Source organism: Rhizobium sp. 42MFCr.1 (assembly GCF_000377185.1).
GTDB classification, from domain to species: domain Bacteria; phylum Pseudomonadota; class Alphaproteobacteria; order Rhizobiales; family Rhizobiaceae; genus Rhizobium; species Rhizobium altiplani.
Genome location: NZ_KB897855.1, coordinates 1 through 49,894 on the forward strand (window position 1 = coordinate 1; position 49,894 = coordinate 49,894).

Consider the following 49,894-nt stretch of genomic DNA (forward strand, 5'->3'; position numbering starts at 1 on the left):
TAAAGCGGCTAGTATAGGTCATGAGGCGATGTCTCCCTTATACGCGAGCGCGAAGCTCTCTCAACGGTTCGACGAAGCCTCGAAATGCGCAAAGGGTTCTGCTTTTTTACGAACGAAAGTTCAGGCCCGCTAGGACCAACCGCTCTGCGCATCGTCACTGCGGTGTTGCAATCACCTCAATGGCAAACGAGGCCGGTGCATCATAACCGATGCACCGGCCTCGCAATGTATAAGCCCCGCGCATCGACGCGGGGCTTTTGCGTGAGAACTAGTTGGCGATAAACTTGCCGCGGAAGGCGACCTCTGAAAGAGGCTTGCGCTGGCTCGGAACTTCCCGCTCCTGGTTCCGCTCCGAAAGGACGCTCTTATCGGCAAGACGTCCCAACGCGACCCCCGCCTCCACCCGGTAACCCTCGGGAATAGCAAAAGTTTGCTGGATCTCTTCGTGCTTGATGCCGCCCATCCCGTGAGCGTAGAAACCCGAAAGCCGGGCCTGAAGCGCGAGATAACCCCAAGCAGTGCCAGCGTCGAACGAGTGTGTGTAGCTTTTCCTGCCTTCGGAGAAGTCGCCGCTGAAGCCTCTTGAGACGACGTAGATCAGCGCCGAGGCGGTCTTTGCCCACTCTTGATTTGACTCGACGAGGAGACCAACGAACTTGTCCCAGTCCTCAGAACCTTTGAGCGCATAGATGAAGCGCCACGGCTGCTGGTTCGCGGACGACGGTGCCCAATGCGCGGCGTCCAGTATCGTCAGGAGCTCCGATTCATCGATCACTTCGCCGGTGAAAGCACGCGGTGACCAGCGCTCGAGAAACAAGGGGTCGATCGAATATTGGGATTCACGGCTATTGCTCTTTGTCATGGCTCTTCCAAGTGCTGTTCAGGCATTCCAGGTGATGTGGAGTTCTTCGCGGAAAGCAAATCGCTTCAGGTGGTCGGCAACGACATTCTCGTATCGCTCTATCTGGGCCGGGTCAGCGGCCGACAATCTCATATAAAGCGCCGCGTGATCGGCTGAAAACGTGACTTCGGCGGTATCACTGAAGGGTACACGCCCGCTTTTCGCCGTGAATTCCACGGTAAACTTGTGGCTCCAGTGTTTGCAGAGCTGTTGGAGATACTTGCTGGCGTGTTCGGTGGCGACAGTCGAGGTCGAAACAGGCATATCAAGCTCCTTCCTGCCTTCCTTAGGCCCCATCCGATGCGTTTGGCAAGCAACTCCGCCATCTCCGGTGGTGCACAGTCTGTTTCAACAATAGTGGCCTCCCACGCGCGTAAAGGCACGCTAAGTTCCGCCAATATCAGCATGAGAGGAAAAACGCCTTGCTCGTAAATGGAAAGTGGACGGAAGATTGGCAGCCGGTACAGGCCAAGGACGAGAAGGGCGCCTTTGTCCGTCAGATCTCCAGCTTCCGCAATTGGGTTACCCCTGACGGCGCGGCGGGCCCGACGGGAGAGGGCGGCTTCAAGGCCGAGGCGGGACGCTATCATCTCTACGTGGCCTATATCTGCCCCTGGGCATCGCGGACGCTGATCGGCCGAAAGCTGAAGGGGCTGGAATCGGCCATCTCGGTTTCAGTCGTCGAGCCGGTATTGACGAAGCAGGGCTGGCGGTTCGGCGTCTATCCGGGCGCCACGCGGGATCACATTCACGGCGCAACGTATATGCACGAGATCTATACGAGTGCGGCACGCGACTTTACCGGCCGCGCAACCGTGCCCGTGCTCTGGGACATGCAGTTGCAGACGATCGTCAACAACGAGTCGGCTGATATCCTGCGGATGATGAACGAAGGTTTCGGCGATCTTGCTAGCAATCCGATCGACCTATATCCGGCAGCGCGTCGCACCGAGATCGACGCTTTCAACGAACGGATCTATCCGAGCCTCAACAATGGCGTCTACCGCGCGGGCTTTGCCACGACGCAGCTTGCCTACGAGGAAGCGTTTGCCGGTGTATTCAAGTGCCTCGACTGGGTGGAAACAGAGCTTGGCGATCGGCCCTTCCTGTTTGCAGACCATCCGACTGAAAGTGACATTCGTCTTTTTGTCACGCTCGTGCGCTTCGATATCGCCTATCACGGCCTGTTCAAATGCAATTTGCGCCGTCTCTCGGATTACAAGAATCTTCGCCGCTTCTGCCGGCGAATGCTCGATTGGCCCGGTGTCGTCGAGACCGTCAACTTCGACCATATAAAGCGCGGCTACTACTCGATCGAAAGCCTCAACCCCACAAGCATCGTGCCTGCGGGTCCCGATCTAGGCGAAATTTTCTGAAGCAGCGTACCGCTTCGGCAAAAAGCCATAATGACACCGGTGAATATCTCGTTCATAGGTGATCAAAACGTGGATGCTGCTTAGGAGGAAATATTATGAAGCTCATGCGTGTTGGAGAGGTTGGTCGCGAGAAACCGGCCATGCTCGATTCCGATGGCAAGATTCGCGATCTGTCAGCGCACGTCTCGGACATCGGCGGCGAAGCGATTTCGCCCGAGGGCCTGTCGAAACTCAAGGCTCTTGACCCGAAGAGCCTGCCGGAACTCGCCTCGGGTCGCATTGGCGCCTGCGTTGCCGGCACCGGAAAGTTCATCTGCATCGGCCTCAATTTCTCTGATCACGCTGCTGAAACCGGCGCGACTGTTCCGCCGGAGCCCGTGATCTTCATGAAGGCAACATCGGCCATCGTCGGGCCGAACGACAATGTCCTGATCCCGCGTGGCTCCGAAAAGACCGATTGGGAAGTCGAACTCGGCGTCGTCATCGGCAAGACGGCAAAGTACGTCAGCGAAGCCGAAGCGCTTGATTATGTTGCCGGCTACTGTGTTTCCCACGACGTTTCGGAGCGCGCCTTCCAGACGGAACGTGCAGGCCAGTGGACCAAGGGAAAGTCCTGCGACACATTCGGTCCGATCGGACCCTGGCTCGTCACCAAGGACGAGATTGCCGACCCGCAAAATCTTGGCATGTGGCTGAAGGTCAACGGCGAAACCATGCAGAACGGCTCGTCGAAAACGATGGTCTATGGTGTCGCTCATGTGGTGTCTTACCTCAGCCAGTTCATGTCGCTGCATCCGGGCGACGTGATCTCGACCGGCACGCCTCCGGGCGTCGGCATGGGCATGAAGCCGCCGCGCTTCCTCAAGGCTGGCGACGTCGTGGAGCTCGGCATTGAAGGCTTGGGTACGCAGAAGCAGACCTTCCTGGCTGATCGATAAGGTCCGTTCTGCGATCATTAAGCATTCGAGCGCACCATCATGCCGGGGGTAAATTCCCCGGCATTTCTTTTTGCGGTGCGGATGGCAATGTTGCTGCGCAACAAAAACCTGTTAATCTGCGTTGAGGTGCCAGCACGTCGTTGGAAAGAATCCGATGCCTTTCAATCGGCGTCGTCTTCCAGGTTAGAGAAAGGTGGCGCATCTCATGTTTTATCAGCTTTATGAATTGAACCATGCCGCATTGGCGCCTTATCGGGCTTTCGCCGATATCATGCGCATGGTCTATGCCAATCCCCTCAATCCGATTTCGCAGACGCCCTGGGGGCGTACGATGGCGGCTAGTCTCGAGATGTTCGAGCGGACGACCCGACGCTACGGCAAACCGGCCGTCGGTCTGCATGACACTGTTGTCGAGGAAGGAAAGGTGGCCGTACGGGAAGAGATCGTCTGGTCGCATCCCTTCTGCAATCTGCTCCATTTCGCGCGCAATGTTCCAAGCAGCCATGCGCCAGACCCGCGCATTCTCATCGTCGCGCCGATGTCGGGCCACTACGCGACACTGCTGCGCGGCACGGTCGAAGCGTTGCTGCCAAGCGCCGACGTTTACATTACCGACTGGATCGATGCGCGCATGGTGCCGATGACGGAAGGCACCTTCGATTTTGACGACTACATCGACTACGTCATCGAGATGCTTCGCTTCCTGGGCCCGGATACGCATGTGATTGCCGTCTGTCAGCCTTCCGTGCCGGTTTTGGCTGCCGTCGCCCTCATGGAAGCGGAGAACGATCCGTTTTCGCCCTCATCGATGACCCTGATGGGCGGACCGATCGACACGCGCATCAACCCGACAGCCGTCAACCAGCTCGCCAAGGAACGCTCGCTGGAATGGTTCGCGGATAATGTGATCATGAATGTGCCCTGGCCGCAGCCGGGCTTCATGCGTCCGGTCTATCCCGGCTTCCTGCAGTTGTCCGGCTTCATGTCGATGAACCTCGATCGGCACGTGATCGCTCACAAGGAGTTCTTCATGCATCTGGTGAAGAACGATGGCGAGCCGGCCGAAAAGCACCGCGACTTTTATGACGAGTACCTCGCGGTCATGGACTTGACGGCGGAGTTCTACCTTCAGACGGTCGAACAGGTCTTCATCAAGCACGCGCTGCCGAAGGGCGAGCTGCTCCACCGTGGTAAGCTTGTCGATCCCGCCGCCATCCGCAACGTGGCACTTCTCACCGTCGAGGGGGAAAACGACGACATCTCCGGCGTCGGCCAGACAAAGGCTGCCCAGACCATTTGCGTCAACATCCCCGACAACATGCGCATGCACTACCTGCAGCCCGACGTCGGCCACTATGGCGTCTTCAACGGCTCACGCTTCCGCCGGGAGATTGCGCCGCGGATCATCAGCTTCGTGAAGGAACATGCCCGTTCCGGAAAGCCCGTGGTGAAGCGGGTGATCAAGGGCGGAAAATCCGCCTGATTTAGTATATTCTGAATTAGCGATTGTATTTCAAGGCGTTGTCCGATTTGGGCGGGCGCTGCCTTGAAGCGGGCCAGGCGTGTAACCACATCGATTCCAGCGTTCGGTATCTCGCCGGACGCGGAAAATGCGAGGACACCGCACGATGAACCAGTCAGCATTGCTTCGCCCGGATTGGACTCCGGCTACCATTGCCCTGATGATCCTCGGCTTCGTGGTTTTCTGGCCTCTGGGTCTCGCCATGCTCGCCTACATCATCTTTGGGGAGCGTTTGCGCGGTTTCAAGCGCGACGCCAACAGCGCCGCCGATGGATTCTTCGCCGGCTGCCGACGTTCACATGGCCGCTATCGCCCTCATTTCTCGACGGGCAATGTTGCCTTCGATGATTGGCGCAAGGCCGAGCTCGACCGGCTGGAAGAAGAGCGTCGCAAGCTTGATGAAATGCGCGAGGATTTCGACTCCTACATGCGCGAACTACGCCGCGCCAAGGACCAGGAAGAGTTTGACCGCTTCATGCGCGACCGCAAGAACGGCAAGCGCGACGACAATGGTCCGGTAGCAGAATACCAGACTCCGTAATTCCCAGGACCGTTCAGCACCGAAACTTGAACCGGCATCATCGATGCCGGCTTTTCTTTGCCAAGAATTCCAGCGAATCATATAGAAAATGCCCATGTTCCCGCTCCTTGCAAAGCCACGCCGCAGCGTTCGAAAACCGGCTCCGCCGGAAACGCGAACGCTTGACGTCGCCGGACGCCTGATGCCGCTGACGATCAAGCAGCACGAGCGGGCAACCCGCATTACCTTGCGGATCGAGCCTGGTGGTCGGGGCCTGAAGATGACGATCCCGAGCGGATTGGCACAGCGCGAGGTAAACGCCTTCCTCGACCGCCATCAGGGCTGGCTCTTGACCAAGCTTGCCAAATTCACGCCCGACAGTGGTCTTCGTGATGGCGGCACCATTCTCTTTCGGGGCGTATCCCATCGCGTTCACCACACCGGCAGCCTGCGCGGCCTGACAGAAGCCGTCGTCGTTGATGGCAAACCCGTGCTCAAGGTCAGCGGCATGCCCGAGCATCTCGGACGCCGGATTGCCACGTTCCTGAAGAAGGAAGCGCGAGCCGATCTCGAGAGGTTGGCAACGTTCCATGCCCGCTCGATCAATGCGCCGATCAGGTCGATCGCCATGAAGGACACCCGCAGTCGGTGGGGTTCCTGCTCCTCGGAGGGAAACCTGAGCTTTTCGTGGCGCATCGTCATGGCGCCGCCGTCAGTGGTCGACTACCTTGCGGCCCATGAAGTCGCTCATCTCAAGGAAATGAACCACGGGCCACGCTTCTGGGCGCTCTGCAAGAAGCTGTGCCCCCACATGGAAGAGGCGAAGCTCTGGTTGAAGCGGCACGGCAGTCAACTGCATGCCATCGATTTCGACTGAGCGACGCCTCGCAAAAATCAGCTTTTGTCGTGATTTGGCTCGACTCCAAGTGCTTTTCGTGTCACTTCGCTGCCATGAAACCGGATATCAAAATCTGCGGACTGAAGACGCCTGAGGCGATCGATCGCGCCCTCGCGCGCGGTGCAACACATATCGGCTTCATCTTCTTCGAAAAGAGTCCCCGCTACATCGAGCCTGATATCGCCGGCAAGCTAGCGGAGCCGGCCCGCGGCAAGGCCAAGATCGTTGCGGTCGTGGTCAATCCGAGCAACGACGATCTTGATGAAATCGTGGCGCTGCTTCGGCCCGATATCCTGCAGCTACATGGCGACGAGAGCCCGGAGCGCGTTTTGACGATAAAGGCGGTCTACGGTCTGCCGGTCATGAAGGCCTTTTCGGTGCGTACCACTGATGATTTGAAGCGGGTGGAGGCCTATGTCGGCATTGCCGATCGCTTCCTCTTCGACGCAAAGCCGCCAAAAGGGTCGGATTTGCCGGGTGGCAACGGGGTGTCCTTCGATTGGAGCCTGCTTACCTGGCTTGACGGCAGCGTGGATTACATGCTTTCCGGTGGCCTGAACAAGGGCAATATTGCCGAGGCGCTCGGCATCACCAAGGCGCCGGGGATCGACGTATCTTCGGGGGTCGAAAGCGCGCCCGGCGTCAAGAACGTCGCAATGATCGATGAGTTTTTCGATGCGGTCCAAACGGCTTGTCAGCCCGAAACGACCTCAGGGAGTTGAGAGTGAACCAGACGCCAAAACCGAATTCCTTCCGTTCCGGCCCTGATGAAGACGGCCGTTTCGGCATCTACGGCGGCCGTTTCGTCGCCGAAACGCTGATGCCTTTGATCCTCGACCTGCAGGACGAGTGGAACAAGGCAAAGGACGATCCGGAATTTCAGGCGGAGCTGAAGCAGCTTGGCACCCACTATATCGGTCGCCCAAGCCCGCTCTATTTCGCCGAGCGTCTGACGGCGGAACTCGGTGGCGCGAAGATCTATTTCAAGCGCGAAGAGCTGAACCACACTGGCTCGCACAAGATCAACAACTGCATCGGCCAGATCCTGCTCGCCAAGCGCATGGGCAAGACCCGTATCATCGCGGAAACTGGTGCCGGCCAGCATGGCGTTGCCTCGGCAACGGTTGCCGCCCGCTTCGGTCTCCCCTGTGTCGTTTACATGGGCGCAACCGACGTCGAGCGTCAGGCCCCGAACGTGTTTCGCATGAAGCTGCTTGGTGCCGAGGTAAAGCCGGTGACCGCCGGTCACGGCACGCTCAAGGACGCCATGAACGAGGCATTGCGCGACTGGGTCACGAACGTCGACGACACCTATTACCTGATCGGCACGGCCGCCGGTCCGCATCCCTATCCGGAAATGGTTCGCGACTTCCAGGCCGTCATTGGCACCGAGGCCCGTGAGCAGATTTTGGAAGCCGAAGGTCGGCTGCCGGATCTCGTCATCGCAGCCGTCGGCGGCGGTTCGAACGCGATCGGCATCTTCCATCCGTTCCTTGATGACGAGAGCGTCAAGATGGTTGGCGTCGAAGCCGGCGGCAAGGGCCTCAATGGTGACGAGCACTGCGCCTCGATCACGGCGGGTTCGCCCGGCGTTCTCCACGGCAACCGGACCTACCTTCTGCAGGATGGCGACGGCCAGATCAAGGAAGGCCATTCGATTTCCGCTGGTCTTGACTATCCCGGCATCGGCCCCGAGCATTCCTACCTGAACGACATCGGTCGCGTCGAATATGTGCCGATCATGGACCATGAGGCGCTCGAAGCCTTTCAGACGCTGACCCGCCTCGAAGGCATCATTCCGGCGCTGGAGCCGTCGCACGCGCTGGCCGAAGTCATCAAGCGCGCGCCGAAGATGGGCAAGGACGAGATCATTCTGATGAATCTCTCCGGCCGCGGCGACAAGGACATCTTCACTGTCGGCAAGATTCTGGGAATGGGTGAGTAAGCATGACCGCACGTATGGACAAACGCTTCGCCGATCTTAAGGCGGAAGGCCGGCCGGCACTCGTCACCTATTTCATGGGAGGCGACCCCGACTACGAAACCTCGCTCGGCATCATGAAGGCTCTGCCGGAAGCGGGTTCCGATGTTATTGAACTCGGCATGCCGTTCTCCGATCCGATGGCCGATGGTCCGGCGATCCAGATGGCTGGCCAGCGCGCTCTGAAGGGCGGCCAGACGCTGAAGAAGACGCTGCAGCTTGCCAGCGATTTCCGCAAGACGGACGATGCGACGCCGATCGTAATGATGGGCTATTACAACCCGATCTATGTCTACGGCGTGGAGAAGTTCCTCGACGACGCGCTGGCAGCCGGCATCGATGGCCTCATCGTCGTCGACCTTCCACCCGAGATGGATGACGAACTCTGCATCCCTGCGATCAAGAAGGGGATCAACTTCATTCGCCTGGCGACGCCGACGACCGACGAAAAGCGCCTGCCGACCGTTCTTCGGAACACGTCCGGCTTCGTCTATTATGTTTCGATGACTGGTATCACTGGCTCTGCTCTGCCGGATCCGTCTCTGGTCTCGGGCGCCGTCAAGCGCATCAAGCAGCACACCAACCTGCCTGTTTGCGTCGGCTTCGGCGTCAAGACCGCCGACCATGCAAAGGTCATTGGCAGCTCGGCCGATGGCGTGGTTGTCGGCACAGCAATTGTCAATCAGGTGGCAACGAGCCTCACCAAGGATGGGAAGGCGACAGCCGATACCGTCCAGGCCGTCGCCACCCTCGTTCGTGGACTGTCAACGGGTACACGTTCGGCGCGCCTTGTTGCTGCCGAATAATTTCCCCACATTGGCAAGAGTCAATCAGGAGTTTTCGACTTGAACTGGATCACCAACTACGTCCGCCCCCGCATCAATTCCATGCTGGGCCGCCGCGAAGTGCCGGAGAACCTCTGGATCAAGTGCCCGGAAACGGGTGAGATGGTCTTCCATAAGGATCTGGAAGACAACAAGTGGGTCATTCCGGCCTCCGGTTATCACATGAAGATGCCGGCAAAGGCTCGCCTTGCCGACCTTTTCGACGATGGCGTCTATGAGGCTCTGCCGCAGCCAAAGGTCGCCCAGGATCCGCTGAAATTTCGTGATTCCAAGAAATACACGGACCGTCTGAAGGACAGCCGCATCAAGACCGAGCAGGAAGACACCATTCTCGCTGGCGTCGGCAAGATGCGCGGCCTGAAGATCGTCGCGGTCGTTCATGAGTTCAACTTCATGGGCGGTTCGCTCGGCATTGCCGCGGGCGAGGCGATCGTCAAGGCGTTCGAACGCGCCATTGCGGAGAAGTGCCCGCTGGTCATGTTCCCGGCATCTGGTGGTGCCCGCATGCAGGAAGGTATCCTGTCGCTGATGCAGCTGCCACGGACGACCGTGGCGGTAGACATGCTGAAGGAAGCAGGACTGCCTTACATCGTCGTGCTGACCAATCCGACCACTGGCGGTGTTACCGCGTCCTACGCGATGCTCGGTGACCTGCATCTGGCCGAACCCGGGGCTGAAATCTGCTTCGCCGGGAAGCGCGTTATCGAGCAGACGATCCGCGAGAAGCTTCCGGAAGGCTTCCAGACCTCCGAGTATCTGCTGGAACACGGCATGGTGGACATGGTGGTCAAGCGCCACGATATTCCGGATACGCTCGCGCGCGTCTTGAAGATCCTGACGAAGAAGCCGGTTGCGAACCTATCCAAGGAAAACAGCGGGACGCTTGCTATCGCTGCAAGCGCCTGACAGAACCCATCACAGGCGGGGTGAGCGATGATACCCAGGGGCCAAGCCGTAGTGAGTGAAGCAGCACAGGAAATCGACAAGCTCTTGGGCCTGCATCCCAAGGGCTTCGATCTATCACTGGATCGCATTACCCGACTGCTTTCCGTCCTCGGGGATCCGCAGAAGAAATTGCCGCCTGTCATTCATGTGGCGGGCACGAACGGCAAGGGGTCCGTGACGGCGTTTTGCCGGGCTTTGCTGGAAGCCGGTGGCTACAGCGCGCATGTCCATACCTCTCCGCATCTCGTCAACTGGCACGAACGCTATCGGATCGGCGCCAAGGGCGGTCGCGGGCAATTGGTGGACGATGCGGTCTTCGCCGAGGCGGTGCGGCGCGTGGCGGCCGCCAATGACGGGCAGAAGATCACCGTTTTCGAGATCCTCACCGCAGTCACTTTCATTCTGTTCTCAGAGCATCGGGCCGATGCCGCGATCATCGAGGTTGGTCTCGGCGGTCGTTTCGACGCGACGAACGTCATCTCCGACCCGGCCGTTTCGGTCATCATGCCGATTTCCTTGGATCATCAGCCTTACCTCGGCGATCGCGTCGAACTGATCGCGGCAGAAAAAGCCGGTATCATGAAGCGCGGGCACCCTGTTGTGATCGGCAAGCAGGAATATGATGCCGCGCTCGACGTGCTGATGTCTACCGCCGAACGGCTGAACTGCCCGACCGCAGTCTTCGGCCAGGACTACATGGCGCATGAGGAATATGGGCGTCTCGTCTATCAGGACGAGTTCGGTCTCGCCGACCTGCCATTGCCCCGCCTTCCCGGCCGCCACCAATATGCCAATGCCGCCGCTGCGATCCGCGCCGTCAAGGCCGCCGGCTTTGCGGTCACCGAAACGATGATGGAAAAGGCGCTGCTGTCGGTCGAGTGGCCGGGCCGTCTCCAGCGTCTGAACGACGGCAATCTGATGGGCAGTGCTCCGGCTAAAGCGGAGATCTGGGTCGATGGCGGCCACAACCCCGGCGCCGGTGAAGTTATCGCCGAGGCCATGGCGAATTTCGAGGAAAAGCAGCCGCGCCCGCTCTTCCTGATCATCGGCATGATCAACACCAAGGATCCGGTTGGCTACTTCAAGGCTTTCAAGGGATTGGCCGAGAAGGTCTATTGCGTGCCGATCCGCGGCAGCGACGCGATGATCGATCCGGTGATCCTTGCAAACGCCGCCTATGATGCCGGCCTCGTCGCGGAACCGATGTCGACGGTCAGCGATGCGTTGGAGGCGATCAAGGAGGGCGCCTTTGAACAGGACCACCCACCGCGCATCCTGATCGGCGGCTCTCTCTATCTCGTCGGCGATGTGCTTGCCGACAACGGGACGCCCCCGAAATGAAAAAAGCCCGGTCGAATGCCGGGCTTTTTCCTATCTGCTTATGGATAAATTAAGCGGCGCTCGAGATCCAGCTCGAAAGAGCGGTCTTCGGGGCAGCGCCAACTTTGATGTCAGCAACTTCGCCGGCCTTGAACATGGCGAGCGTCGGAATGGAACGGACGCCAAACTGGGCGGCGAGTTCCGGGTTTTCATCGATATTGAGCTTGGCGACCTTCACCTTGCCCTGAAACTCGACAGCGAGTTCTTCGAGGCTGGGGGCGATCATCTTGCACGGGCCGCACCATTCAGCCCAGAAATCGACGACGACGGGTTCTGCGGATTCCAGAACTTCCGACTGGAAGTTGTTGATATCGACTTTTACGGTAGCCATAGGCTGCTCCTTTACGGATTCCTGTTGAAATACATGTGAGCGTGCGGTGCGGGAATTTCAATGCCCGTATTTCACTTTGTCTCGAGTTGCGCAAGCGCCGACGCCAATGCATCCGGCGTCAGAATGTGAACCGAAGCATTTTCAGTGTAGACAAGGACGCAATCGACGCGCTTGCCGGGATAGAGCGGCGCCAGGATCTCGCGATAAATCGTAAGCTGCGCCTTGTGTGCAAATGGGATGGCCTCTGCCGTCTGCGGCGGGACGCGATTGGTCTTGTAGTCCAGCACGACGACGCGATCGTCGAAGACCGCCATTCTGTCCACACGGCCGGAAACGGCATAGTCCTGGCCGGCGATCGTCAGCGTCCCCATGACGGAGACCTCAGCCTGTGCATGAGTCGAGAAGACGGCTTCGAGGTCGGCTGCGCCCAATAGCTTCAGGACCGAGTCGACCAATTGCCGCCGCTCTGCTTCGGGCCAGAATGGCGCCGCACGCTTGGCGTATCGTGATGCTGCATCTGGCTGATCGCCGCGCGGCACATCCGGCAGCACCTGCAACATGCGGTGGAGGAGCCGCCCTTTTTGCAGCGAGCGATCCGGCTTTCCCGTTTCCGTGAAAAGCGGGGAGGCGACGAGGAGGTCATCGGCGCCATCGTCGATGATCGTTCCGACGCCGGATGGGCTGAGCGGGCGCGGCAATTGCCTGCGCGGTGGCAGTGGCCTGTCGAGGCCAGGCGGGACCGTCTGTTGTCTGGCGGTCTCCGCGCTGCGTTCAAGGCGCTCGAACCTTCTCTCTATCCGTGGTACGCGCCATTCGATGCCAGCCCATGTCCCGTCAGGCCCAGAAAATGTCGCAGCAGATACATGCGGATGGCTGTCGGTCATCGCAGCGGAAATCATGGCATGCCAGGTATCGGTGTTGGGACGAATGCCCCTGTAGCCGCAAACGGTAAGGCGATCGGCGGCCCGGGTCATCGCAACATAGAGCAGCCGGCGATATTCCTGTTCCGCCAGCGATTGGATGCGCGTCGCGTCGGCCTGGGTCAGCGAGTTGCTGAGATCGCCGATCGGAACCCATGCCGGCATGGGCGGCTCGCCGCTCCCCTGTTCAAGCAGCCGCAGCTTCGGCATGTGCGAATGGGTGAAGGCCTTCGAGCCGCCGTCGACGAGGAACACGATCGGTGCCTCTAAGCCCTTTGAGGCGTGGACTGTCATGATCCGGACTTCATTCCGGCCTTTGTCCTGCTCACGCTTCACCTCCGGTGCTTCGATTTCAAGCGTCGAAATGAAGGATTGCATGCCGGGCAGGCCCGAGCTTTCGTGATCAAGCGCGAATGTCAGGAATTCATCGAGAATATCGCTGACCTCGGTTCCGAGCCGGGCAAGGAATTGTCGTCGGCCGCCGTGGCATCCGAGAACACGAGCATAGAAATCGTGAACCGACAGCGTCTCGGATTCGTCCAGGAAGAGCCTGAGGCGAGAGACGGCTGTTTCAAAGCGCGCATTTCCATCAGCGGCGAACTTCTGCACGTGAGCCCAGGCACTCTCGCCCTCCGTACGCAGGGCGGCAATTGCGAAGACGTCGTCTTCGCTCAGATCGAGAAGCGGGCTCTTCATCAGCGCTGCCAAGGAGAGGTCGTCCTCGGGCAACAGTAGAAAGCGGCCGAGCGCCACGAGGTCCTGCACGGCAATGTGGCTCGTCAGGCGCAGGCGGTCGGCGCCTGCAACCGGTATGTCGCCGCGTCGCTTCAAGGCGCGTGTCAGCGCGTTGACGAAGGCGTCGCGCTTGCGCACGAGGACGAGGATATCGCCGGCCTCGATCAGTCGCTCCTTGCCCTTCTCGACGATCGTTTCCTTGCCCACCAGATTGCCGATCGCATGAGCAATGCGACGGGCGAGAACGGATGCTGGGGCGCTCTCCGGCGTGGCGTCAAAGGGTGCGGTCCAATCTTCTTCCTTGATCGTCGCTTCAGGCGCGACCATCTCCCAGAGATCGACTGCGCCCGGGTGGCCTATGCGGTTAGAACGGTGCACCACCGGCTCGCCTGCCGCACTTAACCCGCGGGCATTTTCAGCCGGTGTGAAGATGTGGTCCACTGCGGCAAGGACATCCGAGGTCGATCGGAATGAGAGCGGCAGCCGCACCGTTGAGAAGGCGTGCCCGCTCTGCGAGACGCGCCGACGCGTCCGCTGGCTTTCTTCTGAAAAGCGTTCGGGCCGAGCGCCCTGGAAAGAATAGATCGATTGCTTTTCGTCGCCGACGGCAAAAAGGGTACGCACCACATTGCGGGCGCTCTCGTCGGAAAAGAAATCCTCGGCCAGCGACTGGATCACGCTCCACTGGATTGGACTTGTATCCTGTGCCTCGTCGACAAGGATATGGTCGATCCCTTGGTCGAGCTTGTAGTGGATCCAGGGGCCAACGTCGCTTTTGTGCAAGAGTTCGGAAGTCCGCGTTATCAGATCCTCGAAATCGAGTTGGCTGCGCTGCTTCTTGAGGTCGTCGTAGTCTTTGTTGAGGCGGTCGGCGAGGATCAGCGCTGCGCGTGTTGCCTCGTACATGCGGGCCGTTTTCAACCGATCCCGACACAATACCACGTGCGCTCGGGCCGTTGCCACGGCATCGATGAGCTCCGGTGCTTCAGTCAGCATGGCCTTCACGAAAAACTGCGAATCCGCCTTTGGTTCAGCCTTTACGGTAAGGAAGATTTTCTCCAGCACCGACGCCCGGCGCGCGGGGTCTCGTTCGCGCGCTGCCGACCGCAAGCCGGCTGCGATATCGTGCGCCTTTGCCCCGCCTTTCTGATCCGCAAGGTCTAGGTACCGGTCGAGCACCCCGCCGCGCAGACCAGGAAGCGGCCAATACGACTCGGCGATCCCGGTCGCAGTATCGTCTTCAGAGAGGTGAAGCTTCGTGCGCAGTACCGCATCGAGGCCACCCTTCCGCTCCGCATCCTGCGTGAAAGTGCGGATCGCAGTGCGGTTCGCGATGATTTCTTCAAGAAGGTTTTCGAGGCCTGGCTCATCGCCGAGATTGAGCACGTAAGCAAAGGCGTCCGCGAGCGCCGGATCGTCCTCCGGTGTAGTGGCCGTAAGCAGCGATCGCCGTGCATCCGAAAGAAGCGTCGCGGCAGCCCGATCGTCGAGCACGGAAAAGTGGCCGGCGACGTTAGCTTCTAACGGAAACTGGTGCAGCAAAGCTTCGCAAAACGCGTGAATGGTCTGGATCTTCAGCCCGCCCGGCGTTTCCAGTGCTTTTGCAAAGAGGCGCCTCGCCTCCGCAAGCTTCACCCTATCCGGCGCCTTGCCTTCGATCCGCGTGATGCGTTCTTCAAGTTCCGTGTCCGGCAGAACCGCCCACTCGGCAAGCCGCTCGAAAACGCGGTTCGACATTTCGGAGGCTGCCGCCTTCGTATAGGTCAGGCAGAGGATTGCTGACGGACGTGCTCCGGCCAGCAGGAGCCGGATAACACGCTGCGTCAGGACGTGCGTTTTTCCGGAGCCGGCATTGGCGGAAACCCAGGCTGAGCGTTGCGGATCGGATGCGATCGATTGCTGGATGGTCGTCCAACTCGTCCAGGCAACGGGATCATCGCCCTCAGGCAGCGTTGCGTCGTCATTCATCGCCGGTTTCCTCGTCGCTCTCTGCGGCAGACCATTCGGAAACGCGCGCCAGATGATCGTAATCACCACCGAAATCGAACTGCTGTGCCGGCACAAGCCGCGAGGTGAAGCCCTTTTCGCCTGACTGCAGGAGCGAGACGAACTTTATGAGTTGGTCGATCGAGTCGGTGGCCAGGTCCATGGCCGACTTTGCCTTGTCGGTTCTGGTCGAAGTCTCGTTGTTGACGGTGTCGACCTTAAAGCGATTGCCCGGCCGCAGGCGCACGTAGAGTAGATCTTGTGGAACAAGACTGCCAGCATCTCGGAAGGCGCCGGCGTGAAGCGCGGCGGCCTCCAGTGCCAGCTGGGGATCAAGAAGCGCGCGTGCCTGAGGGGCGGAGGGATTGTATCCGGTCTTGTAGTCGATGATGTCGGCGGTACCGCTGCCGGTGATGTCGATCCGGTCGGCGACGCCGCTCAGGCGGACATTGATCGCCTCCAACTCCACCCCGCCACGCACCTCGGTCAATGTTCTTCGAATGCCTGGCTGTCGCTGCGCCTCCCACTCGAGAAACGCGCGGGCAACTTCACGGAAACGCGGGCGCCAGACTGCATCGATATGTGCAGGAAGTTGCTCCGTATCGAAGAGTTCGTTCAGAATGTTCTCCATCGCCGTTTCAGCTGCCGGCGTTCCGGCAACGTGACCTTCACGGACGAAGCGGTCGATGATCTTGTGATAGAGCGTTCCTCGCTCCGCGGCGCCAGGGTCTCGATTGAACGGTGCTACCGGGTCAAGGCGCAGAACGCGGCGTGCATAGATTGCATAGGGGTCGCGACGAAGGCGCCCGACCTCGCTGAAAGAGTAGGACTTAGGCTGAATCTCCAGCGGCGGTATTGGACTTGGACGTTGCGCGGGCGCTTGGCTGTCGCCTTGGTCGATGAGGTTCGCCCAATGCACAAAATTGTCTCCGCGGGCCTTGAGCTGTGCCTCGAACTCGTGCCCGCCGAATGCGAGCAGCCGCTGCAACCAGCGCGACGCGACGGTTGGCGTCGAACCTTGTCGAAGGGCTCGCGAATAGATGAGATGGCGCGTGCCATTGGCCATTTCGAAATCGTGCGACAGCTGGCCGATGCGCCGTTCTGGAGGTTCCAGCCCGATCTCGGTCTTCATTGTCCGAGAAACGAAGGGGTTATTGGATGTTTGACCCGGCCATGAGCCTTCGTTCAGGCCGCCCAGGATCAATGTGTCTACGTTCTGCAGGCGCGCTTCTAGCGTGCCGAAGATGAAAATTCTCGGATGGCTTAGCGCCCGTGGCTTTACAGCCTGGCCAGCCAATAGCGCAGTGACGATGTCGATCCACTGCGGGCCATCCGCGTCGATCTGCCCTTCGGTTTCGATCACTTCGCCGAGCATCGACGCCAGGGTGTCGCCCGCTTCGCCGGACCAGAGACCAGCAAGATCGCCGCGCGCGTCGCGGGTTACCGCCTCCAATACGCGCCCGGTTCGCTCCCCCCAATCGGCGAGCCCAAAGCTGGCCGTTAGCCCCGGCTCTTCGGGAAGGCGCCGAACAAGCGCCGACGCTAGCGGTTCGGTCGCTTCGGCAACCCGTCGGGCAAGAGCACGCGCGTGGTCAATCGCATCGGCGGGAAGGGATTTTCGCCACTGCGGCGCGTGACGATCCAACGCCTGCTCAGACAGCTGCTGCTCAAGAAGCGGTTCCAACGCTGAGATGTCGACGTCGGCCACACCACCACGCAGTGCCAGCAGCTCCAGAGCTGCTACCGCTGCCACGTGCGCGCCACGCTCCAGCCCAAAATGCGCCAGGGGATGCTTCAGCAATCCGACGATAGCGACGGGATCGCCAGGGCGAAGGGTTGCTTCCAGCAGCAGTTGCAACAGCGTTCCCTGTGGGGTGGCGGAAAGCGGCGTGCCTGCGGAATCGTCCGCAACGATGCCGAAACGCGATAGTTCCGTCGTCACGCGGCGGGCTAGGTTTCGATCCGGTGTGATCAATGCCGCCCGGCTCTCGCCGTCATTGCCGGGCGCGCGCTCGAGCGCCAAGCGGAGGGCGATTGCAATTGCAGTGGCTTCCTCGCGCTCATTGCCCGCCTCGATCAGCGAGACATCTGCAAATGCCGCTGAGATCGTAGCGTCGGATAGTTTCGCCTTCCATGTGCCCCAGTCGCTGGTTGCTTCGGCAGGGGAGAGCGCATGTGAGAGGATTTCGCTACGCTGTCGCAATTCCTCGGGCGGCGCGGCAAGCTGCACCACATCCTGCCGCGTCAATTTCAGTCGCTTTAGCAACTGCGCGAGGCCGTATTGCGAGTGGCTGCGGCTCGCCGGGTCGGCGGGCTGATCTATCCGAATGTCGGGCGCCACCATTCGCCAATGCTCATCCGGCATGCCGAGGTCGAGCCCCGGCAGAACGATGACGCCTTCCGGAAGGTTGGCGACCGCTGCGATAAGGTCGGCCGTCGCCGGCACAGAGCCTGTCGATCCTGCAATGATGATGGGTCCCATCGGCCGGGCTGTCGCCAGGCGATTTGCTTCGGCACGAAGAATTGCGTTGCGGTGTTTTGCGGGCGATGATTTGCCGAGCTCATTCAGCCGCTCCGGCCAGAAGGCGCTGGCAATCTGCAGGAACTCGGCCGTCAGTTGCCACCAAAGCGCATAGTCTTTCGCATTCAGGCGAGACAGTTCGTTCCAATCCCGATCCTCGGTCTCGATGGCGTCGATCAATTCCGCAAGATTGCGCGCAAGCCAAATGGCGTCGGCGGGGCTTGCGGGCGCGACGAGCGGCGAATCGGAATGGATGCTGCGCACAATCTCCGGCAGCTTGTTTCGCCAGGCGAGGATAAGGCGCGCGAGTTCCAGCAGGCGGGCGGTGTTGGATAACGGCTGAGCAAGATCCAGGGTCGCGGGCAGGGCTTCGTCGAAATAGCCGCTATCGTCGTCGGTCTCGCCGAGCGGTCGGATAACCGGGAGGATTGCGGATCGTCCGCCGAGGAGATCGACGAACTCCGAGCGGAGCACGCGTGCTGCGCGCCTCGTTGGCAGATAGATCGTGGTTTTCGAAAGCGATAGGGGATCGCCGGGATCATACCGGAAATGCGGTGTCAGTCGGCCGTCACAAAGGCTTTCGGCAAGGCTCTTCAGGAAGGGAAGCCCTGCGGGGATGCTCAAGACCCTCGGCCGGTGATGCTCGGCCATCCGTCATGCAAACGTCCGGTATCGCCGGATCGTTTCCTCCGCTTCACCAATCGCTTCCGGCGTGCCGACAGTAAGCCAGTGTCCTTCGAGTACGGTACCGTAGAGCCGGCCGCGAGCTATCGCCTTGTCAAAATAGAGATTGAGGTTGAATGGATCGGCTGGCGCGTCATCGAGAAACGACGTGTCCATTGCAATGGCGCCGGCATAGACAATTGGGCAGGGACCCGAGTCGAAGAAACGCGTCAACCGGCCATCCCGCGCCATGTTGAAGTCGTTCTTTCCGTTGTGCCCGGTCGTGTCTTCCAGTTTCACGCAAAGCATAGCCATGTCCATCTCTTCCGGTCGGAAGAATCCGGCTAAGCGTGTCAGGTTGCTGGGAACGCCGCGGCGTTCTCCGATCCAGAAGAGGTCGGCATTCGTGACAAAAACCTTGCCGGGATTAAGCAGCTTCAAGCCCTTCGCAAGGCCGCCGCCGTTGTTCAACAGCTTCTCGCGTTCGTCGGAGATGATGATCTCGAGGTCTTTGTATGAAGCCAGGTGCGCCAGCATCTGATCGGCGTGGTGATGAATATTGACCACGACCCTTTCGACACCGGCTTCCGCAAGCGAATCGAGCGCGTAATCGATCATCGCCTTGCCGTCGATCTTCACGAGCGGCTTCGGGATGGTGTCGGTGATCGGCCGCATGCGGGTTCCAAGACCTGCAGCGAGAACCATGGCTTGCTTGATGCTCATCTGATCCGAGAAATTATGATTCGCTTGGTACTATTCCAGCCCTTACGCACCAGTCGCGCAAGGGGGCAAGCGTTTCATGTTCCAGCGCAACGGAAAGATAGGACAGGGTGCGCGGCATATGCCTCATATAGCCAGGTTTTCCGTCTCGTTGCATCAAGCGAACCCAGAGGCCGGCAAGCTTGCAATTGCGTTGTGCAGACATGATTGCCCAACTCTTCAGGAAACGAGCCTCATCGAAGCCACCCTCTGTTCTGCGCAGAGATAGATAGTCGTCCATCAATTGCCGGAACAGATCGGGCGGGACCGTGACGCGCGCATCCTGCACGATTGAAGCGAGATCGTAGGCTGTGGGGCCGATCATCGCGTCCTGGAAATCAATCAGTCCGACGCGCGCTATCCCACGCTCGTTGTCGCGCCAGATAATGTTCGGCGAGTGGAAATCGCGGAGGAGAAGGCTTTTTTCGGAGGCTTCAAGTTCGTCGATCAGCCTGTCCCAGATCGCGAGGTATTCATCGCGCTCGGCGCCACTGGCGGCGGTACGGCCACGCTTCCAGGGCAAATGCCAATCGAGAACGAGACGTACCTCCATCTTCATCGCCGTCCGATCGAAGTCGGGGATGTGGTGGACGTGGCTGTCGGTGACGCGAATGTCCTGCGGGATCGTCAGCGAGTGCAGATGCGCCAGGCAGGCAACGCTCGCCCGGTAGCGGTCGGCGATGGGCTGACCTTGCAAATCCAGGACGCCGTCGGTGCCAAGGTCCTCCAGAAGCAGGATGCCTTGGTCGTAGTCGACCTGGTAGATCTCCGGTGCAGCAAAACCCTCCTGTCGGAGCACATTGGCAATGGCAACGAAAGGATAGGCATTCTCGGCGATATGCGCGACCTTCGGATATGGCTTGCCATCCAGGACCGGCGGCCCTTCCGGCAACGGTGGCCAATCCATCAGCACGCGTCGATTCCCATCACCGGCATAGACTGCCTCGTAGGCTCGAAGCGAGGCATCGCCTGTCAGAAAACGACGCTTCGCATTGGTGTATCCCGCTGTATCGATGAAATCACGTATGGCCAGGACGCGTCGGATCCGGGCAGCCTGTTTTTCCGGGGCCGCAATGGTCACCCTTCGACCCAGGCCCTCGTGCTCCAGCTTGAGCGCAATGCGGTCTGCCGGCAGCTCGTCGCTTGCCATCTCAGGCCACTCGACGAGGCAGATGCCGTCCTGGAGTGCTTCGTCGAAGCCGAGTTCGGTGAGTTCGGCCGGATCGCCGAGACGGTACAGGTCGAAATGCGCGACCGGTATGCGCAGGTCGTAGGCTTGCACCAGGGTGAAGGTGGGGCTTGGCACGTCGAGTTCGTCATCATCCGCCATCGCACGCAGGAATGCGCGCGCGAGCGACGATTTCCCGGCCCCGAGGTCGCCCGAAAGGGCAAGGCAGTCGCCGCGTTTCAGCGCCAACGCCAGGTCCTCTCCAAAGCGGATTGTTTCCGCCTCATCCTTCAGGAAGAGAGAAATGACAGGAGTGCCCGACATCATTCGGCTGCGACGGACGTCGGAAGATCGACCGAAGGAATCCGGCAGGTCACGATCGTGCCCTTGCCCGGCTGGCTGTCAATGGTGACCGTCCCATGGTGAAGGCTGACAAAGCTGTCGACGATCGACAGCCCAAGTCCCGCGCCGCCCCTCTTGCCGCTCTTAGCGCCGGTCGCGAATCGATCAAACACATTGGCGATCATATCCTGCGAAATACCAGGACCGCGATCGCTGACGGAGAAGACGAAATCCATCCCTTCACGCCGGCATTCGAGCGAGATTGACGAACCCTCCGGAGAGAAATTGGCTGCGTTGGAGAGCAGCTTGACGAGGATCTGCTTCAGTCTTTGCGGGTCAGCGACGATCGAGCCCAGATGCGCCGGAGCGGTAATCTCCAGCGTCACGCCGCTTTCCTGCAGCCTGTCGGCAATCTGCATCGATACGTCGTCGAGCAGGTCGCCAAGATCAATCGACGAGTAGCTCAGCCGCATGATTCCGGCGTCGACCGTGGCAAGATCGAGGATGTCGTTGACCAGCGTCAGCAGCACCGAAGAAGAGGTCGAGATGTGATCGATATATTCAGCCTGCCGGTCGTTCAGCGGTCCGAGTCCCGGCGTGCGCAGCAGGTCGGTAAAACCAATAATGTTGGTCAGCGGCGAGCGCAGCTCATACGAGACATGCTGGACGAAGTCGTTCTTAAGCTCGTCTGCCTTGCGCAGTGCTTCGTTCTTTTCCGTCAGGGCGCGCTCAGCACGGACGCTGTCGGTCATGTTGACGAAGGTCAGCATCGTCTGCGCATTCGGCAGCGGGATGACAGCATAGTCGAGCACGAGACCCGAGAACAGCTCGAGCGTTCCCTGGCTGGAGCGGCGCTCGTCGTCGAAGCTGGTGATCAGCTCAGCGAAGGTCCTCCATCCGTCCGGACGGTCATATGATTGAGAGCACGCCTCGCCAAGGGCGCGGATATGCGTGCCGGGCTTGGCCTCCGCTTCCGTGATTCCCCAGAGCGCACGGAAGGCGGGATTGGAAAGGCGCATGCGCCCATCAGGTCCAAAGACGGCAACGCCTTCCGAAAGGTGGTCAATCGTCTCGCCCTGCACCTTGAGAAGCGTGTTGTAGCGCGTCTCGAGGTCGACCTGCTCGGTGAGGTTTTCGAATACCCAGGTGGCACCGCCTTGCGGATGCGCTGTCGCGAATACGCGGAGCGTCTGGCCGTTCGGCAGGTGCCACAAATCCGATTGGGTATCGATCGCTCGATAGACAGAGAGCGCGGTTTCCTTCCAGGATTTCCAGTTCAGTTGGTCCGGCAGCTTCTTCGCGGCGCGCAGGCGCTCCAGCAATTCCGCATTGTCGGGCCGGCTCTCGAGGAAAGCGATATCAAGCTCCCAGAGCGAGACGAAGGCCTGATTGTAAAACTGCAGCCGTCGGTCGCCGTCGAAAATTGCAACGGGCGTTGCGAGATGGTCGAGTGTTTCGGCGTGGCTTTTCAGGGTCCGCTCAAGCTCGGCGCGAACAGTCTCGATGCCGGAAACGTCGACGGCAATGCCGGCGGAGCCGCTTGGGACCTTCACATCGACAACGTCGAAGAAGGTGCGGTTGCCGCGCACCACGGTCGAGATCTTGTCGTGGAATGGTGACTCGGCCGTCGCCGTGGCACGGATGCGCTCGCGGGCAACGGTGGTCAGGAACTCGCGGCCCTCGTTGACCGCCTGATCTGGCGTGGGCGCCTCGACCGCGTCGCCGTAAGCGTGATTGACCCAGGTCAGCCGACCTTCGGTGTCACGCTGCCATGCCGGAAGATCGATTGCGTCGAGCATGCTTTGAAACGCCGAGATCGAGGACAACAGTCTGTCCCGCTCGATCTTAAGCTCAGCAAGCTCGGCGCGAAGATTGTTCAGCGCTACAAAACGGACGAATGCGCGGCCTCCGGAAACCCGGCCTTGCGCTTCCAGGATCTCCTCCCGGTGAGTTTCAACGACCATGTCGAAGCTATGGGCTGCCCCGCGCAGACGGTCGATCGCGCGCTCGAGCTCAGATGCGGAGCGCGACTTCAGCCACAGGCCGAAGGCGAGGAATTCGTTGTCCTGCGGCGCGCCGGTTTCGGGAGGCAGCTGACCGATAAGCTCAGGGCGCTCGTTGCCATCCCAGATCACGATCCGGCGATTCTTGTCTGCAATCAGTGCCTGATATTGCGAGATGCGCTGCTGCGCATCGGAGAGTGCCGAGCGGATCTCCCGGCTTTCGCTTTCCATATTCCCACGCTGCCGCACGACCCAAAGGGTGGAAAGCAGCGCGGCGGAGATCACGCCGATGACGACGGAAAGGCCGACAACCTGCGACGAGGTGAAAAGATGCGCGGATGTGACAGCCTCGGCTTCGACCTGCGCTAGAACCGGCTGCGCAATCGATGTCATTGCAGTGCCGGCCGCAAAAATCCGCGCCACATGAGCCAATAGTCCCGGCTTCTCGGCGACGGCCCTTGAAGTGCCGGCAGGTTTCCGTTCGCCCGAACGGAGCGGGCAGGGGTCAGCGTGAACGCCATCCTCTGCCTGTTCGACCAGGCTGTGCATCATTTCCGACATGCGCGGTATGTCTCCGTCCCTTAATGTGCCGCCATCACGACAAGACATCCCATTTTCGAAGCAAACGGACACGTCCGTGGCCACGAATCGAGTGTTAAAACAATACTTCGGAAGGGAATCTGCGGGAAGATGTGTGCCAAAAAATAAGGGCGACGCATTTGTCAATGCGACGCCCTCTAGATGTTGTGGATATTGATCTCGTGATTAATATCGGTAGTGGTCGGCCTTGAATGGGCCCTGTGGCTTCACGCCGATGTAGGAGGCCTGTTCTTCCGAAAGCTGCGTCAGCTTCACGCCAAGCTTGTCGAGATGAAGGCGTGCAACCTTCTCATCGAGATGCTTCGGCAGGATGTAGACCTGGTTCTGGTACTGGCCGGGCTTGGTGAAAAGCTCGATCTGGGCCAGCGTCTGGTTGGTGAAGGACGCGGACATGACGAAGGACGGATGGCCGGTGGCGTTGCCGAGGTTGAGCAGGCGACCTTCAGACAGAAGGATGATGCGGTTGCCCTTCGGGAACTCGATGAGGTCGACCTGCGGCTTGATGTTGGTCCACTTGAGGTTACGCAGTGCCGCAACTTCGATTTCGTTGTCGAAGTGGCCGATGTTGCCGACGATTGCCATGTCCTTCATCTGACGCATGTGGTCGATGCGGATGACGTCCTTGTTGCCGGTCGTGGTGATGAAGATGTCTGCCGAAGACACCACGTCTTCGAGAGTGACGACTTCGAAACCGTCCATGGCAGCCTGCAGCGCGCAGATCGGATCCACTTCCGTGACCTTGACGCGGGCGCCAGCGCCTTGGAGCGAAGCAGCCGAGCCCTTGCCGACGTCGCCGTAGCCGCAGACGACGGCGACCTTGCCTGCCATCATCACGTCGGTGCCGCGGCGGATGCCATCGACTAGCGATTCCTTGCAGCCGTACTTGTTGTCGAACTTCGACTTGGTGACCGAGTCGTTGACGTTGATCGCCGGGAAGGGCAGGAGGCCCTTCTGGCTCAACTGATACAGACGGTTCACGCCGGTCGTGGTTTCTTCGGTTACGCCCTTGATCGCATCGCGCTGCTTGGTGAACCAGCCCGGCGAAGCGGCAAGACGCTTCTTGATCTGTGCGAAAAGGATTTCTTCTTCTTCGGAATGCGGCTTGGAGAGCACGTCCTCGCCGGCTTCGGCGCGGGCGCCGAGAAGGATGTACATGGTGGCGTCGCCGCCGTCATCGAGGATCATGTTGGAGAGGCCGCCATCGGCCCACTGGAAGATCTTGTCAGTGTAGACCCAGTAGTCTTCCAGCGACTCGCCCTTGATGGCGAAAACCGGAACGCCGGCAGCAGCGATTGCGGCTGCGGCATGATCCTGCGTCGAGAAGATGTTGCACGAAGCCCAGCGAACTTCGGCGCCGAGCGCGACCAACGTCTCGATGAGAACGGCCGTCTGGATCGTCATGTGCAGCGAGCCGGTGATGCGCGCGCCCTTCAGCGGCTTTGCTTCGCCGAATTCGGCGCGGCAGGCCATCAGGCCCGGCATCTCGGTTTCTGCGATCGTGATTTCCTTGCGGCCGAAGTCCGCGAGGCCGATGTCGGCGACGACATAATCTTTTTCAGTGCTCATTGGGTTCTCCAGGCTGAAAAGCGGCTCAAAATTCGAAGGCGCAAGCGTATGTGCGCCAGAAAGCATCCACGCGGCATGCGCGGCTAGGATGGCCGTTTAGCAGGCTTCCATGACGAAGGCAATAATGATATAAAGAAGTCTTTATATGTTTATATGAGCTGCAAGCGGCTCAAATTTCCTCGCCGAACCGGTTCTGGATCAGTTCGTCGAGAGCATCAAGCGCCTGTGCGGCCTGATTGCCGCTGGCGGAGACTAGGACGCTGGAACCGGGGCTCGCGGCCAGCATCATCAATCCCATGATCGATGTCCCGCCGACCGTCATTCCGTCTTTCGATACGGTGATCGCGGCATCGAAATTCTCGACCAGCTGTACGAACTTTGCCGAAGCGCGTGCGTGCAGTCCGCGCTTGTTGATGATCAGAATTTCTCGGGAGAGTGCCGTCATGGGCGCAATGTGCTCACTATTTGCCGCTGAGGACGCGGCTGGCGACGTTGATGTATTTCCGTCCGGCTTCGGACGCTTCGACAAGTGCCTTTTCCATATTGTTCTCGCCGCGTACCCCGGCAAGTTTGATCAGCATCGGCAGATTCATGCCAGCGATGACTTCGGTGTGGCCACTGCTCATGACGGATATTGCCAGGTTGGAGGGGGTGCCCCCGAACATGTCGGTGAGGATGACGACTCCGTGGCCGTCGTCGGCGCGTGACACTGCTTCCAGGATGTCTTGTCGCCTTTGATCCATGTCGTCTTCGGGACCGATACAGACCGTTTCGATGAATTTCTGAGGACCGACGACATGTTCGACCGCATGACGAAACTCTTCAGCCAGCTTGCCATGAGTGACAAGCACAAGTCCGATCATGATATTACTGCTCCTAGTGGCGTATGCAAACGGTGGCCCCAATATCGCAATGCAGCAATCGCGTCCACCGTGGGGGCACATCTTGGCGATGAAAAGCCGAAGTGCAAGACAAAAATACGACTTTTAGGGCAGGATTTGCCAATTTCGCGGGCATTACTGGCCAATATCGGGCGCTTTTGCCATCAGTATCGCCAGCGGCAACGGAGTATTAGCCAGCAACCGAATGACCGGCAGATTTATGCTGCCAGCAATAGTTGTCTGCTCTCCTTCCGGCGGCAACCGTTTCTCTCCCGACGCGCTTGCCGGAAGCACAGCGTAATGCATCACGGCGCTTGCAATATGAGGTACTCGGACGATGCCGGTGCCGCGGAGTTCGATCAAACCGCAGATCGACGCGGGGCAGGTCGCAATCACGGTTTCGTCTCCTTTGGAGATGAGCACCTGATCGTCGGCGACGAGCACGGAATAGATGCCCATGCGCTGTGCTTCATTGATGCAGGCGAAGGCCAGCATCGACTTTCCCCAGCCGGAGGGACCCATGAAGAGAAGGCCGGTCGTGCCGACGACGATGGCCGTTGCGTGGATGTTTGAAGGCGCGCCCGTCATACGGTGGTATCGGCGGGAAGAGCGAGAATGAAGCGTGCTCCAAGCAGCTTCTCGCTCTCGGGATCGATAATGTTCTCCGCGCGCAGCGAACCACCATGCGCTTCGGCAATCTGGCGACTGATCGATAGGCCGAGGCCCGAATTCTGCCCGAAGCCTTCCGACTCCGGTCGGTCGGTATAGAAGCGCTCGAAGATGCGATCGATATTCTCTGCCTGGATGCCAGGGCCGTTGTCTTCGATATAGACAATGCAGCGCGAGCGGGTTCTGACCAGCCGCACGGTGATCTTGCCATCGTGTTCAGGAACGAAGGAGCGGGCGTTCTCGATGAGGTTGGTGACGACCTGCCCGATGCGCAAGTCGTGGCCGTTTACCACGAAGCGCGTCTTGACGCCCGGTTTGCGCTCGATCGCGAATTCGATCTGCACTTCCTTTTTGCGATTGCGGATTTGCCGCGACACGTCGATGAGGTCGCGAAGCAAAATCTCCAGATCGACCGAACCTGCATCGACCCGCGCCAATTCCGCATCGAGGCGGGAGGCGTCGGAAATGTCGCTGATCAGGCGGTCGAGGCGGCGAACATCGTGCTGGATAACATCGAGAAGCCGCTTTTTGGACTCGTCTGTTTTGGCGAGCGGTAGCGTCTCGACGGCGCTGCGAAGCGACGTCAGCGGGTTCTTCAGTTCGTGGCTGACGTCGGCCGCGAAGCTTTCGATCGCGTCGATGCGATCGTAGAGAGCCGTCGTCATCTCGCGCAGAGCAATGGATAGGTTACCGATCTCGTCCTGACGTGCCGAAAAGTCCGGGATTTCCTCGCGCTCCCTCGCGCCGCGGCGGACACGAATGGCGGCCGCCGACAGACGCCGCAAGGGATTGGCGATCGTCGACGAGAGGACGAGAGACAAGAGAACGTTGACGAGGGTCGCGACCCCGAACACGCGCATGATGCCCAGGCGCTCGGCGTGGACGATGTTGTCGATATCTCCGGCCTGCGTCGACAATAGCAGCACGCCAAGGACGGCGCGGAAGCGCTGGATCGGAACGGCGACCGACACGATCAGCTCGCCCTTCTCGGTGGTGCGAACCACAGCGCCGCGCACGCCGGTCAGCGCGTTCATCACTTCCGGATAAATAGAGCCGTCGCCGCCCGGGGCTTCCTTGTAGAGAGGCAGATTTCCAGGCTGCAGGACCTTGTTGAAGATGGTCGTGAACCACTGGCCCCAGGTCTGTTCTTCGTCATCGACCGGCGGCAGATCAAAGCGCAGGACCTGACCGCGTGAATAGAGGTGGCGCGAATCGAGCAGCAGGTTGGCGTCAGCGTCGAAAATCCGCGCCCGGGTTCTGGTCGGCGAAATCAGACGGCGCAGGACCGGCGCGACCTTCTCCGGATCGATCGGGAACTCGAGGTCCTCGTCGTTCGGAACTGGCGTAATGCTCTGCCCGGCCTGCAGTTCGAGCAGCTTTTCCGGGTCGATGGTGATCGAGTTGGTGTCGACTGAGGCCGAGGCCGAGACGGCACCGGCGATGATTTCGCCCTGCGTCAGAAGGCTTTCGACGCGGGCATCGATCAGCCCTTCGCGAAACTGATTGAGATAGAGAATGCCACCGACGAGAACGACAAGCGCCGCGAGATTGAAGAACAGGATGCGACGCGTGAGGCTCGAAAAGACGGCGTTGCCGAAGATGCGGCGGATGATCGTGAAGGGATGCGACCAACGGCGTCCCCTGACGCGGCGGCTGCTTACGCCTTCCGCCTCATCCAGATCCCTTTCCTGCACCAACTGCGCCAACGATAGGCCCTTTCGGAGAGCGGGTCGCTTTCGCGATCACCACTCTCGACAATTCTCAGATGCCGCGCCGCTTGGGCGTCAGGCTGCTTCGCGGAAGCGGTATCCCACTCCGTAAAGCGTTTCAATCATATCAAAGTCGATATCGACCATCTTGAATTTCTTGCGAAGCCGCTTGATGTGGCTGTCGATGGTGCGATCGTCGACATAGACCTGCTCGTCATAAGCCGCGTCCATCAGCGCGTCACGGCTTTTGACGACCCCCGGACGCTGGGCCAACGAATGCAGGATGAGGAATTCGGTGACCGTTAGCGTCACCGGCTCGCCTTTCCAGGTGCAGGTGTGGCGTTCCTGGTCCATGACCAGCTGACCGCGCTCGAGCGAGCGAGCGAGCTGTTGTGCCGTGCCCGGCTTTGGAGCGGCACCGCCGGCTGCGGCGGCAGCCTCGCGGCTCGATGCACGGCGCAGAACAGCGCGCACCCGCTCGACCAGCAGGCGCTGTGAGAATGGCTTGGTAATAAAGTCATCCGCGCCCATCTTCAGGCCGAACAGCTCATCGATCTCCTCATCCTTAGAAGTGAGGAAGATGACCGGCATGTCGGATTTCTGTCGCAGGCGGCGCAGGAGTTCCATGCCGTCCATGCGCGGCATCTTGATGTCGAAGATGGCAAGCTGCGGCGGGCGGGCGAGAAGACCATCGAGGGCGGAAGCGCCGTCCGTATAAGTCTCGACCTTATATCCTTCAGCCTCAAGTGCGATCGACACCGAGGTGAGGATGTTGCGGTCGTCATCAACGAGCGCGATTGTCGGCATGGTATTCGTCTCCGTCATCTATGCGCGTCTCCAGGAATTTTGAAGGTCCCCCAGGCGGCCTTTCTGAACCGGATGCGCTTATGGGGATAAAGGTGGAACAAATTGTGGCAAAGATAAAGGGTGGGATTGTCGCAAAGTTTTGAAGACAACCAAAAGCTGTGTTGCCAATTTGACGAGCGACTTCTGATTCAAACGATTTAAAATAAGGCGGAAAAATTTAAATCGATTAATAGTTTGATATTACTACATTTTATAGATTTTCGGCTCTTGCGTTTTAAAAAACCAGCCCGTACGGTCAGCCTCAGTTCTTAACGGCACGAGCCTCAAGGGAAGGGAAAGACCATGGAGCTGTTCGGAGTCCACAACCCGGCGATAGAGCTGGCGACGATCGGTTTGGGGAGCGCAAACAGCGCTCGCTATAACTTTACCGCCGCCTCCCTCTATGAAGAATCGATTCGCCGGGGTGAGGCTGAGCTGACCGCCCATGGCGCCTTGCGGGCCCTGACGGGCCAGCACACCGGCCGTTCGCCGAGGGACAAGTTCGTCGTACGTGACGCCAAAACCGATGGCGAGATCTGGTGGGACAACAACAAGCCGATGTCGCCGGAGCACTTCGCGCTGTTGAAGCAGGACATGCTCGCGCATGCCGCCGGCAAGGATCTGTTCGTTCAGGACCTCATCGGAGGTGCTGACGAAAACAACGCGCTGCCGACCCGTGTCGTCACGGAGCTGGCCTGGCATTCGCTGTTCATTCGTAACCTGCTGATCCGCCCAGAGCGCCCGACGCTCGAATCCTTCGTCCCGAAGCTGACGATCATCAACCTGCCGACCTTCAAAGCCGATCCAGCGCGTTACGGCTGCCGCACAGAAACGGTCATCGCTTGCGACCTGACGAATGGCGAAGTGCTGATCGCCGGCACCTTCTATGCCGGCGAGATGAAGAAGTCGGTCTTTACCGTGCTGAATTACCTGCTCCCGGCAAAGGGCGTCATGCCAATGCACTGCTCGGCCAATGTCGGTCCGGCTGGGGATTCCGCTGTCTTCTTCGGCCTTTCGGGCACCGGCAAGACGACGCTTTCGGCGGATCCTGCCCGCACGCTGATCGGCGACGACGAGCACGGGTGGGGTGAGGATGGCATCTTCAACTTCGAAGGCGGCTGCTACGCCAAGACGATCCGTCTCTCGGCGGAAGCGGAACCGGAAATCTACGCAACGACGCAGCGCTTCGGCACGATTCTCGAAAACGTCGTTCTGAACGATGAACGCGAACCCGACTTCAACGACGGCTCGCTGACGGAGAACACACGCTGCGCCTACCCACTGGATTTCATTCCGAACGCCTCCAAGACCGGCCTCGCCGGTCACCCGAAGACAATCATCATGCTGACGGCCGATGCCTTCGGCGTCATGCCGCCGATCGCCAAGCTGACGCCGGATCAGGCCATGTACCACTTCCTTTCCGGGTACACCGCCAAGGTGGCCGGTACCGAACGGGGCGTGACCGAGCCGGAGGCGACGTTCTCGACTTGCTTCGGCGCGCCGTTCATGCCACGCCATCCGTCGGAATACGGCAATTTGCTGAAGGATCTGATCGGTCGCCACGGCGTTGAATGCTGGCTCGTCAACACGGGCTGGACCGGCGGGGCTTACGGCACCGGCAAGCGGATGCCGATCAAGGCGACCCGCACGCTGCTGGCCGCAGCACTCTCGGGTGAGCTCGGCAAGGCAGACAGCCGCGTCGACCCGAACTTCGGCTTTGCTGTTCCCGTTGTGGTGCCGGGCGTTGACACGGCCATCCTCGATCCACGTTCTACGTGGCAGGATCCGGTCGCCTATGATGCGCAGGCTAGCAAGCTCGTGACGATGTTCATCGAGAACTTCGCGAAGTTCGAAGGCCACGTGGATGGCGGGGTGCGCGATGCGGCTCCGGGGTTTCGCGCCGCCGCTGAATGATGCGCCAAAACATTGATGATTCACGTGAAACCCGGCGGTCTCCGCCGGGTTTCTTTGTCTGTTCCCAAGGGCCGGCCGATGTGAGATAGAAAATGTATGGCCAGCGAACCGCTTTACATCAACGATCGAATTATCATCGCCGGGTGGGAGTTGACCGAGCAGTTCGTTCTGGCGGGCGGCCCCGGCGGGCAGAACGTCAACAAGGTCTCGACAGCAGTCCAGCTCTTCTTCAACATCCCAAACTCACCGTCCTTGACGGAGCGGGTGAAAGCGAATGCCGTGAAACTGGCCGGGAAGCGCCTCTCGAAAGAGGGCGTGTTGATGATCGAGGCAAGCCGCTTTCGCAGCCAGGATCGCAACCGCGAAGACGCGCGCGAGCGGCTGAAGGAACTGATTCTCGAGGCGGCAAAACCGCCACCGCCACCGCGCAAGAAAACCAAGCCGACAAAGGGGTCGGTCGAGCGCCGGCTGAAGGAGAAATCGGGCCGTGCGGAGGTGAAGAAGATGCGCGGGCGACCGCTCGGAGATTGATATGCTGAAGCTTCCGAACGGCGTCAGTCATCGTCCTGTTTATCTGGACCGGCCGCGACAGCAGGCTTTGGTGGATATTGTCAGGTCGATCGTGGCGGGTGCGCCGCTCTTCGTGCCCGTCATGCCTGGCACCGGCAAGCCGATGTCAGTGCGCATGACGAATTGCGGACCGCTCGGCTGGGTAACCGACAAGGAGCGCGGCTATCGCTATCAGCCGACCCACCCCGTTACGGGCAAGCCCTGGCCGGACATGCCTGTGGAATTGATCGAGATCTGGAGCGACGTCTCTGGCTATGACAAGCCGCCACAGGCCTGCCTCGTCAACTTCTACTCCGACGAGGCCCGCATGGGACTGCATCAGGACAAGGATGAACAGGACCTTGCAGCGCCTGTTGTGTCGATCTCGCTCGGCAATAGCTGCCTGTTTCGCGTCGGTGGCCTCGCGCGCGACGACCGCACGCTTTCCTTCAAGCTCTCAAGCGGCGATGTCGTGATCTTGGGTGCGGAAGGGCGCCTTTGCTTCCATGGCGTCGACAGGATCTATCCATCGACGTCGACCTTGCTGAAGAATGGCGGCCGGATCAATCTGACGCTTCGCCGGGTAACGGCCTAGAGCTTCCTCAATGCGACCTGTTCTATCAGGTGATTGTTGCCCTTGCGCAGGATAAGGTCGGCACGCGGGCGCGTCGGGAGGATGTTTTCCCGCAGGTTCTTCAGGTTGATGTTTTCCCAGAGGCCTTCGGCAATCGTCAGCGCTTCCTCCTCGCTGATCGAGGCATAGCGGTGGAAGAAGGAGTGGGGATCGCGAAACGCCGTTTCGCGCAGCCGCAGGAAACGCGTCACATACCAGTCGTGAATCCGGCTTTCATCCGCATCGATGTAGATCGAGAAGTCGAAGAAGTCGGAAACCATCGGAACGATCTTGCCGCCAGCCGGCAGGTCGCGCGACTGCAGCACGTTGATGCCCTCGAAGATCAGAATATCCGGCCGATCGACGATCTTGTACTCGTTCGGCAGCACGTCATAGACAAGATGCGAATAGGACGGTGCCTTGACGTTCGGCTGCCCAGCCTTGATCGCGGCCAGGAAACGCAGGATCGCGCCGGTGTCGTAGCTCTCGGGAAAACCCTTGCGCTGCATCAGGTTTTCACGCTGCAGCACGGCATTCGGGTGCAGGAAGCCGTCCGTGGTGACAAGATCCACCTTTGGACTGGACGGCCAGCGCGACAGCAGTTCCTTCAGGATACGGGCGGTCGTCGATTTGCCGACAGCCACGGAGCCGGCGATGCCGATCACGAAGGGAGTCTTCGCGACGTTGGAGAGGCTGAGGAAGCGATTGCGCTGCTCGAACAGCAGCTGCGAGGATTCCACATGCGCCGACAGAAGGCGCGACAGCGACAGATAGATGCGCCGCACTTCATCGAGGTCGATCGGGTCGCCCATGGAGCGCAGCCGCTTGACCTCGTCCCCCTTCAGGGTGAGCGGCGTATCCGCCCGGAAGCGCGCCCATTCCTCGGAAGAAAAGAAGTGATAGGGCGAATAGGCATTCGCCTGAAAATGATCGAGCGTTTCGGGCGCTCCGATGAGCTGTCTTGCGATACTCATGAACTTTGCCGGCTCGCCTTTTCTTTCAGGCCGGATTGAGCGGTACGGCGCTCAAGCTCCGCCATGACACTTTGCAACGGAATGCCTGCGACCTTCAATACGACCAATAGGTGATAGAGCAGGTCGGCGGCTTCATAGGTAAGGTTTTCGCGGTCATCGGCGATCGCTGCCATCACGGTCTCGATCGCCTCTTCGCCGAGTTTCTTGGCCGCTTTTGGCTGACCGGCAGAAACGAGCTTTGCCGTCCAGGATTCTTCCGGAGAGGCCTTCGATCGCGCATCGACGATCTTTTCCAGGTCGGCGAGGGTAAATTCGCTCATGATTCCGCTTTCCACTCAGTCCAGACGCATGTCGATGCCGCACGACGACATATAGCGCTTCGCTTCCCCGACGGAATAGGTACCAAAGTGGAAGATCGAAGCAGCCAGAACGGCATTGGCATGTCCTTGCTTGACCCCGGCCACGAGATCATCGAGGTCGCCGACGCCGCCCGAAGCTATCACCGGCACCCGAACCGAATCCGCTATGGCACGCGTCAGTTCGAGATCGTAGCCGACCTTCGTCCCGTCCCGGTCCATTGAGGTAACAAGCAGCTCGCCGGCGCCACGCTCGACCATTTTCCGAGCGAAATCCACGGCATCGATGCCGGTCGCATTGCGGCCACCATGCGTATAGATCTCCCAGGCGCTGACATCGCCTTGGACAGGCACTGTCCGCCGCTTGGCGTCGATCGAGACGACGATGCACTGGTCGCCGAACTTGTCGGCGGCCTCCGCAACGAAATCCGGATTGTTGACGGCGGCCGAGTTGATAGAGATCTTGTCCGCGCCACAAAGCAGCAGCTTGCGAATGTCAGCGATGGTGCGAACGCCGCCGCCGACGGTGACAGGCATGAAGCATTGCTCGGCGGTGCGAGCGACGACATCGAAGATCGTCTCGCGATTGTCCGAGGAAGCGGTAATGTCGAGAAAGCAAAGTTCGTCGGCGCCGGCGGCATCGTAGGCCTTGGCGGCCTCGACCGGGTCTCCGGCATCTACCAGATTGACGAAGTTGACACCCTTGACGACGCGGCCGTCCTTGACGTCGAGGCAGGGAATGACGCGAGCCTTGAGGGTCATTGCGCAGTCTCCTTTGCGCGTGCGGCTGAAATCAGCGCCAGCGCTTCTTTCGGGTCGATGCGTCCATCATAGAGCGCGCGGCCGGAAATCGCACCCTCGAGCTTGCGTGCGTCAAGCTCGAGCATCCGCTTCACGTCCTCGATCGAAGCAAGGCCGCCGGACGCGATGACGGGGATCGATACGGCTTCGGCAAGCTCGAGCGTCGACGACCAGTTGATGCCGGCAAGGATGCCGTCGCGGTCGATGTCGGTGTAGATGATCGCGGCAACACCGGCGCCCTCGAACTTCTTCGCGAGCTCGATGACGCCGAGCTCGGAGGCCTCGGCCCAACCTTCGACTGCGACTTTGCCGCCCTTGGCATCGATTCCGACAGCAACACGGCCGGGAAACTTCTTGCAGGCTTCAATCACGAGCGCAGGATCGCGCACGGCGATCGTTCCGAGAATGACGCGGGCAAGGCCGCGCGACAGCCAATTCTCGATATGGTCGAGTGTACGGATGCCGCCACCAAGCTGAACGGGGTTCTTCGTTGCCTTCAGGATCGCGTCGACAGCAGCGCCGTTGACGCTTTCGCCAGCAAAGGCGCCATTCAAGTCAACGACATGCAGCCATTCGAATCCCTGGTCTTCAAAGGCCTTCGCCTGGGCTCCGGGATCGGGATTGTAGACGGTTGCCTGGTCCATATCGCCAAGCTTGAGGCGAACGCACTGCCCATCCTTGAGGTCGATTGCGGGAAATAGGATCATTCTGTCAGTCCTTGCAATGCGCGAGCTCAAGGCTTCCAGCGCAGGAAATTGGCAATCAGGGCGAGGCCGAGATTCTGGCTCTTTTCGGGATGGAACTGGGCTCCGGCCATGTTGTCGCGACCGACGAAGGCGGTGATCGGGCCGCCGTAATCGGCCGTCGCGAGCACGTCGGCGGGGTTTTTCGCCGCCAGATGGTAGGAATGCACAAAATAGGCATGCAGCCCGTTCGGCCCCGTCGGAATGCCGTCGAACAACGGGTGGGGGGATTTCAGATCCAGCGTATTCCAGCCGATCTGTGGAATCTTCAGATTGGCATCACCTGGCGTCATTTCGACGACATCGCCGGGTATCCAGCCAAAGCCATCCGTGACGGTCTTCTCGAGACCGCGCGATGACATCAGCTGCATGCCGACGCAAATACCAAGGAAGGGCCGGGCCTTCTTCTCAACCACATCGATCAGAGCGTCCGACATGCCGGAAACGGCATCGAGGCCGCGTCGGCAGTCGGCATAGGCGCCAACACCCGGCAGCACCACGCGATCGGCGGCGGCTACAACCTCGGCCTTGTCGGTCAGATCGATCACGGCATCGATGCCGACTTCCCGTGCGGCCCGTTCGAAGGCCTTCGTCGCCGAACGCAGGTTGCCGGAACCGTAGTCTATAATTGCGACGCGCATTCAGCGTCCTCCATCAAAACCAAAGAGACCGAGCGAGGTGGCGTTGTCGTGTCGCGGGGCTTGGGCTGCGGGATCCCATTGCGGCGACGGCGCCGGGCGGCTGTCGTCGGCGTCGGTCTGGACATTCAAAAAGTAGATTTCTTCTGCGGTCTGCAGCGAGTCGGCGGAAACGAGGTCGGCCTCAGCCCAGCCCTTCGCAACCAGATTGCGGATGCGAAGATTCTGGCCCTCGAGCGCCACCAGCAGACTGGTGCCGAAGGTGATCGCAACGCCGACGGGCCAGAGGTCTACGCGGTCTGCCAGCGCACCGCCAAGGCTTTGCAGGAGAAATGCCGCGATGGCGTAGAGCCACAGCTGGTGGAAGGCCAGCCATATCCAGGGGAAGAGAAACCCGAGCACGGTAAAACCGTCGCGAATGAAGCGCGTCTTCTCGTGGTTGGAGTCTGTTCCGCTAGGCGCAGTCAGAACCAGATAGCTGGAAGTCATGTCGTCAAGCTCCCTCAGGGGGCTCAGACGAGCGTGCCCTTCGTCGAGGGAACACGGCCCGCCTGTCTCGGATCGATCTCTGTCGCCGTACGCAGCGCGCGGGCAACGGCCTTGAAGCACGTCTCTGCAATATGGTGGTTGTTGGCACCATAATGGTTGAGAATATGCAAGGTGATGCCGGCGTTCTGGGCAAGCGCCTGGAAGAATTCGCGAACGAGTTCGGTGTCGAACGTGCCGATCTTCGGCGCACTGAAGGTGACGTTCCAGACAAGGAAGGGGCGACCGGAGAGGTCGACGGCTGCCTTCGTCATCGTCTCGTCCATGGCGAGGTCGATCGATGCATAGCGCGTGATGCCGCGGCGGTCGCCGAGTGCCTTGGCAATCGCCTGGCCGATCGCGATACCGGTGTCTTCCACTGTATGGTGGTCGTCGATATGGAGATCGCCCTTGGTCTCGATTTCCATGTTGATCAGCGAATGTCGTGACAGCTGGTCGAGCATATGGTCGAAGAAGCCGACGCCAGTCGAAATTTTCGACTTTCCGGTGCCGTCGAGATTGACGGAAACGGAAACCGAAGTCTCGTTCGTCTTGCGGGACACGGTACCCGTGCGGCTTGCTGCGGTCTCGGCCATAAGGCTGCTCCATCGGGAAATACGGGCGTTCCTTATCAGGCGTGCCGCGAAATATCCAGAACCGCGGCAGCAGAAAAAGACGCCATTTGCAATCGGCATTCACGCACTTACATAGGGCTCGACAGGGCCGGCGTTCGGCCCGACTCAACAAGCCCGGCAGACGGGCAAAGGTGAATAGATGACAACGATTATTACAGTTCGAAAGGGCGGTAAGGTCATCATGGCCGGCGATGGTCAGGTAAGCCTCGGCCAGACCGTGATGAAGGGCAACGCCCGCAAGGTGCGGCGCATCGGCAAGGGCGAGGTTATTGCCGGTTTCGCAGGCGCCACTGCGGATGCGTTCACGCTCCTCGAACGCCTCGAAAAGAAGCTCGAGCAATATCCGGGGCAGCTGATGCGCGCCGCCGTCGAGCTTGCCAAGGATTGGCGCACGGACAAGTATCTCCGCAACCTCGAAGCCATGATGCTCGTCGCTGACAAGCAGGTGACGCTGGCGATAACAGGCAACGGCGATGTTCTCGAGCCGGAGCACGGCGCCATGGCGATCGGTTCGGGTGGCAATTATGCGCTCGCTGCGGCCCGCGCCCTGATGGACACAGACAAATCCGCCGAAGAGGTCGCGCGTCGCGCCCTCGATATTGCCGCCGATATTTGCGTCTACACGAACCATAATGTGGTGGTGGAAACGCTCGACGCCGAAGCTTGACCCGGTTTCAAAGATTCACGCCCCGATGGGATATTCGATATGACCACATTTTCCCCCCGCGAGATCGTTTCCGAACTTGACCGCTACATCATCGGCCAGCATGAGGCCAAGCGCGCGGTGGCGATCGCGCTGCGCAACCGTTGGCGTCGCCACCAGCTCGATCCGGATCTACGCGACGAAGTGATGCCAAAGAACATCCTGATGATCGGCCCGACCGGTGTCGGCAAGACGGAAATCTCTCGCCGTCTCGCCAAGCTGGCGGGCGCGCCCTTCATCAAGGTTGAAGCGACCAAGTTCACCGAAGTCGGTTACGTCGGACGCGACGTGGAGCAGATCATCCGCGATCTCGTCGAGGTCGGCATCGGGCTCGCACGCGAGAAGAAGCGGAGCGAAGTGCAGGCAAAGGCGCATATGAGCGCCGAGGAACGCGTTCTCGATGCGCTCGTCGGCGCCACGGCCTCGCCGGCGACCCGTGACAGCTTCCGCAAGAAGCTGCGCAACGGTGAACTTGATGACAAGGAGATCGATATCGAGATCGCCGACACCGGTACCGGCATGGGTGGCTTCGACATTCCCGGCATGCCGGGCGCAAATATCGGCGTGCTCAACCTCTCCGAAATGTTCGGGAAGGCGATGGGTGGCCGCACCAAGAAGGTCCGCACGACGGTCAAGGCATCCTACACGGATCTGATCCGCGACGAGTCCGACAAGCTGATCGACAACGAAGTTATCCAGCGCGAGGCGGTTCGTGCGGTCGAGAATGACGGCATCGTCTTCCTCGACGAGATCGACAAGATCGCCGCTCGCGACGGCGGCATGGGTGCCGGCGTTTCGCGCGAAGGCGTGCAGCGCGACCTGCTTCCCCTGGTCGAAGGAACGACGGTGTCGACGAAGTACGGGCCGGTGAAGACGGACCACGTCCTTTTCATCGCCTCCGGCGCATTCCATGTCTCCAAGCCGTCCGATCTGTTGCCGGAATTGCAGGGTCGTCTGCCGATCCGCGTCGAACTGCGCGCGCTCACAAAGGAAGACTTCCGCCGTATCCTGACGGAAACCGAGGCGAGTCTTATCAGGCAGTACAAGGCGCTGATGGAAACGGAAGGCCTCACCCTCGAATTCACTGACAATGGCATTGATGCCCTGGCTGATGTGGCCGTCCACTTGAATTCGTCTGTCGAAAACATCGGCGCCCGTCGCCTTCAGACCGTCATGGAGCGCGTTCTGGACGAAATCTCGTTCAATGCTCCGGATCGCGGCGGCTCGACCGTGACGATTGACGCCGACTACGTCCGAGAGCACGTCGGTGACCTGGCGCAGAACACAGATCTGTCCCGGTTCATTCTGTGATGAACAAGCATCGGGTCCTGTCCTTACTGATGTGACGCCGCGATTTTGACAGCTTGGACTCTCGACAGCGGGCCCTTTACTTTTTAGTGAAGGGCCCGTCTCGTTATCGGCGCCAGCATTATTCGGCCAAGATTGTGGTCCAGTCAGCGCGCTTCGCGACAATGCCAAAATGATGGGAATGCTGATCGTGCGACGCCTTATGACAAGCCTCCTGATTGTTGCTGCGGTGCTGACCTCGGTGCCTGCTTTTGCCATGCAGGTGGTGCCGTCAGGTAATCGTCATGCCGAGCAACCGGATGTTCCGGACGCCTCGGTTCGTCGCACCAAAGGCACGAAGAGCTCGTTCGATCGGAAATACGAGAAGGTCCGTGACCTCTTGGCCACGGATCACGAACTGATGGGCAAGATCAAGAAAGTTTCGGCCGCTTATGGCATCGACCCGATCCACGTGGTCGGTGCGATCGTCGGCGAGCATACCTACAATGTCGACGCCTATGACCGCCTGCAATCCTATTACGTGAAGGCCGCTTCCTATGCCGGCCAGAGTTTCCGTTTCGCCTATGATGGCGAGGACGTGGACGATTTCGTCAAGCGGCCGGAGTTTGCTGAATGTAGCGGCAAGGGCGATTCCTACACGTTGTGGAGTTGCCGTGAGGACGTCTGGGAAAGGGACTTCCGAGGCAAGACGGTCGGTGGCAAGAGCTACCCGAACAACCGCTTCAGTGCCGTCTTCTTTCAGCCCTTCTACGCTGGTCAGACCTTCGGCCTCGGCCAGATCAACCCGCTGACCGCGCTGATGCTCTCGGATCTCGTCTCCAAGGTCTCAGGTTATGAAAAGCTGAACGAGAGGGACGCCGGTGCCGTCTACAAGGCAATCATGGAGCCCGATATCTCGCTTGCCTTCGTCGCTGCCTCCATCCGCCGCTCGATCGACGATTACAAACAGATCGCCGACATGGACATTTCCAAGAATCCGGGCCTGACCGCCACCCTCTATAATGTCGGCAATTCGCGCCAGCGCGCGGCGGCCCTGGCGGCCAAGAACCGCGCTTCAGGCGAAACCGTCTGGCCGGAGGAAAACTATTACGGCTGGTTGGTCAACGACAAGCTGGACGAGTTGGAGCGCCTGCTCTAGCTTCCGCCTTGCCGGGAAGAGTTTAGAATCTTCCGCGAAAGGCTGAATTCTCATGGACATGCGTCCGGATCCCTTTGAACCTCCGGCACCGTTGCCCCGCACGGTGCCACCGAGCCGCCTTGAGATCATCCGCACCATCCTGCGCAATCCGCTGGAGCTCTGGGGCGAGCCTTCCTACACGCTGCCGTGGATCCAGACACGGTTCTTTCGGGAAAGAACCCTGATCGTCAATGATCCCGGTTTGATCCGCCATGTTCTCGTCGACAATGCCACGAACTACCGCATGTCGGATATTCGCCAACTCATCTTGCGCCCGATCCTGCGTGACGGCCTGCTGACGGCGGAAGGAGAGGTTTGGAAGCGATCCCGCAAGGCGGTATCACCGGTCTTCACGCCGCGCCACGCAAACGGCTTCGCCGGGCAGATGCTTCGCCAGTCCGAGGACTACGCGATAAAATACGAATCCGCTGGCAGAGACGGCAAGGTCTTCGAGATTGCCGCCGACATGACGGAACTGACCTTCGCCATGCTCGCCGATACGCTGTTCTCAGGCGAGATCGTCACCTCCTCCGATAGCTTTGCCGACGACGTAAACGCACTCCTCCACCGCATGGGGCGCGTCGACCCGATGGATCTCCTGCGCGCGCCCTCATGGGTTCCGCGCGTCACCCGCATCGGCGGTCAAAAGGTGCTGGACAAGTTCCGAAACATCGTGCGCCAGACCATGGATGCCCGGCTCGCGCGTATGCAAGCCGATCGAGCCTCCGCGCCGGACGACTTTCTGACCTTGCTCCTTGATCAGGCTGCAACCGGCGGGCTGACGAACGACGAGATCGAAGACAATATTCTCACCTTCATCGGCGCGGGCCACGAAACGACGGCGCGGGCGCTCGCCTGGACGCTCTATTGCGTCGCCAACACGCCGCACATCCGCGAGGCGATGGAGGAGGAGATCGATCGCGTGCTGGCCCAGGATGTCGAGCCGGTAAAATGGCTCGATCTGATGCCTTACACGCGTGCCGCCTTCGAGGAGGCGCTGCGGCTCTATCCGCCGGCGCCGTCGATCAATCGCGCCGCCATCGCCGCCGATCGCTGGACCGATGCGAAAGGCGAAACGGTCGAGATCGAGGCCGGAGTCACCGTTCTCATCATGCCGTGGACGCTCCATCGTCACGAGCTCTATTGGGACAAGCCACGCGCCTATATCCCGGAACGGTTCCTGCCGGAGAATCGCGCCAAGATCGGGCGTTTCCAGTTCCTCCCGTTCGGCGCGGGTCCGCGGGTCTGCATCGGCGCGACCTTTGCCCTGCAGGAGGCTGTTATCGCTCTGGCCGTGCTGATGCACCGGTTCCGCTTCGATATGACGGACAAGACAAGGCCATGGCCGGTTCAGAAACTGACGACGCAGCCGCAAAACGGCCTGCCGATGCGCGTCACGCCGCGGTCTTTGTCCGTAGCGGCATAAATCTTTCGAATTATTGCATAATTGACTATGAATGAAAGCCGCGCAAAGTGGCAGCATGAAAAAGCTGCCGTGGTCTTGGGAGACATTGAATGAGCCGCATCGATAAAAACGGTCTTGCTGTTGAAGCCGTCCTTCATGAGTTCCTGGTGAAGGAGGCGTTGCCCGGCCTGCAGATCGATGCCGACAAGTTCTTTGCAGATTTCTCGGCCATCGTTCACGATCTGGCTCCGCGCAACCGCGAACTGCTTACCAAGCGCGATGCACTTCAGCTTCGAATCGATGATTGGTACCGTCAGCATGGCGCGCCGACCGACATGGAAGCGTACCAGGCGTTTCTGCGGGATATCGGCTATATCCTGCCGGAAGGCTCCGATTTTCAGGTATCGACCGCCAACGTTGATCCCGAGATCGCCTCGATCGCCGGTCCGCAGCTCGTCGTTCCCGTCATGAATGCGCGCTATGCGCTGAACGCCGCCAACGCGCGCTGGGGCTCGCTCTACGATGCGCTTTACGGGACCGATGCGATTCCCGAGAGCGATGGCGCCGAAAAGGGCAAGAGCTACAATCCGCAGCGCGGCGAGAAGGTCATCGGCTGGGTTCGCAATTTCCTCGATACCGCTGCTCCGCTCGACAGCTGGAACTGGAAGGATGTCGCGACCTTTGCTGTCAGGGATGGTGCACTCGTCATCACTTCGACCGACGGCGAGCATGTTTCGCTGACCGATGCGGCGCATTTTGCCGGCTATCTGGGCGATGCCGCGGCGCCGACGCAGATCCTGTTAAAGAACAACGGCATCCATATCGACATCGTCATCGACGCCTCGACCGCCATCGGCAAGAGCGATCCGGCGCACATCTCCGACGTCTGGCTGGAATCGGCGATTACGACGATCATGGACTGCGAGGACTCGGTTGCAGCAGTTGACGCCGAAGACAAGGTCGTCGTCTATCGCAATTGGCTCGGCCTCATGAAGGGCGACCTGCAGGAGGAGGTGTCCAAGGGTGGCTCGAGCTTCATCCGCAAGCTCAATCCCGATTTGGAGTACAGCGGCCCGACCGGTACGCCCTTCGAAGTGCATCGCCGGTCGCTGATGCTCGTGCGCAACGTCGGCCATCTCATGACGAATCCCGCCATCCTCGATCGTGACGGCAACGAAGTGCCGGAAGGGATCATGGACGCCATGATCACCGGCATGATTGCGCTCTACGACGTCGGCCCCAATGGCCGGCGCAAGAATTCCCGCGCCGGTTCGGTCTATGTCGTCAAGCCAAAGATGCATGGACCCGAGGAAGTCGCCTTCGCTGCCGAGATCTTTTCGCGCGTCGAGGATGCCCTCGGCATGGCGCGCAATACCATCAAGATGGGCATTATGGACGAGGAGCGGCGCACTACCGTCAATCTCAAGGAGTGCATCCGCGCCGCCCGAGAACGCGTCGTCTTCATTAACACCGGTTTCCTGGACCGCACCGGCGATGAAATCCATACCTCGATGGAAGCCGGGCCAATGATCCGCAAGGGCGATATGAAGCAGGCTGCCTGGATCGGCGCCTACGAGAACTGGAACGTCGACATCGGCCTTGAATGCGGTCTTTCCGGCCATGCGCAGATCGGCAAGGGGATGTGGGCCATGCCGGATCTGATGGCGGCGATGCTGGAGCAGAAAATCGCGCACCCGAAAGCCGGCGCCAATACTGCCTGGGTTCCGTCCCCAACCGCTGCGACGCTGCACGCGACCCATTATCACCGCATCAACGTCGCCCGCGTTCAACAGGGTCTGAAGGACCGTGCGCGCGCCAAGCTCTCCGATATTCTTTCAGTCCCCGTAGCGGTTCGTCCGAATTGGACGCCGGAGGAAATCCAGCGCGAACTCGACAACAATGCCCAGGGCATTCTCGGTTACGTTGTCCGCTGGGTCGATCAGGGCGTCGGCTGCTCCAAGGTGCCCGACATCAACAATGTCGGCCTTATGGAAGACCGCGCGACGCTGCGCATCTCCGCCCAGCATATGGCCAATTGGCTGCATCATAAGGTCACGACCGAAGCGCAGATCGCCGAGACGATGAAGCGCATGGCCGCAGTTGTCGACCAGCAGAATGCATCCGATCCCGCCTACGTGCCAATGGCAACCGATTTCGACGGTTCGATCGCCTTCCAGGCGGCACTCGATCTTGTCTTGAAGGGCAGGGCACAGCCGAACGGCTATACCGAGCCTGTCCTCCATCGCCGCCGCCTCGAACTGAAGGGCAAGCAGGCTTAAGAACAAATCAATAGAAAAGGCCGCCGAAAGAATGTTCCGGCGGCCTTTCTAATACCCCATTTCGGCAACAGCTTACTGGATAACGATGACCTTCGAAGTCGTCTTGCCCGGACGTACGCGGCTGTAGAGGTCGATAACGTCCTGGTTCATCAGACGAATGCAGCCCGAGGAGGCCGCGGTGCCGATCGAAGCCCATTCCGGCGTGCCGTGCAGGCGGAAGAGGGTGTCCTGACCCTTTTCGTTGAAGAGATACATGGCGCGCGCGCCGAGCGGGTTGCTGAGGCCAGGGCCCATGCCATCTTCGACATACTTGGCAACTTCCGGCTTGCGCTCGGCCATTTCCTTCGGCGGATGCCAGGTCGGCCATTCCTGCTTCCATGCGACATAGGCCGTGCCTGCCCAGGCGAAGCCCTGCTTGCCGACACCGATGCCGTAGCGCATCGCCTTGCCGCCGGGCAGGATGTAATAGAGGAAGCGCTCGCGGGTGTTGACGATGATCGTGCCCGGACGCTCGGTGGTTTCGTAAGAGACGATCTGGCGGCGGAACTGCGGCTTGACCTTCTGGATCGGGATCGCCGGCAGCGAATATCCGGCATCCGTCGTCACGCCATAGGCGTCGTCGAAGATCTGCGCGGTCTGGACGGTCGGGCCCGGCACGGCCTTGTCTTCAACGGAGGCGCTCTCGGTAGTCGAAGAGCAACCGGCCAGAGCGAGCGTCGCCATCAGGCCGAATACAGGAAATGCATTGCGGATACGCATGGATGTCTCTTAGGAAATGGGCAAGGGGAAACGGTCTTTTGAACCATCTTTGATTATGGTTTATTTTCGATTAACTTTGCCTTTGCAAGCTGTTGCAGTGCGGCAAAATCAATACGCAGCGGCAAATTAGAAGCGCATGGTTTTTTTGCAACAACGCGCGCGCCAGACCTACGGTTATCCATGACGATTTTGAGTGTTTACAATAACAATCCGTTAATAGACGGCCGGCAGTCGGACAGAGCTATGCTCGTGCGGCGCGGGACTCAGATTTTACTTCATGAGATGCGTCACGCCGTGTTGCCGGAGCTGTCGCTTGCGAGCGGACGCCGGGCGGATCTGATCACCATTTCGGAGAAGGGCGAAATCTGGATCATCGAGATCAAGACCTCGATCGAGGACTTTCGCGTCGACCGCAAGTGGCCGGACTATCGCCTGCATTGTGATCGGCTGTTTTTCGCCACGCACAAGGATGTTCCGCTTGAGATTTTCCCCGAGGGCTGCGGGTTGTTTTTATCGGATGGCTACGGCGCGCATATGATCCGCGAGGCGCCCGAACATCGCCTTGCCCCAGCGACGCGTAAATCTGTGACGCTCAATTTCTCCCGCGTAGCCGCCCAGCGCCTGCTGATGGCCGAATGGGCAAACGGCAAGCCGTTTGAGGTCGACGATATTTAGGGTTATTTCGGCGCGCGCTTGGCGAGGATCCGCTGCAGCGTGCGGCGATGCATATTGAGCCGCCGCGCGGTCTCCGAAACATTGCGCTCGCACATTTCATAGACCCGCTGGATATGCTCCCAACGCACACGGTCGGCTGACATCGGGTTTTCCGGTAGCTCTGCTTTCTCGCCCGCCCGCTGCGTCAGGGCGGCATAGACGTCGTCCGCATCGGCGGGCTTTGCCAGGTAATCGACCGCGCCGAGCTTCACAGCGGTAACGGCTGTTGCAATATTGCCGTAGCCGGTCAGAACGATGATCCGGGTATCGTCGCGGCGCTGGCGGATTGCCTCGATTACGTCCAGACCGTTGCCATCACCAAGCCGCAGGTCCACGACGGCATATTTCGGTGGATGGCTCTTGGACTTGGCAACACCCTCGGCGACTGACTCAGCTGTCTCGACCGTGAAGCCGCGTGTCTCCATCGCGCGCGCCAGACGGCGCAGGAAGGGACCGTCATCGTCAACGATCAGCAAGCTGGCGTCCGGACCGATATGATCCGCATTGGCGAGGGAGGATTCGTGGTCAAGCTCGTTCATATCTATCAATCCCGGCGGCTGCCCCGCCTGATATAAGTCAATTATTCAGCTTTTTCATTATGCCCATAGCGTCATTTTGTCGAATTCGCATCGATGAGCATGCGCGGCCATTCGACACGGACACGCGCTCCGGCGGCTTCCGGCATGCGGTTCTCGAAGACCAACGACGCGCCGGATCGTTCCAGGAGCGTCTTGGCGATAAAGAGGCCAAGTCCCAGCCCACCGGCCCGGTCCTCCCGTTGCCGCTTCGTGACGTAGGGCTCGCCGATCCGGGTCAGGATATCGGAAGAATAGCCCTCTCCATCGTCCTCGATGGTGATGCGGACCTTTCTCAGATCGTGTTCGACCGTGACCGTTACCTTGTCGCGCGCGTAGTCGACGGCGTTCTCGATGAGATTGCCGAGCCCGTACATGATGCCGGCATTGCGGTCGGTGATAGGCTCGCCCTTGCGCGGGCTCTTCTCGATGAGCTCGAGTTTGATCCCGAACTCCCTGTGCGGCGCCACGATCTCTTCCATCATGGATGAGAGCGGCAGCCGCCGAAGATGGGCCTCGCCCTCTGCCGAGAGCGTCGCCAGCCGCCGCAGGATGTCGCGGCAGCGCTCGCTCTGGCTGCGCAGGAGTTGCACGTCCTCGCGAAAGCGATCGTCATCCTTCAGTTCCCGTTCCATTTCCTTGGCAACCACGCTGATGGTGGCAAGCGGCGTTCCGAGTTCGTGTGCCGCTGCTGCGGCAAGACCGTCCAGCTGCGAAAGGTGTTTCTCCCGCTGCAGCACGAGTTCGGTTGCCGCCAGCGCGTCGGCGAGCTGGCTCGCCTCCATTGAGACCCGGTATGCATAGAAGGCGGCGAAGGCCATGGTCGATGCGATCGAGCACCAGACGCCGAACTGCATCACCGTGTGCACATTGATCTCGACCCCGTCGAACCACGGCAAGGGAAAGGGTGAAAAGGCAAGGATGGTGATGCAGACCATCGCAATGAAAATGAGCACCGTGCTGAAGCGGATCGGCTGCGATGCGAATGAAATGATCACGGGAACGCAGACGAGCGCGGCGAAGGGATTAGCAAGGCCGCCGGTGATGAAGAGCAGTGCGCAAAGCTGCAGAAGATCGAAACCGAGCAGTGCGAAGGCGGCGCCTGGGTAGAGCCGGTGCGTCGGCGGATAGCGGATCATCAGGTAGAAGTTGACCGCCGCCAGCGCCGCGATCAGCAACCCGCAGGCAATAAGCGGAAGCGGAAACTTCAGCCAGAAGGCAACGATGAACACCGTCACGGCCTGGCCGCCGACGGCAAGCCATCTCAGCCGCACCAGCGTCTGCAGTCTCAGGCGCCTGCTGTTGTGCCTGTCCTCTTCCGACGAACTTTCGACAGTATCGACCATTTGACATTCCTTGAGCCATGCTAGGGCTCATGTACCACGCGGTTTTGCCCTTGTCGTCGGCGGGGCGTCCTCCGGCCGTTCCGGCCAGGGGTGCTTGGGATAGCGGCCGCGCATGTCGGCGCGCACGTCCTTCCACGATCCGGCCCAGAAGCCCGGCAGGTCGCGTGTCGTCTGGATCGGCCGGTGTGCGGGCGACGTCAGTTCCAGAAGCAGCGGCAGCCTTCCGCCTCCAATTGCCGGGTGCTGCTTGAGGCCGAAGAGTTCCTGCACGCGGATCGTCAGAGTCGGCTCCTCGCCGTCGTACTGGATCGGATGTCGCTGTCCCGTCGGCGCGTCGAAATGCGTCGGGGCGAGGCGGGAAAGATCCCGCTGCAGCTCGTGCGGGATCAGCGCCATCAACCCGTTCGAAAGAGCAGACGAGGAAATGTCGGAAATCCCGCGGGCATCCGTCTGGTAGGGAACGAACCACTCGTCCAGCCGCGCAAGCAGTGCCTGGTCGCTGACATCGGGCCAAGGATCGCCGATGTTGCGATGAAGAAAGCCGATGCGTTCACGCAGTTGCATGGCTTCCTTGGAAAAGGGCAGCAGTTCCAGCCCCAGCTCGCGCACGCCTACCGCCAGCGCGCGGCTGACGGCTTCGCCGGTTGGACGCGGCAGTGGCGTCTCCTCGAAGACAATGGCGCCGAGCCGCGTCGCGCGCCGGGCCCTGACCTGCCGGCTCTGGCGGTCGAAGAAGACCTGATTGTCGGTGGAAATGGCGCCAGGTAGCTCTTCCTCGATCTCGCCACGCGAAACCTCTGCTGCAGACAGAATTCGCCCCTGCGCCGCCCGGCCGGTCAAGTCGGCGATGACGAGCATCTGGGTGCCGGCAAGTCGCTCGGTTTCCGGCAGCTCCGCACCGCGCCCGTTCGCCATCAGGAATCGGCCTCTGCCGCCGCGTTGCAGCGCGATTCGGTCGGGAAAGGCGTGCAGCAGAAGGCGTCCCGCCTGGCTCGGTTCCGTTGACTTTGCGACATCGAGACCCTTGGCCAGTCGAGCCGCCAGCTGGCGCGCGCCCTCCGCGCGCTCACCTCGTTCCGACCGGAAGCGTCGCATCCGTTCCTCGAGGTCAATACCGGGACCACCGAGGCCCTGTTCGGTCAGCAGCACGGCAAGGGCGGCCGCATCTCTCGCTTGCCCAGTCTCGCCGGCTGAGATCACCATGGCGGCCAAACGTGGCGGCAGCGCAAGGTCACGCATCATCCGTCCGCGCGGGGTGAGTGCGCCGTCCTTGTCAAGCGCGCCGAGTTGCAACAGGAGCGCGCGCGCCTCCGCCAGCGTCGTCTCCGGCGGCTGGTCGACGAAGGACAGCACGCGGGCATCCTGAACGCCCCAGTGGGCAAGGTCGAGGACCAGACCGGAGAGATCACTGGAGAGAATCTGCGGCGGCGTGAAAGCCGGCAAGGCCGCGGTCTGTCCCTGATGCCAGAGGCGGATGGCGATGCCGGGCTCGGTTCGGCCGGCTCGCCCGGAACGCTGGTCGGCGGAGGCGCGAGAGACGCGCACCGTTTCCAGCCGTGTGATGCCGGTTGAGGCCTCGAACACCGGAAGCCGCTGCAAGCCGCTATCGATTACGATCCGTACGCCGTCGATGGTGATCGATGTCTCGGCAATCGAGGTGGCGAGCACGATCTTGCGCGTCCCGCCTTCGGCCGGTCGGATTGCCGCGTCCTGTTCTTTCTGTGTCAGGTTGCCGTAGAGGGGCGCAATCAGTGTCTCCGGCCCGAAGCGTCCTTGGAGCCGCTCCGCCGTGCGGGCGATCTCCGCCTGGCCGGGCAGGAAGGCGAGGATCGATCCGCTTTCACTGGCATGGGCGTCGACGATCGCACGCGTCATCGCATCCTCTATGCGTTCGCCGCCCGGCCGATCCTTGTAGCGGACGTCAATCGGATAGCTTCGCCCCATGCTTTCGATAACAGGCGGCTGGTCGAGAAGCGCAGCAACGCGCGCAACGTCAAGCGTCGCCGACATCACCAGCAGGCGCAGGTCGTCGCGCAAGGCGGATTGTACGTCGAGCGCCAACGCCAGGCCGAAGTCGGCGTCCAGCGAGCGCTCATGAAACTCGTCGAAGATGACGGTCGAGACACCCGAGAGTTCCGGATCCTCGAGGATCATGCGCGCGAACACGCCTTCGGTCACGACCTCGATGCGGGTCTTGGCGGAAACCCTGGTGTCGAGCCGCATGCGATAGCCGACCGTTTCCCCCACAGTCTCGCCAAGCAGCGAGGCCATGCGGCTGGCGGCCGCGCGTGCTGCCAGCCGCCGCGGTTCGAGAAGTACGATCTTGCCGTCGCCGCGCCAGTCCTGCCTCAGCAGATAGAGCGGTACGAGCGTCGTCTTGCCGGCGCCCGGCGGCGCCGAAAGGACTGCGCGCCCCTGTGCACCGAGTGCTGCCCCGATTTCGGGAAGAACATGCGAAACCGGAAGCTCCGGCAAGGAAGTCATAGGGGTCACGTCGGTGTCTTCGTTTCGTTGGCGGGAATGGTGCCGGCCCCCACCATTCAGGACAAGCGCCGGTCATTCCCCACGTGTCGGATCGAAAACGAAACTACCGATGCTGCCCTATCGCGTGCAAGTCATGCCGACATCCGGACTGCGGCGGAGCCCAACCGCCCCAAATGACACAGCCCAAAGTGGTGGCGACCGAAACAGCACAGGCAGGGGTCGCCGCCTCCGCACCAAAAGCAATCCGAAACCGCGCTTCCAGAATATATCTCAATCGAATCAATCTGTTACAAAAATGTCAAAAAACTTTGTCTGGCGCTGTTGACTTAGAAAAGGGGTAGGATCTATAAGCCCCCTCACTGAACGAGGGCGGCGGCGCTGCTGGCGACGA

General features: G+C 60.3%; 44 protein-coding genes. 19 read left to right on the top strand and 25 right to left on the bottom strand.

The features are described 5' to 3' along the window. Positions 1 to 268 precede the first annotated feature (268 nt). Positions 269 to 862: a nitroreductase family protein gene (locus C934_RS0125600; RefSeq protein ID WP_018859410.1), complete on the bottom strand. Its 594-nt coding sequence runs from the start codon at positions 860 to 862 to the stop codon at positions 269 to 271. An 18-nt stretch (positions 863 to 880) separates the two neighbouring features. After that, positions 881 to 1,165, bottom strand: coding sequence for a DUF2218 domain-containing protein (locus C934_RS0125605; RefSeq protein WP_026372082.1), 285 nt, complete (start codon positions 1,163 to 1,165; stop codon positions 881 to 883). 158 nt (positions 1,166 to 1,323) lie between these two features. On the opposite strand from C934_RS0125605, the gene C934_RS0125610 reads away from it, so the two are divergent. The 10 genes from C934_RS0125610 (at position 1,324) to C934_RS0125655 (ending at position 11,267) form a co-directional block, all read left to right on the top strand. After that, on the top strand, positions 1,324 to 2,277 hold the full coding sequence (locus C934_RS0125610; protein WP_018859412.1) for a glutathione S-transferase family protein: 954 nt from the start codon (positions 1,324 to 1,326) through the stop codon (positions 2,275 to 2,277). 95 nt (positions 2,278 to 2,372) lie between these two features. Further along, entirely contained in the window at positions 2,373 to 3,215 is an 843-nt protein-coding gene (locus C934_RS0125615) for a fumarylacetoacetate hydrolase family protein (RefSeq protein ID WP_018859413.1), read from the top strand. Positions 3,216 to 3,420: 205 nt separating this feature from the next. Next, positions 3,421 to 4,698, top strand: coding sequence for a polyhydroxyalkanoate depolymerase (locus tag C934_RS0125620; protein ID WP_018859414.1), 1,278 nt, complete (start codon positions 3,421 to 3,423; stop codon positions 4,696 to 4,698). 145 nt (positions 4,699 to 4,843) lie between these two features. Continuing rightward, positions 4,844 to 5,278 carry a DUF2852 domain-containing protein gene (locus tag C934_RS0125625; RefSeq protein ID WP_018859415.1) on the top strand — a complete coding sequence of 145 codons (435 nt, stop codon included), beginning with the start codon at positions 4,844 to 4,846 and terminating at the stop codon, positions 5,276 to 5,278. A gap of 94 nt (positions 5,279 to 5,372) precedes the next feature. Continuing rightward, a complete protein-coding gene (locus C934_RS0125630) occupies positions 5,373 to 6,134 on the top strand; it encodes a M48 family metallopeptidase (protein ID WP_018859416.1) in 762 nt (253 codons plus the stop codon). A gap of 74 nt (positions 6,135 to 6,208) precedes the next feature. Next, positions 6,209 to 6,877 (top strand): phosphoribosylanthranilate isomerase, encoded by a 669-nt coding sequence (locus C934_RS0125635; RefSeq protein WP_018859417.1) that lies wholly within the window; start codon positions 6,209 to 6,211, stop codon positions 6,875 to 6,877. Between the two features lie 2 nt (positions 6,878 to 6,879). Beyond that, positions 6,880 to 8,100, top strand: coding sequence for a tryptophan synthase subunit beta (gene trpB, locus C934_RS0125640; RefSeq protein WP_018859418.1), 1,221 nt, complete (start codon positions 6,880 to 6,882; stop codon positions 8,098 to 8,100). 2 nt (positions 8,101 to 8,102) lie between these two features. Then, positions 8,103 to 8,942, top strand: coding sequence for a tryptophan synthase subunit alpha (trpA, locus tag C934_RS0125645; RefSeq protein WP_026372083.1), 840 nt, complete (start codon positions 8,103 to 8,105; stop codon positions 8,940 to 8,942). Between the two features lie 39 nt (positions 8,943 to 8,981). Next, a complete protein-coding gene (gene accD, locus C934_RS0125650) occupies positions 8,982 to 9,887 on the top strand; it encodes an acetyl-CoA carboxylase, carboxyltransferase subunit beta (RefSeq protein WP_018859420.1) in 906 nt (301 codons plus the stop codon). Positions 9,888 to 9,914: 27 nt separating this feature from the next. Beyond that, positions 9,915 to 11,267 (top strand): bifunctional folylpolyglutamate synthase/dihydrofolate synthase, encoded by a 1,353-nt coding sequence (locus C934_RS0125655; protein ID WP_026372084.1) that lies wholly within the window; start codon positions 9,915 to 9,917, stop codon positions 11,265 to 11,267. Between the two features lie 49 nt (positions 11,268 to 11,316). Here the strand turns inward: C934_RS0125655 and trxA are convergent, their stop codons facing one another. The 12 genes from trxA to C934_RS0125715 all read right to left on the bottom strand — a co-directional run bounded on the left by trxA (position 11,317) and on the right by C934_RS0125715 (position 28,966). Beyond that, the gene (trxA, locus tag C934_RS0125660) at positions 11,317 to 11,637 is read right to left on the bottom strand and encodes a thioredoxin (RefSeq protein ID WP_007528746.1); all 321 of its coding nucleotides are present in this window, start codon (positions 11,635 to 11,637) and stop codon (positions 11,317 to 11,319) included. Positions 11,638 to 11,708: 71 nt separating this feature from the next. Further along, entirely contained in the window at positions 11,709 to 15,260 is a 3,552-nt protein-coding gene (addA, locus tag C934_RS0125665) for a double-strand break repair helicase AddA (protein WP_018859422.1), read from the bottom strand. Further along, the gene (addB, locus tag C934_RS0125670; RefSeq protein WP_018859423.1) at positions 15,253 to 18,450 is read right to left on the bottom strand and encodes a double-strand break repair protein AddB; all 3,198 of its coding nucleotides are present in this window, start codon (positions 18,448 to 18,450) and stop codon (positions 15,253 to 15,255) included. Before addB ends, addA begins: the two co-directional genes overlap by 8 nt. A 3-nt stretch (positions 18,451 to 18,453) precedes the next feature. Continuing rightward, positions 18,454 to 19,185, bottom strand: a complete 732-nt coding sequence (locus C934_RS0125675; RefSeq protein ID WP_018859424.1) for a nucleotidyltransferase family protein — start codon at positions 19,183 to 19,185, stop codon at positions 18,454 to 18,456. Between the two features lie 13 nt (positions 19,186 to 19,198). Then, positions 19,199 to 20,713: a bifunctional tRNA (adenosine(37)-N6)-threonylcarbamoyltransferase complex ATPase subunit type 1 TsaE/phosphotransferase gene (locus tag C934_RS0125680; RefSeq protein ID WP_018859425.1), complete on the bottom strand. Its 1,515-nt coding sequence runs from the start codon at positions 20,711 to 20,713 to the stop codon at positions 19,199 to 19,201. Beyond that, a complete protein-coding gene (locus C934_RS0125685) occupies positions 20,713 to 23,295 on the bottom strand; it encodes a PAS domain-containing sensor histidine kinase (RefSeq protein WP_018859426.1) in 2,583 nt (860 codons plus the stop codon). Before C934_RS0125685 ends, C934_RS0125680 begins: the two co-directional genes overlap by 1 nt. Positions 23,296 to 23,499: 204 nt before the next feature. Then, positions 23,500 to 24,900, bottom strand: a complete 1,401-nt coding sequence (gene ahcY, locus C934_RS0125690; protein WP_018859427.1) for an adenosylhomocysteinase — start codon at positions 24,898 to 24,900, stop codon at positions 23,500 to 23,502. 169 nt (positions 24,901 to 25,069) lie between these two features. Beyond that, positions 25,070 to 25,345, bottom strand: a complete 276-nt coding sequence (locus C934_RS0125695) for an HPr family phosphocarrier protein (protein WP_018859428.1) — start codon at positions 25,343 to 25,345, stop codon at positions 25,070 to 25,072. A gap of 16 nt (positions 25,346 to 25,361) precedes the next feature. Continuing rightward, positions 25,362 to 25,763: a PTS sugar transporter subunit IIA gene (locus tag C934_RS0125700; protein ID WP_007528763.1), complete on the bottom strand. Its 402-nt coding sequence runs from the start codon at positions 25,761 to 25,763 to the stop codon at positions 25,362 to 25,364. Between the two features lie 153 nt (positions 25,764 to 25,916). After that, on the bottom strand, positions 25,917 to 26,369 hold the full coding sequence (locus C934_RS0125705; RefSeq protein ID WP_018859429.1) for an HPr kinase/phosphorylase: 453 nt from the start codon (positions 26,367 to 26,369) through the stop codon (positions 25,917 to 25,919). Next, complete coding sequence (locus C934_RS0125710; RefSeq protein WP_018859430.1) at positions 26,366 to 28,156, bottom strand: sensor histidine kinase; 1,791 nt, start codon at positions 28,154 to 28,156, stop codon at positions 26,366 to 26,368. The genes C934_RS0125705 and C934_RS0125710 overlap by 4 nt, the downstream gene beginning before the upstream one ends. A 78-nt stretch (positions 28,157 to 28,234) precedes the next feature. Then, the gene (locus tag C934_RS0125715; RefSeq protein WP_192241849.1) at positions 28,235 to 28,966 is read right to left on the bottom strand and encodes a response regulator transcription factor; all 732 of its coding nucleotides are present in this window, start codon (positions 28,964 to 28,966) and stop codon (positions 28,235 to 28,237) included. A gap of 342 nt (positions 28,967 to 29,308) precedes the next feature. Between C934_RS0125715 and C934_RS0125720 the strand changes: the two genes are divergently transcribed. The 3 genes from C934_RS0125720 (at position 29,309) to C934_RS0125730 (ending at position 32,063) form a co-directional block, all read left to right on the top strand. Further along, the gene (locus C934_RS0125720) at positions 29,309 to 30,919 is read left to right on the top strand and encodes a phosphoenolpyruvate carboxykinase (RefSeq protein WP_018859432.1); all 1,611 of its coding nucleotides are present in this window, start codon (positions 29,309 to 29,311) and stop codon (positions 30,917 to 30,919) included. A gap of 96 nt (positions 30,920 to 31,015) precedes the next feature. After that, positions 31,016 to 31,450 carry an alternative ribosome rescue aminoacyl-tRNA hydrolase ArfB gene (gene arfB / locus C934_RS0125725; protein WP_018859433.1) on the top strand — a complete coding sequence of 145 codons (435 nt, stop codon included), beginning with the start codon at positions 31,016 to 31,018 and terminating at the stop codon, positions 31,448 to 31,450. Position 31,451: 1 nt separating this feature from the next. Next, the gene (locus C934_RS0125730) at positions 31,452 to 32,063 is read left to right on the top strand and encodes an alpha-ketoglutarate-dependent dioxygenase AlkB (RefSeq protein ID WP_018859434.1); all 612 of its coding nucleotides are present in this window, start codon (positions 31,452 to 31,454) and stop codon (positions 32,061 to 32,063) included. Here the strand turns inward: C934_RS0125730 and coaA are convergent. Genes coaA through hisB form a run of 7 tightly spaced genes read right to left on the bottom strand, consistent with a single transcriptional unit; the run spans position 32,060 to position 36,714 of the window. After that, positions 32,060 to 33,055: a type I pantothenate kinase gene (gene coaA / locus C934_RS0125735; protein ID WP_018859435.1), complete on the bottom strand. Its 996-nt coding sequence runs from the start codon at positions 33,053 to 33,055 to the stop codon at positions 32,060 to 32,062. The genes C934_RS0125730 and coaA overlap by 4 nt on opposite strands. Next, positions 33,052 to 33,375, bottom strand: coding sequence for a phosphoribosyl-ATP diphosphatase (locus tag C934_RS0125740; protein WP_018859436.1), 324 nt, complete (start codon positions 33,373 to 33,375; stop codon positions 33,052 to 33,054). Before C934_RS0125740 ends, coaA begins: the two co-directional genes overlap by 4 nt. A 15-nt stretch (positions 33,376 to 33,390) precedes the next feature. Then, entirely contained in the window at positions 33,391 to 34,173 is a 783-nt protein-coding gene (gene hisF, locus C934_RS0125745) for an imidazole glycerol phosphate synthase subunit HisF (protein ID WP_018859437.1), read from the bottom strand. Beyond that, positions 34,170 to 34,919 carry a 1-(5-phosphoribosyl)-5-[(5-phosphoribosylamino)methylideneamino]imidazole-4-carboxamide isomerase gene (hisA, locus tag C934_RS0125750; RefSeq protein ID WP_018859438.1) on the bottom strand — a complete coding sequence of 250 codons (750 nt, stop codon included), beginning with the start codon at positions 34,917 to 34,919 and terminating at the stop codon, positions 34,170 to 34,172. The genes hisF and hisA overlap by 4 nt, the downstream gene beginning before the upstream one ends. Positions 34,920 to 34,945: 26 nt before the next feature. Next, a complete protein-coding gene (hisH, locus tag C934_RS0125755) occupies positions 34,946 to 35,596 on the bottom strand; it encodes an imidazole glycerol phosphate synthase subunit HisH (RefSeq protein WP_018859439.1) in 651 nt (216 codons plus the stop codon). Further along, positions 35,597 to 36,082 (bottom strand): DUF2628 domain-containing protein, encoded by a 486-nt coding sequence (locus C934_RS0125760; RefSeq protein WP_018859440.1) that lies wholly within the window; start codon positions 36,080 to 36,082, stop codon positions 35,597 to 35,599. 23 nt (positions 36,083 to 36,105) lie between these two features. After that, a complete protein-coding gene (gene hisB, locus C934_RS0125765) occupies positions 36,106 to 36,714 on the bottom strand; it encodes an imidazoleglycerol-phosphate dehydratase HisB (protein WP_018859441.1) in 609 nt (202 codons plus the stop codon). 178 nt (positions 36,715 to 36,892) lie between these two features. Between hisB and hslV the strand changes: the two genes are divergently transcribed. From hslV to C934_RS0125790, 5 genes are all read left to right on the top strand, one after another. Then, on the top strand, positions 36,893 to 37,420 hold the full coding sequence (hslV, locus tag C934_RS0125770; protein WP_018859442.1) for an ATP-dependent protease subunit HslV: 528 nt from the start codon (positions 36,893 to 36,895) through the stop codon (positions 37,418 to 37,420). A gap of 39 nt (positions 37,421 to 37,459) precedes the next feature. Next, positions 37,460 to 38,767, top strand: coding sequence for an ATP-dependent protease ATPase subunit HslU (hslU, locus tag C934_RS0125775; protein WP_018859443.1), 1,308 nt, complete (start codon positions 37,460 to 37,462; stop codon positions 38,765 to 38,767). Positions 38,768 to 38,954: 187 nt separating this feature from the next. Next, the gene (locus C934_RS0125780) at positions 38,955 to 39,902 is read left to right on the top strand and encodes a DUF1402 family protein (protein ID WP_026372085.1); all 948 of its coding nucleotides are present in this window, start codon (positions 38,955 to 38,957) and stop codon (positions 39,900 to 39,902) included. A 52-nt stretch (positions 39,903 to 39,954) separates the two neighbouring features. Further along, a complete protein-coding gene (locus tag C934_RS0125785; protein ID WP_018859445.1) occupies positions 39,955 to 41,367 on the top strand; it encodes a cytochrome P450 in 1,413 nt (470 codons plus the stop codon). Between the two features lie 89 nt (positions 41,368 to 41,456). After that, positions 41,457 to 43,625, top strand: a complete 2,169-nt coding sequence (locus C934_RS0125790) for a malate synthase G (protein WP_018859446.1) — start codon at positions 41,457 to 41,459, stop codon at positions 43,623 to 43,625. Between the two features lie 72 nt (positions 43,626 to 43,697). Here the strand turns inward: C934_RS0125790 and C934_RS0125795 are convergent, their stop codons facing one another. Next, positions 43,698 to 44,384, bottom strand: coding sequence for a L,D-transpeptidase (locus tag C934_RS0125795; RefSeq protein WP_018859447.1), 687 nt, complete (start codon positions 44,382 to 44,384; stop codon positions 43,698 to 43,700). Positions 44,385 to 44,564: 180 nt separating this feature from the next. Here C934_RS0125795 and C934_RS0125800 point away from each other — a divergent pair, with 180 nt between their 5' ends. After that, entirely contained in the window at positions 44,565 to 45,059 is a 495-nt protein-coding gene (locus C934_RS0125800; protein WP_026372086.1) for an MmcB family DNA repair protein, read from the top strand. 2 nt (positions 45,060 to 45,061) lie between these two features. Here C934_RS0125800 and C934_RS0125805 read toward each other — a convergent pair whose 3' ends face one another. The 3 genes from C934_RS0125805 to hrpB all read right to left on the bottom strand — a co-directional run bounded on the left by C934_RS0125805 (position 45,062) and on the right by hrpB (position 49,512). Beyond that, positions 45,062 to 45,637, bottom strand: a complete 576-nt coding sequence (locus tag C934_RS0125805) for an ActR/PrrA/RegA family redox response regulator transcription factor (RefSeq protein WP_018859449.1) — start codon at positions 45,635 to 45,637, stop codon at positions 45,062 to 45,064. A 71-nt stretch (positions 45,638 to 45,708) separates the two neighbouring features. After that, positions 45,709 to 47,019, bottom strand: coding sequence for an ActS/PrrB/RegB family redox-sensitive histidine kinase (locus tag C934_RS34825; protein ID WP_018859450.1), 1,311 nt, complete (start codon positions 47,017 to 47,019; stop codon positions 45,709 to 45,711). 27 nt (positions 47,020 to 47,046) lie between these two features. Beyond that, complete coding sequence (gene hrpB, locus C934_RS34830) at positions 47,047 to 49,512, bottom strand: ATP-dependent helicase HrpB (RefSeq protein ID WP_026372087.1); 2,466 nt, start codon at positions 49,510 to 49,512, stop codon at positions 47,047 to 47,049. Between the last annotated feature and the right edge of the window lie 382 nt (positions 49,513 to 49,894).

What these genes read in the sequence shown, in the direction of transcription:
- C934_RS0125615 (WP_018859413.1), top strand. Translation starts at nt 2,373, where the DNA reads ATGAAGCTCATGCGTGTTGGAGAGGTTGGTCGCGAGAAACCGGCCATG.
- C934_RS0125635 (WP_018859417.1), top strand. Translation starts at nt 6,209, where the DNA reads ATGAAACCGGATATCAAAATCTGCGGACTGAAGACGCCTGAGGCGATC.
- C934_RS0125695 (WP_018859428.1), bottom strand. Translation starts at nt 25,345, where the DNA reads ATGACGGCACTCTCCCGAGAAATTCTGATCATCAACAAGCGCGGACTG.
- trpA (WP_026372083.1), top strand. Translation starts at nt 8,103, where the DNA reads ATGACCGCACGTATGGACAAACGCTTCGCCGATCTTAAGGCGGAAGGC.
- C934_RS0125625 (WP_018859415.1), top strand. Translation starts at nt 4,844, where the DNA reads ATGAACCAGTCAGCATTGCTTCGCCCGGATTGGACTCCGGCTACCATT.
- C934_RS0125805 (WP_018859449.1), bottom strand. Translation starts at nt 45,637, where the DNA reads ATGAACGAGCTTGACCACGAATCCTCCCTCGCCAATGCGGATCATATC.
- arfB (WP_018859433.1), top strand. Translation starts at nt 31,016, where the DNA reads ATGGCCAGCGAACCGCTTTACATCAACGATCGAATTATCATCGCCGGG.
- hslU (WP_018859443.1), top strand. Translation starts at nt 37,460, where the DNA reads ATGACCACATTTTCCCCCCGCGAGATCGTTTCCGAACTTGACCGCTAC.
- addB (WP_018859423.1), bottom strand. Translation starts at nt 18,450, where the DNA reads ATGGCCGAGCATCACCGGCCGAGGGTCTTGAGCATCCCCGCAGGGCTT.
- hisA (WP_018859438.1), bottom strand. Translation starts at nt 34,919, where the DNA reads ATGATCCTATTTCCCGCAATCGACCTCAAGGATGGGCAGTGCGTTCGC.
- C934_RS0125715 (WP_192241849.1), bottom strand. Translation starts at nt 28,966, where the DNA reads ATGCCGACAATCGCGCTCGTTGATGACGACCGCAACATCCTCACCTCG.
- C934_RS0125600 (WP_018859410.1), bottom strand. Translation starts at nt 862, where the DNA reads ATGACAAAGAGCAATAGCCGTGAATCCCAATATTCGATCGACCCCTTG.
- addA (WP_018859422.1), bottom strand. Translation starts at nt 15,260, where the DNA reads ATGAATGACGACGCAACGCTGCCTGAGGGCGATGATCCCGTTGCCTGG.
- C934_RS0125620 (WP_018859414.1), top strand. Translation starts at nt 3,421, where the DNA reads ATGTTTTATCAGCTTTATGAATTGAACCATGCCGCATTGGCGCCTTAT.
- hisB (WP_018859441.1), bottom strand. Translation starts at nt 36,714, where the DNA reads ATGGCCGAGACCGCAGCAAGCCGCACGGGTACCGTGTCCCGCAAGACG.
- C934_RS0125720 (WP_018859432.1), top strand. Translation starts at nt 29,309, where the DNA reads ATGGAGCTGTTCGGAGTCCACAACCCGGCGATAGAGCTGGCGACGATC.
- coaA (WP_018859435.1), bottom strand. Translation starts at nt 33,055, where the DNA reads ATGAGTATCGCAAGACAGCTCATCGGAGCGCCCGAAACGCTCGATCAT.
- C934_RS0125685 (WP_018859426.1), bottom strand. Translation starts at nt 23,295, where the DNA reads ATGTCGGAAATGATGCACAGCCTGGTCGAACAGGCAGAGGATGGCGTT.
- C934_RS0125730 (WP_018859434.1), top strand. Translation starts at nt 31,452, where the DNA reads ATGCTGAAGCTTCCGAACGGCGTCAGTCATCGTCCTGTTTATCTGGAC.
- hisF (WP_018859437.1), bottom strand. Translation starts at nt 34,173, where the DNA reads ATGACCCTCAAGGCTCGCGTCATTCCCTGCCTCGACGTCAAGGACGGC.
- C934_RS0125630 (WP_018859416.1), top strand. Translation starts at nt 5,373, where the DNA reads ATGTTCCCGCTCCTTGCAAAGCCACGCCGCAGCGTTCGAAAACCGGCT.
- C934_RS0125785 (WP_018859445.1), top strand. Translation starts at nt 39,955, where the DNA reads ATGGACATGCGTCCGGATCCCTTTGAACCTCCGGCACCGTTGCCCCGC.
- C934_RS0125655 (WP_026372084.1), top strand. Translation starts at nt 9,915, where the DNA reads ATGATACCCAGGGGCCAAGCCGTAGTGAGTGAAGCAGCACAGGAAATC.
- C934_RS0125680 (WP_018859425.1), bottom strand. Translation starts at nt 20,713, where the DNA reads ATGTCGGGCACTCCTGTCATTTCTCTCTTCCTGAAGGATGAGGCGGAA.
- C934_RS0125705 (WP_018859429.1), bottom strand. Translation starts at nt 26,369, where the DNA reads ATGACGGGCGCGCCTTCAAACATCCACGCAACGGCCATCGTCGTCGGC.
- C934_RS0125675 (WP_018859424.1), bottom strand. Translation starts at nt 19,185, where the DNA reads ATGAGCATCAAGCAAGCCATGGTTCTCGCTGCAGGTCTTGGAACCCGC.
- ahcY (WP_018859427.1), bottom strand. Translation starts at nt 24,900, where the DNA reads ATGAGCACTGAAAAAGATTATGTCGTCGCCGACATCGGCCTCGCGGAC.
- C934_RS0125700 (WP_007528763.1), bottom strand. Translation starts at nt 25,763, where the DNA reads ATGATCGGACTTGTGCTTGTCACTCATGGCAAGCTGGCTGAAGAGTTT.
- C934_RS0125795 (WP_018859447.1), bottom strand. Translation starts at nt 44,384, where the DNA reads ATGCGTATCCGCAATGCATTTCCTGTATTCGGCCTGATGGCGACGCTC.
- C934_RS0125790 (WP_018859446.1), top strand. Translation starts at nt 41,457, where the DNA reads ATGAGCCGCATCGATAAAAACGGTCTTGCTGTTGAAGCCGTCCTTCAT.
- trxA (WP_007528746.1), bottom strand. Translation starts at nt 11,637, where the DNA reads ATGGCTACCGTAAAAGTCGATATCAACAACTTCCAGTCGGAAGTTCTG.
- C934_RS34825 (WP_018859450.1), bottom strand. Translation starts at nt 47,019, where the DNA reads ATGGTCGATACTGTCGAAAGTTCGTCGGAAGAGGACAGGCACAACAGC.
- hisH (WP_018859439.1), bottom strand. Translation starts at nt 35,596, where the DNA reads ATGCGCGTCGCAATTATAGACTACGGTTCCGGCAACCTGCGTTCGGCG.
- C934_RS0125800 (WP_026372086.1), top strand. Translation starts at nt 44,565, where the DNA reads ATGACGATTTTGAGTGTTTACAATAACAATCCGTTAATAGACGGCCGG.
- C934_RS0125740 (WP_018859436.1), bottom strand. Translation starts at nt 33,375, where the DNA reads ATGAGCGAATTTACCCTCGCCGACCTGGAAAAGATCGTCGATGCGCGA.
- C934_RS0125605 (WP_026372082.1), bottom strand. Translation starts at nt 1,165, where the DNA reads ATGCCTGTTTCGACCTCGACTGTCGCCACCGAACACGCCAGCAAGTAT.
- C934_RS0125760 (WP_018859440.1), bottom strand. Translation starts at nt 36,082, where the DNA reads ATGACTTCCAGCTATCTGGTTCTGACTGCGCCTAGCGGAACAGACTCC.
- hslV (WP_018859442.1), top strand. Translation starts at nt 36,893, where the DNA reads ATGACAACGATTATTACAGTTCGAAAGGGCGGTAAGGTCATCATGGCC.